Below are 57671 nucleotides of genomic sequence, written 5' to 3' on the forward strand. Positions count from 1 at the left end.
CTGTTGCCCTGGCCACCATCGGATTAACCACAGCCTGCGGCGGCGGCAGTGAGTCAGCCGGCGGTGATGAAGCTGGGGGCGGCGTTTTAACCATGGCTACCTCCGCCGACTACCCCCCCTACGAGTTTGTTGAAACCGCCGGCGGCACTGAAGAAATTGTTGGCTTTGACGTCGATATTGCCCGTCACATTGCCGAAGAACTGGGCTACGAGCTAGAGATCAGCAACATCGATTTCAATGGCCTCATTCCGGCGCTGCAGGCGGGGCGGGCCGACTTTGTGATGGCGGGCATGACCCCCACCGAAGAGCGCAAGCAAAACGTCGATTTTTCTGAGATTTACTACGACGCCAAGCAGAATATTGTATTTCCGGCCGGGGCTGGCATTGCCACCCCAGACGACTTAGAAGGCAAAACCGTTGGGGTGCAGCTGGGCTCAATTCAAGAGGGGCTGGCTGAAGACCTGGCGGCAGAAACCCCTGGTATGGAGCTGTCTCCGCTCAACCGCATCAACGAGATTGTGCAGGAGCTGAAGTCGGGCCGCATTGATGCCGCCATTATCGAAGACACCGTGGCCACTGGCTTTTTGGCCAACAACCCCGACCTGGAAGCCGTAGAAATTCCCGCAGAGGGGCCGGTGGGCTCTGCTGTGGCCTTTCCTAAAGACTCTGAACTGACCAGCGAATTCAACCGAGTGCTGGCCGAAATGGAGTCGAGCGGCTTGATGGAAGAGCTGATTGTCAAATGGTTTGGCGACGGGGCTGAGTAGTCTAGCCCTATCAACCTAACCCCATGAACTTAGACTTCGGCCAAATTATTCCGTCGCTGCCCTTCATCCTGAACGGCATTCTGGTTACCCTCAGGTTTACGGTGCTGTCAGCGCTGTTTGGGTTTGCCCTAGGTACCCTGCTGTCGCTGCTTAAGATCTCTAACATCAAGCCGCTGCGGTGGTTTGCGGAGTTCTATACCTCGATTTTTCGGGGTACGCCGCTGATTTTGCAGCTGGCGCTGGTGTATTTTGCCACCCCCCAGCTAATTGGCTACAAGATTACGCCGATTGAGGCGGGGGTGTTTACCTTTTCGCTCAACTCGGCCGCCTACAGTTCTGAGACTATTCGGGCCGGCATTATGGCGGTGGATAAAGGGCAGCGGGAGGCCTCAATGTCTCTTGGGGTGCCCTATCGGCCGATGATGCTCGACATTATTTTGCCCCAGGCCTTTAAGAATATTTTGCCCGCCCTGGTGAATGAGACCATTGCGCTACTAAAAGATTCGGCCCTGGTGTCTACCATTGGAGTATTAGACCTAATGCGGCGAGCCCAGGTGGTGGCGGGGCAAACCTTCCTCTATTTTGAGCCGCTGCTGGTGGTGGGGGTGATTTACTACGTCATGGTGATGGGGCTGACCCAGGCTGCTAACGTTCTTGAGCGGAGGATGCGCCGCAGTGATTAGAATCGAGCATTTAGTTAAGTCTTTTGGGCCACTGGAGGTGCTAAAGGATATTTCTACCGAAGTAGACAGCGGGGAAGTGGTTGCCATTATCGGCCCCTCAGGGTCGGGCAAGTCGACCCTGCTGCGCTGCATTAACCTGCTGGAGGTGCCCACGGCCGGGCACATCTTTGTCGGTGACGTCGATATTACCTCGCCCAAGTGCGACATTCTCAAGGTGCGCCAGAATGTGGGCATGGTGTTTCAGCATTTCAACCTGTTTCCCCACAAAACAGTGATGGGCAACCTCACCTACGCGCCGATGAAGGTGCGGGGGCTCTCGAAGGCCGATGCCAGCAAAATTGCCATGGATCTGCTCAACAAGGTCGGTCTAGCGGAAAAAGCTGACCAGTACCCGTCGCGACTGTCGGGGGGGCAGAAGCAGCGGGTGGCGATCGCCCGCGCCCTGGCCATGGAGCCCGATGTGATGCTATTTGACGAACCCACCAGCGCCCTTGACCCCGAGATGGTAAAAGAAGTGCTGGATGTGATGAAGGCACTGGTCAGAACGGGCATCACCATGGCAATTGTCACCCACGAGATGGGCTTTGCTCGGGAGGTGGCCAACCGGGTGCTGTTTCTCGATGGTGGCTACCTAGTGGAAGACGCGCCGCCGGATGTGTTTTTTAGTGCCCCCAAGAGCGATCGCGCCCAGCAGTTTTTAGAAAAGGTGTTGTAGAGGGTGCAGGGTATAGGGTGTAGGGCAAAACCGTGGAATTGCAAGCCGTATACCTTGAACCCTATACCCTTGGCCCAAAACCCCAACGCCCAACCCCCTAATTCGTCTAAGCTAGGCAGAGGTTCTAGCTGAGTAACTTATCATGTCTTTGCTTACGGTGCCGGCTCCCTGGAATATTCGCGATCGCACCTTGACCTGGGGCAGCCGCACCTATTTAATGGGGGTGCTCAACGTCACCCCTGACAGCTTTAGCGACGGCGGCCAATTTAACACCGTTGAGCGAGCCCTGGCCCAGGCGCGCCATCTGGTACACCACGGCACCGATATTCTCGATATTGGCGGCCAGTCTACCCGACCGGGGGCCGAGTCAATTTCCCGTACGGAAGAGCTAGAACGGGTGATCCCGGTGATTGAGGCGATTCGTCGAGATGACGACGACACCCTGGCCCAGGCAATTATCTCGGTGGATACTACCCGGTCGTCGGTGGCGCGAGCGGCAGTCAAGGCTGGGGCCGACATTGTCAACGACATCTCGGCGGGCACCTACGACAATGGCATGCTCTCGACGGTGGCCGACCTGGGTGTTCCGATCATGATTATGCACCTGCGGGGTACGCCAATTACCATGCAGCAGCGCACCGACTACCACGATCTGGTGGGCGAGATCCACGAGTTTTTGCAGCACCAGATCGAAGCGGCGATCGCGGTGGGCGTTAAACCCAGCAAGATTGCCGTTGACCCCGGTCTCGGCTTTGCCAAAACCTCTGCCCAGAGCCTAGAACTGCTGCGGCAGCTCAATCGGTTTCGCGATCTGGGGCGGCCGCTGCTGGTCGGCCCCTCCCGCAAGAGCTTTATCGGCTGGATTTTAGACCAGCCCGACCCCCAGCAGCGGGTGTGGGGCACGGCAGCGGCCTGTTGTGCGGCGATCGCTGGTGGGGCTGACATCATCCGCGTTCACGATGGGGCTGAGATGCACGATGTGTGTCGAGTGGCCGACGCGGTGTGGCGAGGACTATTAACCCCGTAATACACGGCCTCAATAGGTTTGTAAGAAGCCCATAGCGGCGTAAAATACAGACGACTGATGTAGAGAGCGCAAAGGTTAACTATGGGACGCTTCAGACCTCTTTTGGGAATTTTGCTGGCGGTAGTAGCCTCCTGCCTGGTGGCCTGCGGTGGCCCAGCGGCTAAGATACCGACGACCTATACCCCAGAGCTATTGCAGCAGGTAGAGCTGTATACCCCTGCTGTAGCCGAGCTGCGCGATCGCTTCCCCGAGCTGCAGGGCTACATTCAAAAGAAAGACTGGGTGAACGTGCAGAGCTTCATCCACGGCCCCATGGGCGAAATGCGGACGCGGGTTAACCGGCTGGCGGGCACATTGCTAACCAAAGACAAGCCCCAAGCCCAGACCCTTGCCAAGGAAATCTACTCTCACCTAGAGCGCCTAGATGAAGCCGCCGCTAACAACCAGCAGGTGATCGCCGGTCAAGAGTACCGTAATGCTCTAGACGACTTTGACGCATTCTTGAGTCTGGTGCCGACGTTTCAATAGACTGACGCAGTTCACCCTCCCTTGAAGCAAATCACTGTTATTGGCTGCGGCGTTGTGGGGGCCGCGATCGCCTACGAACTGAGCCTCTGCCAAGGGGTTCAGGTCACGGTAATCGATCAGACGGCTCCAGCCCAGGGATCCACCGCCGCTGCCCTAGGCGTGGGTATGGCGGTGATTAGCCACAAGGTGAAAGGCCGCAACTGGCAGCTGCGAGAGCGCAGCCTAAAGCGCTACCAAACCCTGATTCAAGAATTAGAAGCGCTAACAGGGCGAACTATCCAACACAATACCCACGGTATTCTCAGCCTGTGTTTTGCGGCGGAGGACCTGCCCCGGTGGCGATCGCTTCAGGCAATTCGCCACCAGCAGGGATATGGGCTGAAATTGTGGGAACCGGAGCAGGTGGGCGATCGCTGTCCCCACCTCAGCACGGCTGGAGTCGTCGCTGGCATCTACTCGCCTCAAGATTTTCAGGTTAGTCCTACGGATCTCACGCTGGCACTGGTAGTCGGTGCCCAGGCGAACGGGGTTAAGTTCTACTTTGGCCAGCCTGTGGTGGGGTTTGATGGGGCTGAGGTAGAAGCTTTACCTCAGGAAAACCGTCGCTGTGCCGCTGTGCATACTTCAAATCAAAGCTTTGCATCAGATGCGATCGTAATCTCAGCAGGATTAGGCACCCTACCCCTCACGCAAACTCTCCACCACCCCATTAATGTTGGTCCTGTGCTGGGCCAGGCCCTCCGCCTTCACCTGGACAAGCCGCTAGAACACTCTGACTTTCAGCCCGTGGTCAACGGCAACGACATTCACCTGGTGCCCCTAGGCGACGGTGACTACTGGGTGGGAGCTACGGTAGAGTTTCCGCCCGATACCGGCTTAGACGAAGCTCTAGCTATGAAGCCCGAGACCGAGCGACTGGATGAGGTGTTAGCTGGTGCAGTTGCCTACTGCCCAGCCCTAGCGACAGGCAAGATTACCCAACGCTGGTCTGGCCTCCGCCCCCGACCCCAAGGCCAAGCGGCTCCAGTTATCCAATCTTTGGCGGGCTACAGCAATATCTGGCTGGCCACCGGCCACTACCGCAACGGCGTCCTCCTCGCCCCCGCTACTGCTCTAGCAATCCGTGACCTTTTAGAGCAGCTAGGCTGATGGTTATGATGAAGCAAATACTTCCGCTGCGAGGGTTAGGTCATGGCGCTAACCATTCACGAATTAGAGAGACTTCAAGCTGCACACCCCGACTATCGAATGGAGTTGGTGGATGGTGAGGTGACGATTATGAGCCCCTCTAGCTACGAGTCAGACGAGGTCTCGATTGAACTGGCGCGAGTGCTTGGCAACTGGGTACGCCCTCGTCAGCTCGGTCGAGTCACGGGTTCTAGCGCTGGTTTCATACTGCCTAACGCCGACACCCGCGCTCCCGACGTTTCGTTTGTCAAAGCTGGGCGACTACGGCGCAGCCCTCGTTCCTTTGCGGAACTCGCCCCCGACCTGATGGTCGAGGTGAAATCGCCAACGGACAAACTGACGAAGCTGCGGAGCAAAATTCAAGATTTTCTGGCCCTGGGTACCCAGGTAGGCATTCTCATTGACCCTGAAGCTCGGTGTGTAGAGGTGTATCGAGCCGGGGATGAAGCGATTCTTTTAGGGGACGGCGATCGCCTAGCAGTGCCCGACCTGCTGCCGGGATGGGGGGTGGCCGTAGCTGACCTGTGGCCCTTGGTATTCGAGTAATATCGAGTCCGTCTGGAGGAGCATAATTAGAGGAATTGCAATCAGAACTGTGCAATGCCTAAGCAAAGGGCTAACAGGCTTTCACTGGTGGCTAGATGCCGTAAGCTAATTATTCCTAAATAGGCGGATTTGATATAATTCTGGAGTGATTCTAAAGGGGTCTCTAAAAACGGCAAGAGGCGCAGCCAGTGCTACGCCTCTCAACAAGCAGGCAGGGGTTGCCTTTAGCTTATGCCGCTTCCATCCAGTCATAGATCTGCTCTAGTTGCTCTAGGGTTATTAAGCCGTACTGCCACAGAATCATGGGTAACGGGCCAGGGTCTTGCTCGCTGTGCTTTAAAGCGACCTGAATTGAGGCCGTCGAAATAGCTAATTCATCTTGTAGAAACCGAATGAGATTGGGTTGAGTGCTCACCGTCATATAAGTCTCACCTCCTTAAAGGGGCGCTGGGGTTTGCAGATATTGCCCACGATTTTACACAAGGATGCAACCGTGGCAACAATGATTTCGCGATGGATTAACTGAACTTTTATCACATCGCCGCCGATAAGTGAGCTAACCCGGGATAGGGGAAACTCACCGCCATTGTGGGCCTACTGAGAGACAACTACCCCTCAACCCTTGATGTTTCCGGGGCAACGCTCAGTAGTTGTCACTTTTGGCTGTGATAAAAGATGCCCAAAAATAACACAAAAACTCGGATACAGCTTTACGGAATGTTGAAACCCGTAATATTTGTCAAACTTCAGAACAATTTTGACTAAACGCCCGTCGTGGAGAAGTTTGCCCACCGAAATTGGAGCCCAAGTATAGTGGTGGCTACCGTGCTTAGGCTGCTAGCCACTGCTCCTGGCTAAAGCAGGGTGGCACAAAGGCGCATAGCTACCGCAACCAGGGATGATGCAGAACAGCTTAGCCAAGGCGGCAGCAGGCTGGCTAGGGTCAAACCCAGGGTCCTCGGACAAAGTTAGCTGAGCTTTCTCCAAAGGCCATAGCCTACTCTGGTTTAGGCAAGGGGCTGACAATATTGAATAGGGCAGCATAGTCATCGTCGTCGAACCCGGCCTGCATAGCCTGCTCGACCAGCTGACGCACACTCTCGGCGGGGAAGGGGGAAAGCCCGGCGGCCTTAGCGGCAGCCACAAACAACCCCATATCCTTTAGCAGGTGTTTGGTCGGAAAGTTGGGGTCAGCGAACTGGCGGGTCTGCATGCGGTGCAGCTTTTTGTCGAAGGTGGGGGCGTAGAGGGCGCTCTGACGCAACACCGCCATGAAGATATCGACGTCAATGCCGGCCGCCTGCACTAGTCCTAGACTTTGAGCAAAGGCGGCGGTGAGCGAGCCAATCAGCTGATTCATGGTCAGCTTGAGGGTGGCGGCGCTGCCCACGGGGCCGACATGGTAGAGAGTGGTGCCCAAGCATTCCAGCAGGGGCTGCCAGCGTTGATAGGCCTCGTTTTCGGCTCCGGCCATAATGATCAGCTTGCCGTTTTTAGCTTCGGGGATGCTGCCCAAAACTGGGGCTTCAAGGTAGGTGCCCCCAGCTTGGGCCACCACTTGGCTGAGCTGCTGACTTTCGGCGGGGGCAATGGTGCCCATCTGAATGATGGCTTTATGGCTTAGGGGCGCTTCGCAATTCCCCAAACCCATGGATTCAAGCAGCGATCGCACTGCCTCCCCATTGGTGACCATAAAGATAACGGCTTCCACGTTCTGAATTAGCGCTAGGGGCGTGGCACAGACCTTTGCCCCCGCCAGCTCTAGAGGTATGAGCCGTTCTGGAGTGCGGTTGTAGACCCAAACTTTGTGGCCTGCCGACAGCAGCCTGAGGGCCATGGGCGACCCCATTAACCCGGTGCCAATTACCCCAATATTCACCTGCGCTGTCCTCCTGCTTGAAAATGGAACGATTTAGCTAGTTGCGGCCATAGCTTGTGGGCCACAACCGTAAACGTTAGACAATCCCTTGGGCGCTGCGATGAATAGGATGGTACTGCCCCCCTGGAGTCTCGGCCTGGGCGGGGAGCCCTAGCCAGCCCGCTAAAAACGGCTTCAGCCAGCGCCCTACTGCCGCGCTGTAGAGGCGATGCTGGCTGAGGTGGTAGGCCCGCCCCTGGGCACCGGGATAGGCTAGATGGTCGGCCCCTTCGGTCGTCCAATGGTTGACCATCGTAGCGGTAATTTCGGGATGAAACTGCAACCCGTAGGCCCGGTGGCCGTAGCGAAACGCCTGATGGGGAAAGGTGCTGCCGGTGGCCAGCAACTGGCTACCCTGGGGCAGCATAAACCCCTCCTGATGCCACTGGTAGACTATCAGCGGACCGGGAAACACCTCTTGGCCTGCTGGGGTCGGCAGAATGGGGTAGTAGCCAATTTCGCGCTGGCCTGTGGGGTGGGGCGTGACGGAGGCACCCAGGGCGCGAGCCAGCAGCTGTGCTCCTAGACAAATGCCCAGGTAGGGTTTTTCGGCGGCGAGGGCGAGGGCAATCCAGTCGAGCTCTTGAGCAATAAAATCTAAGTGCTCGTCGTTGGCGCTCATGGGGCCACCAAATACCACCGTACCGCTGTGGTGTTCTAGGGTGGTGGGCAATGGCTGTCCGGCAGCCGGACAGCGAATATCAAGATCAAATCCCAGCTCCTGTAGCACCTGTCCCACCCGACCGGGGTTTGAGGTGGGCTGGTGCGTAACCGCTAAAACTGGATAGTTGGAACTCACGGTAGGGCGCAATTCTTTTGGCAACTGTAGTACGGGGCAAGCATGGTTACCACTGTATCGCTTCAGTCAGGGAAGCGGAGCGCCCAGTAGCCCCTAGAGCTGACGCTCAACCTGCACCATGCGGCGATAGGCTAGCCAGCCAGCGACTACCATGGCGATCGCAAACAGCCCCAAAAACTGCACATGCTCACCCACATCTGATAGGGTGCTGCCCTCGACTACCACCCCCGAGAGGGCTTCGATCATGTGGTAGATGGGGTTATACCGAGTGAGTTGAGCCAGGGAATCCGGAAAAAACGCCGTGGGCAAAAAGGTGCCACCCAAAATCATCAGCGGAATGCCAAAGGCCGCAATCAGGGCGTTGACGTCTTCAGTGCGGCGAGCTAGCTGGGTGCCCAGCACAAACCCCACCCCCACATAGGCGGCAATGCTGAGCCCCACAATCAACAGGTTGGCGAGGGGGTTGCCGTCGAGGGTGGCCCCCTGGGAGAGGGCGATCGCATACACCAAGGCCGCCTGAGCCAGCCCAATCACCCCGTAGGCCAGGCAGATGCCTAAAAAATACGACACCCCGCTCAAGGGCGACAGAAACAGGCGCTTCAGCGTCTTTTGCTCGCGCTCTGAGACCACCGTAGCGACGCTGCCACCCAGCCCACTAAAGAACAGCGCCGCCCCCACCAAGGTTGAGGGAGCCGCCTGGGTGTAGGCCTCGGCCAAGGTGATTTGCAACCGCTCTTGCAGGATCAAACTATTGAGAATTAGCAGAATAACCGGGAAAATTGCCCAAAAAACCAGACTGCGCCGCCGCCGCCACAGCTCGACTAAAATTCGCTGGGCAACCGCCAGGGTTTCTCGCGCGTATTTCATCAGGATGAGTAGACTGTAAAGGCAACTTAATACTACAGTCTTTAACAGGTTTCACGCGGGATGCAGCCTCCTTTGGCCGGGAGCGCCCGATGCCTCTCCTGGCCGAGAGACTGTGCTACCGTTAATGCCCAAGTCGCTCTCCACACACCCTGGGGGACACCCCCAAGCGAGTCTGACCCAAGCAACGCCTAAAACTTCAGATGAGTCAATCCTTAGAGGGGCTGTTTGCCCAAACCCTGGCCCGTCGCAACGTCCTCAAACTATTTGGCGTTGGGGGAATAGCAGCACTGCTGAGCTATTCGCGCCTGAGTAAACCCCAGCCCACAGTGTTTCAGCGCGATCGCCTCGAACTACCCGCCCAGATCGGCAAGCCCACAACAGCAGTGGTGATTGGCGGGGGTCTAGCAGGGCTAGCCGCCGCCTACGAGCTCAGCCAGCGCGGCATAGCGGTAACGCTGCTGGAGCGATCGCCTCAGCTGGGCGGCAAAATTGCCAGCTGGCCAATCCAGGTGGGCGACGACTCCTTCATGATGGAGCACGGCTTCCACGGCTTTTTCCCCCAGTACTACAACCTGTTTAGCCTGGTCGACGAGCTGAGCATTCAGCAAAATTTTAAGTCCCTCGACTACTATTCGCTGGTCTACAAAGACCACTACGTCCCCGAAGTCTTTCGCCCCAGCAACTCGGCGTTTCCGTGGAATATCGTCGATCTGGCCATCTCTTCCTCCAATCGGCTGGAGTGGGGCATCAACCTCACCCACCTCAAGCACCTCCAGGTGTTTCGAGAAATTACCGGCTTCCGCAATCCTCAAACCTACGAACGCCTCGACCAGCTATCGGTGACCGAGTGGGTGGGCAACGACTTCCCGCGCGGGCTCTACGACCTCTACTTTTTGCCCTTCGCTAAGTCAAGCCTCAACTCCCCCGATGTGCTGAGCGCCGGGGAGCTGATGCAGTTCTTTCACTTCTATTTCTTCGGCAACCCTGAGGGGCTGGCTTTTAACGGCACCCGTCAAGACATGGGGCGATCGCTAGTTGACCCTATGGTTGCGGCCATCCAGGCCAATGGCGGCCAGGTGCTGACCGGCGTGACCGTGAGCCAAGTGGCTTGGGCTGAGGGCAAAGTGGCTGGGGTGACTTACCAGAAAGGCAGCGTGGCAGTCAATCCGGTGCCTTTCTGGGTCGATCGCAACCCCCTGCTGAGTTCAGACACCCTGGAATATTTCGGCGCGGGCGACAGCGTCTACTCCGTTGCCCCAGGGGCTAAGACCGCTCTGTCGCTGACCTGCACCCACCAAGGTTGTAGCGTGCAGCGCCAGGTAACAACCACTTCCGAGGGCTACCTTTGCCCTTGCCACGGGGCTGCCTACGCTAGCGACGGCGCGGTGCTGGCCGGGCCAGCACGGGAGAATCTGACAACGTTTGAGGTGTTGCAGCGAGAGGGCGATCGCATCCAGCTGATTGCCGCCTCCGGCAATGGCGTGCCCAACGTCGCCCACGATCTCACCGCCGACTACTACGTCATGGCCGCTGACATTCCCGGCATCAAAGCTTTGTTTTCGCTATCCGATGGCGAGGTAGAACCTACCCTAGTTTCCCAAATCGATCAGCTCCAGGTGGCTGACCCCTTTGCAGTGGGCCGCTTTTGGCTCGATCGCGACTTCGACTGGCAGCACAGCTGGTTCACCTCCCTCTCGGGCTACCGGCTCACCGACAGCATTACCCTTTACCACCGCATTCAAGACGACTACATTGCCTGGGGTGAGCGCACCGGCGGCAGCGTCGTCGAGCTGCACGCCTACTGCTACAAAGAGAAAGAATTTCCCACCCAAGCCGAGATTCTCGACACCTTTGAGGCCGAGCTCTACGAAATTGTGCCAGAGCTAAGAGGCGCGACCGTTCTGCACCGCCAGCTGGTTAACCAAAAGAATTTTGCGGGCTTCCCCCCCGGCAGCTTTGCCAACCGCCCCCAAACCGCCACCGCCGTCGATAACCTGCTGTTTGCGGGCGACTGGGTGCGCATGCCCTTCCCCTGCGGCCTGATGGAGCGGGCGGTGAGCAGCGGTTTGCTGGCGGCCAACGCCATTTTGCAGCGCGAAGGGGTGCAGCGCCGCCCCATTCTCTCGGTCAATCCCGAAGGGGTGCTTAAAATTTAGGGGGTTATCCCCGGCATGGGCAGATTGTCTTCAGCGATAGGGCAGGTGTGAGATGGACGGATTGGAGAGAGACGCGGCAGTCACAACCCTCAAACAGCCGGATTTGGGGAATAGTCAAGATTCCCCTACACCCCACGCGGCTGCGGCTCCTAAACTACCGTTGCGACAACTGGGAATCAACCTCAACCACTGGTACGTGGTGGCCCAGAGCAAAGAATTGAGCGCCCAGCCGCTAGCAGTAAGCCTGTGGCACCAGCCGATTGTGCTGTACCGCGATCGCACCGGCAGCCCCATCGCCCTCGAAGATCGCTGCCCCCACCGCCAGGTCAAACTCAGTGAGGGCACCGTCGCGGGCGGCAACATCGCTTGCGCCTACCACGGCTGGCAGTTTGCCCCCAACGGCAGCTGCGCCCACGTGCCCTATTTAGAGCCCCAGCAAAAGCTGCCTACCTGCCAGCTGCGACAGTACCCCGTGCAAGAGCGAGACGGCTTTATTTGGCTCTTCCCAGGCGAGGCAGCGCTGGCCGAGCAAACGTCTCCCCTGAGCGTGCCCGAGTGGGAGCACCTCAACTTCATTGGCTCACTGACCACCATCGACGTACAGGCCCACTACTCATTTTTAATTGAGAATTTGATGGACATGTACCACGGCCACCTGCACGGCGGTGCTCAGGTATGGGCCAACCCGGTGCTAGCCGAGCTTGAGGCTGACGATGTCCACGTCCATGCCCACTACGCCGCCGAAAGCTACTACCGCATCGACAAAATCTGGTCGGCTTCGCAACTCATCTTCCCCCCTTTGCGCCAACTGCACCCCGAACCGCTGGATGTCTACTACTACTATCCCCACTGGCGATCGACCCTGGGGGATGACTTCGTCATTTACTGCCTGTTTTGCCCGGTAAGCGAGACCCACACCCGCGCCTATCTGCTGCACTTTACCTCCCTGGAGCGGTTTCCAAAGCTGCACAAAACCCCCCTGGCCGTGCGACGGTTCATCAAACGGGCTTTTACCAACTCGGCCAGCTTTTTGCTGCGGCGGCTGGTGCGTGAAGACGTGCTAATGCTCGAACAAGAGCAGCAGGCCTTTGAGCAGCACCCCACCTATCGCGGGCCGGAGCTGAACCGGGCTCTGACGGCGGTGCAGCAGTTGATTCGGCAGCAGGCGGCAGAGAGTGGGGGAGTAGGGAGTAGGAGGGTGGGGGAGTAGGGAGTTAGGTCTAGGGCAGATACCTGACACCTTGCACCCGACACCTGATACCTTAAACCTGATAGCTAACCCCTATTCCCTAACCCCCTACCCCCTTACCCCGATGGCTGGCCCCGATATTCTGGCGCTCGATTTTGATGGCGTAGTCTGCGACGGGCTGCGGGAATATTTTCAGACTGCCTGGCGGGCCTACGGCGAGGTGTTTGCACCGGGGGCGGGGGCACCGCCGGAGGGGCTGGCGGAGCGCTTTTACCCGCTGCGGCCCGTGGTCGAAACGGGGTGGGAAATGCCGCTGGTGCTCTACGGGCTGATGTCGGGGGTGTCGGATGGCGATATTCTCGATCGCTGGCCCGAACTCGTGCCTCAACTGCTGGCCCAAGCGGGGGTAGAGCCTGCCACCATCGGTAAAGCGGTGGATGGAGTGCGCGATCGCTGGATTCAAGCTGATGTTGACGACTGGCTGAGCTACCAGCGCTTCTACCCCGGCGTCATCGACCGCCTTCAGCAAGCGATGGAGAACGGGGTCGAGTTAGTGATTATTTCAACCAAGGAAGGCCGATTTATTCAGCAATTGCTGGCCAAGAGCGGCGTTGTGCTGCCCGGCAATGGCCCCCTAGGCCCCGAACCAATCCATCGCATTCTGGGGAAAGAGGTCAAGCGGCCGAAGTACGAGACCCTGCGACAGATCAAAGCCGTTCAACCGGGGGCTACTCTCTGGTTTGTGGAGGACCGAGTGAATGCCCTGCAAGCGGTGCAGGCCCAGCCCGACTTGGGCGATGTGAAACTATTTTTGGCCGACTGGGGCTATAACACGGCGGCCGATCGCGCAATTCCCCGTCGTGGAAACTCCGTAAACGCCACGCCTCAGAGCAGCATTCACCTGATTAACCTGGCTCAGTTTTGTGGCCCCTTCGAGTCGTGGGTATCGGTAGACCCCAGCCATGTAGCGTAGGATTCACAGTAATTTTACGTAATCTTGACCACTGGGGCGATCGCTTGAATTGTTCGTATCGATACCAAGCCATTTCTTCCGGATTTTAGTCCCCGCGCCAGAATGTGGGATAGAACCTAGCGTCCAGCGATCGCGCTTCGCTTGAATTTACAGCCCTAGCCTCACCCTCTGCTGTTGTTTTTGCCTGTGCTCCTATGACTGACATCTTTGTCCCCCCGTCTAAAACCGCCTCGACAACAGAGCCCGTCATCCTAGAGGAGCCAGCCGCCCCCGACGAGGTGCCCCACGATACGGCGGTTCCCGTCACAGAGGTCACGGCCATCCCTGTAGAGCCCTTGCCGGCAACGGGCCTAGACGAAGCGATCGCCGGAGCGGCCCTGGCAACCGACGCAGTACCCCAGGCACAGGTTTCTGCTGACGCGACCTTGGCAACGGTAGACAGTTTCTTTTTCTATGGTCAAACCGGCAGCGGCAACCCCACTCTCTACGAAGTTAACCTATCCAACGGCACCCGGACCGCAGTCACTGCCTCACCGAACCTTTTCCCCACTACCCTAGACGGACTCTTTGCCGCCGAGCCCCTAGCTCCCCCAGTTGGAACTGGGCAACCCGCTACCGACCAAGTCTTCACCCTAGTGCAGGGCAGCAACGGCAAAAACTTTCTCATTGGCACCACGGCCGATGACGCTGTCTTTGGCCTAAACGGCGACGACCTGGTTCTGACCGGGGCAGGCCTCAACCTAGCCTTTGGCGGCCTCGGCAACGATACGTTGGTGGGTGGGGTCGGTGACGATGGCCTGTTTGGCGGCGCGGGCAATGACACGATGGAGGGCGGCGAGGGGGATGACCTGCTGATGGGCGGCCCCGGCAACGATGTGCTCGACGGCGGGGGCGGCACCAACGTGCTGGTGGGCGGCACCGGTGCCGACATCTTTCGGCTCAATACGCCAGGGGCCTACGACACCGCCCCTAGCGCTACGCCCTCACCAGACACCGTCATCGACTTTAACGCTGCCCAGGGCGACCTGCTCGACTTTAGCTTGATTGCAGCTCAGTCTCTGTTTGCCGGAAAGGATCTGCTACCATCTCTGAAATTTGTGCAGGTAGGGACCGACACCCACGTGCAGGTGCTTGGGTCCCTAGGTGAGACCACCGAAGCGATTTTGCTGGGGGTTCAGGCCGACACCATCACCCCCGCCAACCTCACCTTTACGCCCCCCGCTGGGCTGCCCATACTGAAATAGGTCTAGCCGCGCCAGCTGCCCCACTTTCCGGTAGCATCGGGGCTAGAGAGATCACGGTAACGTTATGAGCGAGGCCCTGCTGCATCAGCTGGCCACCCACATGGCAGGAGAGTTTGACAATCGTCAGCAATCCTTGGCAGACCCAACTTGGTTTCTGCATCTGCGGCTGTGGCAACAGCCCCTGCCCAGTGCCCTATTTGGTGAAGGGTACAGCTTCTTCATTGAGCAAATCAGTGTGGCCTCGGGCAAACCGCCCTATCGCCAGCGCATTTTGCACCTTACTACCCGCGACGGTCAGCTTTGGGGTCAATATTACGCGCTGCCCGACCCGATCGCCTACAGTGGTGCGGCTACCCAGCCCGATCGCCTCGCCTCCCTCACCCGCGCCGATCTGATTGCTCTGCCCACCTGTGGAGTGGCGATTGAGTATCAGCCGGCCAGCCAAACCTTTAGCGCTCGCCTGCCGGGGGACAGCCTGTGCAGCTTTACCGCCAACGGCATCACCGCCTACGTGCGGCTCAAGTTTGACCTAGGCCCCGAGTCACCCGCTGCCAACAGCCCCATGGTGCTGTACCTGGAGGATCGTGGCGTTGACCCCGATACCGACAAACCCACCTGGGGACCTTTGATGGGGCCATTTCAGCTAGTGAAGCAGAGCGCCTTTGCGCTGCTGGGATAAGGCGCTGGAAAACCGGGGCTTTCTCGCTGCTTGCGGGGCAGCCATCGATGTTACCCTGAAGCGATGTTTAAGGCCGTTGAGGCCCGAACTGGAAACGCTTTGTGAGCGTCTCCAGTGGAAAGTCGCCCCTGTTTCTTTACCATCCAACGTTGCCCTTCTTACCGACCACCTATGGAGATCGACATCCTGATTCTGACGGTGTACTTCATCTGCATAGGCTATGTGGTCTATAAGATGGCACTGTCGATCGAGGAAGAACTCGAAGACCAGGTGGTGCTGGTGCCCGATGTCGTTGGGCTAGAGAGCAGCGTGCGATCGCAGCTGATGCGTCAGGGCTTTGCCGAAACTGCCGCCACTGTGCTCCAGCCCGGAGAAGGAGCCCTGGGCAAGGCCGTCTCCCTCAGTCTGGTGGTGCCCGAACCTCGAAGCCTCGCCCCCGCCGAAGACCAGCCAGACGAACCCGACCAAGGTCAGATTACGGTGCAGGTGCTGCCCCAGGGGCCTCACCCACTCCAGCCCGTAAAAGGGCTCACGGTGCAGGTGGTCAACCAGAGCCGGGCTGTGCAGGTTACCGTCGATTGGGACCGCAGCTCCATCAGCCGCATGACCAACGAAATTCGCCGGGTGATTCGCCACACTCCTGGCATGCGCCTCGATTTGACTGCACCCCAGGTGGCCAGCGTCGTCAACCCCAACCAGTACCTCAGCACCGTCGTAGTCAGCGAAGACTGCTTTGACCGCAGCCCCGATAACCAGGTGCTCCAGCAGACCGCACCGGTGGTCGACATTCCTAAAATGGCCAACCTCAAAGAGCCCCTCCGCAACTACTCCCTCGACCTGGTGGTGCAGCTCACCCCCTTCAGCGGACGCGGGGGCCGACCGATCATGCTGCTGTTACCCTTTCGGTTTGCCATTCAGCCGCTTCCGGCTAAAGCCGCTATTCCCCTGGTGAACTGGATTTTGAAGCGCTAGATTACTGAGGAAGAAACCGGTTAGCACTGTACAGTTTTAGCGATAACCCTCAACTCTCCCGGAGGAAAGCATGGGCGACTCTGACCTCAAGCTATTTGTCGATGCCCAGTTCATCAGTCCCTACGCGCTATCTGCGTTTGTAGCCCTACAGGAAAAGGGGCTACCCCACGACCTGGTCTGCATCGATCTAGCCACCCAGGAGAACCGCCAGACCCGTTATCAGCGGCGCTCCCTCACCGGTCGGGTGCCCACCCTAGAGCATGGCGACTTTGCCCTGTCAGAGTCGTCCGCCATCACAGAATATTTAGAAGAGATCTTCCCGCCGCCTACCTACGCGACTATCTACCCGCAAAATCCTAGGGATAGGGCTAGAGCGCGACAGGTACAGGCCTGGTTGCGCAGCGATCTACTACCCATTCGCGACGAGCGACCGACAACGGTTATCTTCCACCAGCCCTCTGATCTACCCCTGTCAGACAAAGCGCGGGTTGCAGTTGAGACGCTGTTTCAAGCGGCAGAAACTCTGCTTCAAGACCATCGCCTTTCGCTCTTTGGCCAGTGGTGCATTGCCGACACCGATTTGGCACTCATGCTAAATCGGCTGGTTGCCAATGGCGATCGCGTGCCTGATCCGCTGGTAGAGTACGTGCAGCACCAGTGGCAGCGATCGTCGGTACAAGCTTGGCTAGAGCAATCCAAAGCAGTCTGACCAGTGCAGGTTCCCTGGCACGCTAGTTTTTCCTCCTAAACTGCCGTTTCAAAATTGATTCCCCACCCATGAAACTCAGTGAGATTGTTCCCTGGGGCAGAACGCTAGATGAATATAAGGCAATGTTTAGCCTGTCAGAGGCAGATTCAACCCTAAACATTCTCGGCTGTGGCGATGGCCCAGCCAGCTTTAATGCTGAGATGACGGAACTTGGACGATCCATTATATCCATCGACCCGGTGTATCAGTTTTCGGCTGAGCAAATTGAGCAGCGGGTGCGAGATACCTATCAATCAATTATTTCTCAGGTCAAGCAAAATGCTGACCGTTACGTATGGAAAAACTTTGGCAATGCTGACGAGCTGGGCAAGGCTCGTCTCAACGCCATGGAGAAATTTTTATCAGATTATGAATCAGGGAAAGTTGAAGGTCGATATTTGCACCAGGCTTTGCCCAGCCTAGATTTTAACGACAGCCAGTTTGAGCTGTGCCTATGCTCTCATTTACTGTTTTTGTATGCCGAGCACCTGACCCTTGACTTCCATATCTCATCAATTCATGAGCTGCTGCGAGTCGCCTCTGAAGTGCGGATTTTTCCTTTGATTCAACTCAATGGCGAACCTTATCTATATTTGAATACTGTCTTAGAAGAACTTTCCAGCAAAGGTTACAACGTTCAGATAGAGCCTGTTGCCTACGAGTTTCAAAAAGGCGGCGACAAAATGCTGAGAATCGGTCGCTAAAGCCTTGACCAAAACTATTGGCCGAGCTGGAACACGACGCCCAAATACTCTCGGTAAGCGCAAATCTTGCTGTCTCTGACATCAAAGGCGATCGCAGCCTGATTTTCGTAGGGATGCCCCGCCATCAAGCCCGATGAACGGACTTCAAAAACAACCGTTGTCGAATTAGAGACTGCTTGAAGAACGGTTAGGGTGAGACCTTCTGAAAACAGGCTAGATGCCAATTCAAAGAACGCTTTCGCCTTTTCTTTGCCGTGGTTTAGGCCTTTAAAGGAACCCGCCGGAAACCAAAAGGTAAAATCATCGCTGAGCTGGTCTAAAAATGGCGACCATTCGCCACTGGCTAGCCCTTGGGCAAAGGCCTGAAACGCCACCTCAGCAACGCGCAATGTTTGAATGCTGGCTTCGGGCATGGAGAGGCTAAGCAACAATTTTCAAATTATAGGGGTAGCCACTGTACTTCAAAGGCCGCCCACAAAACGCCCAGGGCTGAGACAGTTGTGGGGGTCAAACTGAGCTTTGATCGCTTTCATCACGCCCAAGGCATTGCCGCTGTAGCCCCATACATCCACTGATTTTTTGAGGGAGAGAGGTGCTTCGAGCAGGGTGAAATAGCCCTGGTTAATAGTGCAGCCCCTGCGCAATTCTTTCACCATGTCCGCCGTGGCCGCTGCCAGTCGCACTGTGCCAATGCCGCTACCGCCATGAATGCGCGCCAGGCTACCCGAGGGCAGTTGATCCAGCCAGGTCACGGCCTTGGCTGGAGGTAGACCCACCTTAGCCACGATCGCCTCATTCTGTTCCTCAAACATAGGGAAGAGGGCTGCACCGACCTCTGCCCAAACTTGCTCATCCTCCGCACCCTGCAACACTTGGGCAGATAGCGCTGGCCCCACCATGGCCAAGAGCGACTCAACCTGCTCATCTACTCCCGGTGCAATGGATTGAAATCGAGCTATCAGGGCAAATCCTTCATAGCCCAGACGGTTGGCTAGGGCAGGGGATAGGATATCGAGGGCGGCTGGGGTCAGCGGCGACAGGCGCAGGGCACTCAAGAGGGCTTCCATTTCCCCTACTGCCCCGGTAACCACCACGGTTTTAGAGGCATCTTGTCCTGGATAGAGCCGAAACGTGAGCTGAGAAATAATCCCTAGGCTGCCGTAGGAGCCGGTTAGCAGCTTCATCAAATCGTAGCCCGCGACATTTTTGACCACGCGCCCGCCGGCCTTGGCGATCGCCCCATCAAAGCGCACAAAGGAAATGCCGATCAGCAGATCCCGCAGGCCACCGTAGCGCTGGCGCAGGCTGCCGGTGTCGGCGGTGGCCACAATCCCCCCCAAAGTTGCCTGCTCTGGGTAGGCGGGGTCTACGGCGAGAAACTGGTTGTGCTGGGCCAGTCGAGGCGCTAGGTCCGCCAGTTTCGCGCCTGCCTGAGCAGTGAGGGTCATATCCCCCACCGCGTGATCGATCACCTGGTCGAGGCGGGCCGTGCTGACGATTAAATCTACTCCTGAGCCGACACCACCCCAGGACAGTTTGCTGCCGCTGCCGCAGGGGATGACTCGCCAGGAATTTTCCCAGGCACAGGCCATGATCGCCGAGAGTTCCGCTTCGGTGGCTGGATAAACGACGGCGGCTGGCGTTAGGTGGTCTGGCAGATGGAGCGATGCGGGAGGGAGAATGCGATCGCGCTCAACCACCTCCCCCAAAGTTTCAGCAACGTTGGCCATACCCTAGTCGATGCTGATGGGAGTGGGGCCGCTGGCAGAACTGGCCGCGGGAGGCACATTGGTGCGAGCGGTGCGAAACTCGGCATAGAGGCGATCGCGCCAGTCAAAGAAAGCTTTGTATTCAGGCACATCGGCAATGCCGGGGACGCCCTTGCCACCGATGCCCTCGGGCAACTCCACATACTGGGCCGTGGGAAATTTGAGATACATAGTGGCGGCGGCCACGGCAAAGTCAGCCAGGGTGGGCTGGTCGCCCAGCAGGTAGGGACTGGTTTGCAGCATCAGCACCAGGGCTTCGAGATCCTGACGCAGGCCAGCGGTAGCAACTTTAATATCCTCGGGGCCAAAGCCGACGCCCGTACCGACCAGATTCAGCAGGTCGCCAGGTAGAGCACCCACCAGGCTACGCAGCGGCGCGGGGGTAAAGCTGGGCAGCAGCGCCGTGCGAAAGTTGGGGTGCTGCTTAAAGGCACCGACCATCACAACGCGGGCTTTGGGAACGATCGCCTCGTCGGCCCAGCTTTCTAACGCTAGGCACAGGCCCTTTTGCTTGGGGTCAGTGGGCAGGAGGGCGCGCTCGGGATAAGCTTTTTCAAGGTGTAGGGCGATCGCAGTGGAGTCAGGAATCACCTGCTCACCATCCTTGAGCACAGGTACCTGACGCTGACCCGACAGCTGAAATACTTCGACTTGGCCCACGCCGGGGGTGACTTCGACCTTGCGGTAGGGCACCTGCTTGTAGTCGAGAATCAAGCGAATTTTTTCGGCAAACGAGGAAGATTCAAACTGGTACAGCTCTAGCATGGAAATCCTTATTGGCCAGGTTCTTCAGAGGGCGGACTGGGCACTGGTAAACCCGGTAACACTGTATCGTTATTTGCAGGCGCTGCACAGGCGGAATTAGTCGGCGGCTGGGTGGTGACGGTGACGGTTTCAAAGCCTGCGGTGGCCAGGAGTTGTCCGACCGTAATTTCGGCGCGACGGTTGGCTTCAGCCAGCAGATTTTCCTGACAGGCGGCCTCTTCAATCTTGACCAGCGCCTCCTGCTGAGCTTTTTCTTGCAGCTCGGGGGCGGTATCGGGGCCAAGGCCCAAAAAGCCGCGGCTGTAGTCAAACACGTTTGATTTGCTGAGATCGATTTTGCTGTCGAGAATCTTGGGCGGCGGCAGGGTGATCTGAATTGAGTTATCCCCGCTCACCTGGACGTTGGCGGCGGTGAGTTCAGCCAGGTCGACCCCGGCCCGCACTTCGCCGTAGGCAATGTAGAGCAGGTTGGTAGAGCCGATCACGTAACCCGCCAGGGTGCGATCGCTCTTGGTGGGCACCACTGCCTCCATAGCAAAAATTGCTGTGGTCAGTTCGCTGGCCCCCCGTAACTGTTGAACAACGACAGAGCGCACGTCTACCTGCGGCTCTGCCGTGGCCGGGGTGAGCATAATGCGCACCCCTTCAAGAAAGCGATCGCCCGATCGCCAAAAGCCCACCCCAGCCGCAACACCCACCAGCACGACCCCACCAAGCAGCGCATTGGAGAGCGATCGCACCCACCGAAAGGGGGTACGACGCGGCGGCACCGGCGCAGGCCAACGTTCTCGCTGAACGGGGGCGCTAGGGTCGACGTAGCGCGGCGGCAGCGGGTCGGGCAGCTTGCGATCGGGTGGTGCAGGGCGCATAGCGATGGGTGGTAGGCGGGTAAACTCAACCAGTTTGATTGTACTGCACACCTGATTGGCTGCCATTGGTTCATTGTGGCGGCGCAAAGGTGAACAGGTTACAGCAGGGGTAATGGTTTAGGACCGGCCTGTTAGGGCAATCGCACCGCGAAGGCCCCTACCGAGATAGTCAGGAGGCCGCTAGCCGAAGATTGGCGATTACCGGCAGCTCTAGCAGAAAGTCTGCGTTGAGGAGGCGCTCCGAGAAAAAGAGAATCTCTAAATTCTCCACCTCCCCCGATACCGGATTGAGGCGGGCGATCATCTCGTCGCCAATTTCTTCCGACTCCTGCTCAGCATAGGGCGCGCACTTATTGATGTAGAGAATATCGCCCACTTGGTCGTATTGAAAAACTAGCTTTTCTGCCATAGGGTCTTTCCTTCCACCAATTTACGAGCGGTATATGCCGTGATCACCCAATGCCTAGATGGATCGACATCGCTAACAGTCACAACCACCATGTAGCGCCCGGTGCGAATTGAGTCAAACCACTTGGAGAATAGCAAGGCGTTAGGGTCGCGATCGCTGCCTCGTACTAGGTCAGGGTTTTCTAGAGTATCGGCTAGCTGCTCTAAATAGTCAGGCAATGTACCCGGATGACTCGCTGTGATGTGGGCTTCCCGCTCACCTGACAGTTCTACGGTAGCCCCCAAGTATGGACAGACAAATAAGCGAGTCATGGCTCTATCGTAGCCTCTGCCCTCATCAGGGTTAATGGGTTCTAGCGGTTAACACATCGTACAAACCCCAGATTGCCATGGGGCGCATGTAGTGGCAGGCGCGGTAGGTGCCCAGGGCGGTGATCGCCTCAGGGGTGCGAAATTGCAGGCCGTAGCTATAAATTTGCTGCACGACGGATTCGGCGATCGCCATCGCCTCTGCCGTCTTTCCCATCTGGGCAAAGAACGCCGCCAGCCCAAAGTTGATGCCGATCCACACCTCCTGCTGGTGGGTGCTGTCGGGATCTTCGGGGGAGCCATCCGGCAATACGCCATTGGCAGCCCCGATCGCCAGCTTCAGCGTCGCCGCGCTAAAGTTGCCCAGCTGCGCCCCCTCAAACTTTTGCTGGGGCGGGCGCTCCTGGCTTTGCACCACCTGGTTAAATTTCACAAAGCAGGCGTCGTAGATAGCGTCGAGGGCCGATAGGGTAAATTCGTCCTCGACCAAATCGGGCAGGCCCAGGTGGCGCACCATAAACTGGCCACAGAGCTGGTCGGCCATCACCACATCGGAGCCACTGCCCGTATCCAACCGGTAGTAGCGGCCGTTCCACAGTTTAGGGTGGTAGGCCTTGAGGCCGTTGTCGAGCCAGCGGCGGTACTGGCTAAGCAGAATGGGGGTATTGCCGGGGGCCAGCCCATTGGCGGTAAGGATGTCGGCGATCGCGATCGCTGCCTCCATTGCCCCCAGCCACAGCCCACCGCAGTAGGCGCTAATCCCCTTCAGCTGCCAGTCATCGAAGGTTTGGTCGGGGGCTCCCTCGTTTTCGGGAATGCCGTCGCCGTCGCGATCGAACTGTTTCAGGTATTGCAGGGTGTCGACCACGGCGGGCCAGCAGTCTTTGAGAAAGGCCACATCCGTCGCGCCCGTGAACTGGTAGGCGCGGTAAACCTGAAGCACAAAGTCGCTGCCCAGGTCTTTCCACTGGTTGCAGTCTTGGTAGCTGGTGTAGTTGGTCTGTGCCCAGGGGTGCTCGTTGGGGGCACCCAGGTCGTGGGGGGTGGCGCCCTTGAGCTTGCGGACTGCCGGAGGCTGCTCTAGACCCATGGTGACGTAGTAGCCAATGATCCGCCGCCGCTCATCCTGAGCGGGGATGGCGCGGGCAAAGGCGCGCAGCACCGCTTTCTCGAGTTCGGGCCACAGCAGCAGGGTGGCAAAGCCGCCGTAGAGGCGCACATCCAAACTTTCGTACCAGCGGTAGTCGATGCACTCCAGCACCGCAAACTGGCCCACGGGGTCGGCCTCGGTGGCGGCGCTCCACAGGGTGCCGCCGCTGGCCAGGTCGTACAGCTCGTTAAATAGCGCCATTTTGAACCAGTCGGGCAGGTCGGGCCGATCGAGAATTGGCTGCTGCCAGGCAATGATCTGCTGCTGCCAGGTTTTGTATTCGGTCAGGGCATCGAAGGCGATCGCCCTGGCATTTCGTCCACTGGTGCCAAAGAAGTCGGTATAGCGCCGGTAGTTGTTTACCCCAGCGGCGAATTCTGTCACTGGCAGATCCCACGCCAGGGCAACGGGGATTTGGTGGGTTTCGCCAGGTTGCAGGGTGAAGCGCAGGGCGATCGCACAGCCGATCTGCTCTCCGTCTTCCGCTGGAGAGGTATCCAACAGGTTCATCAGCCGCCCCAGCTTAGCGAACGAATCCCATAGGTCACGCCCGTCGCCTACCGGGTTCCAGCGCAGGTCGTAGGAAACTTCTACGCCGGGGTCGTCTAGGGTAGCGATGCACCACTGGCCATCACCTTCCTTCGGTTCCCCATCCCAGTTCCCATCCATCACCAGGGCCTTGAGGCCGTCGGCGTTGATGAACTGGTTGAAGTTGCCGGTGCTTTGCCCCAGGGCGGGCACGTAGTCGTAGTAGGGGCTGCCGTCGTCGCGCAGCAGCACCTCTGGGGATTTTTGGGTATTGGTGAACCAGCCCACCATATTTTGCCAGCTCACCATGATGCTCAAGGTGATGGGGGTGGTAGTCGGGTTATGGGCCGTCCATTCAAAGGCCACCACCGGGTAGCTAGCCTCTTTGTAGTTGTCGGGCCAGATGGGCGACACCTGTTCGCAGGTGATCTGGGCGCGAAACACATTCTCGTAGCGGTACCAGCTGCGGGGGTAGAGGGCGTGATAGCTGCCCGTGGCGCGGGCTTTAGTGGAGGCGGGATACCACGACCATGACGACAGACTGCCATCGGTGGGCGGCTGGGTGCTGAGGGCGTAGGTCTGGGTTCTGCCGCCCCCCTGCTCCCAAAGGCTGAACTGGCAGCCCGGAAAGCTTTGGAACACATGCTCGCCGCCATCCATGTGCCAGAGGTTGAAGTCGCCGTTGGGCGATCGCCCAACACAGCCTGCCCCCAGCCCGCCCAGGGGTGCTCCGTGGTCTGGGCCATCGTCGAGGTTGCTAGCGTAGCGCACGATGTAGTGGTGCTCCCACGGCTGGCCGAGGGGTCGTTGCCATGCCTGGGACGGAATCTGGGGAGGGAGGGATGGGGTTTCAGTCATCCCAAAATATTACCGGAGCGGGTTGGTTTATGGGCTTTCCCCAATTTGAACTCAGCGCTGAATGGGTTGGCGATCGCGGCCTCACCCATGGCACCAGGCGATCGGGATTTAGTAGTTAGGCCTCCTCACCCGTTCGTCAACGTCAGTTGCTTGCCGTAGACCCGCGTCTTAAGCTCGTCACCAATTCCTCACACCTGGGCGCACCCAAGCCCACACTCGCTGTAGATCCCTTTAGAATTGGGAAGCTTGAGAGGCGGTTGGCACGTCTCCCACGGCGTCAAACCCGCCCTTCAAGAACATTTGGACAGGTCAACCTTGCCCCTTACCCACAATCCCCCCGCTACCCTCGATCTCGACTTTGTCCGACAGCAGTTTCCCGCTTTGGCGGGTGATTGGGTCTTTTTTGACAACGCTGGCGGCTCGCAGATTCTCAAACCCGTAGTCGATCGCATCACCTCATTTCTCTATGAGTCGAACGTGCAGCTGGGGGCCAGCTACGCGGTGTCGCAGCTGGCGACGGAGCGGGTGGCGGCGGGGGCCAAGGCCATGGCCACGCTGATCAACGCCGACGACCCGACGGAGGTCGTGCTCGGGTCCAGCACCTCGGCGCTGTTGCGCATGCTGGCCCAGTGCTTTCGCCCGACCCTCGAACCGGGCGATGAAATTGTCGTCACCAACGCCGACCACGAGGCCAACATTAGCCCCTGGGTGGAGCTAGAGCGCGAGGGCATTGTCGTTAAGACCTGGCGGGTCAACCCCACCACCTTTGAACTCGATCTGGCCGATCTAGAGGCCCTGCTGACGCCGCAGACTCGTTTAGTCGCTGTCACCCACACGTCGAATGTGTTGGGCAGCATTCATCCAGTGCGGGCGATCGCCGATCTCGTCCACGCCCACGGGGCGCTGCTCTGCGTCGATGGGGTTGCCTTTGCCCCCCACCGCCGCATCGACGTGCAGGCCCTGGACGTCGATTTCTACACCTTTAGTCTCTATAAGGTGTATGGCCCCCACATGGCGCTGCTCTACGGCAAAAAAGAGCTGCTGCTGGCCCTGCCCGGCTACAACCACTACTTCATCGACGACACGGCAATCCCCTACAAATTTCAGCCCGGGGGCAGCAGCTACGAGCTGAGCTACAGCCTCACGGCCATCACTGACTACTTTGAAGCTCTGGCTCAGCACCACGGCCAGCCTGACGAAGCAAGCCCCATCGATCAAGCCTTCGGCCTGATTCAGCAGCACGAAGGAGCGCTTAACGGACGGCTGCTCTCGTTTCTGCACAGTCGGCCCAAGGTGCGCATTATCGGTCGCGACACCGCTGACCCGACGGAGCGCGTGTCAACGATTTCCTTTGTGGTGGAGGGGGTGAGCAGCGACCAAATTCCGCCCCGGCTCGATGCTCACAACATTGGCATTCGCTACGGCCATTTCTACGCGCTGCGGCTGATCGAAGATTTGGGATTGTTGCCCCAGCAGGGCGTGGTGCGGGTCAGCATGGTGCACTACAACACGCTTGAGGAATGCGATCGCTTAATCGAGAAACTCGCCCACTATCTATAAGAATCCCCAGCCAAGGCTGCCATGATTGACCCAGCGTCAGCGCCCGCTTAAGAATTTGTCCTACCCAATGTAGCTAGCTGCAACAAAGCTTATTGCAACTTAGCCTGTCTCATTCCCGGGTAGGGTGGAGGGCATCTGGTGTAGCGGCAGCCAACGTTTGAGTATCCCAAAAGCCTAGTAGGCAAGGGGTATAAGAGCTAACACCTCTGTTTGAAGCTGGGGAACGCGGCGGTCAGCTTTAAGTTGGCGCTGGCAGATTTTGGCAGTTGAAAACAGGCTGATTTGTGCACAGCTCAGGGTTTTGCGAGGGCAGGCAAAAAACCAATTCAAAAAGTGTCCCAGTTCTGAGATCTGGGATAAGCTAATTGGCGACGTTCGCTGCTCCTCCGATCGCGATTTACACCATGAATTGGCGACTCTGCAATCTCCCCAGACTGACTTCTGCTGCTCAATTCAAATTCGGCGTGGTTAAGACTTTAGTTCGTAGTTTGGCGAGCGGCTGGAGGCAGAGGCCTCGCCGCAGAGCCTTGCTCGGGCTAGGGTTGGCCACAGCGTTCTTGGTCTCAGTAGCGATGCCCCGCTCGGTATCGGTGGCCAACGCCCAAGACCTAACCGCTGCGCTTTGGACTCGGGCCTCGTTTCCGGTTGAAAATTTCCAAACCTATACCTCCCCCTTCGGCTACCGCAGTGACCCCTACAACGGTGGCTCTCGTTTTCATTACGGCCTTGATCTAGCGGCCCCCAATGGTAGCTACATTCGCAACTGGTGGGCGGGCGAAGTGCTGTGGGTCGAGGGCGATGGCGCCTGTGGCACCTCCATGGCGATCAAATCGGGGGAATGGACCCATATTTACTGCCACATGCAGGGGCATGTGGAGGGCAGTGGCCAGAACAAAGTCATGGTCGATCGCGACGGCGGCATTCAGCTGCAGGCGGGCCAGGCCATTCCTGCGGGGGCGCGCATTGGCCGAGTGGGCATGACGGGCCGCACCACCGGGCCGCACCTGCACTGGGCTCTCAAGTACCAAGACAACTGGGTTGATCCGGCTCTGGTGCTGCGGGCCATGTATGTTGGCCAGCAGGCGGCGCTGTAGGGTTCGGTGCCTTGCCCCGGTTGGCGATGGATAGCCTGGTTAGGACTTGTGGTTTTGGTAGTGGGAATGGCAATCGCTCAGCCGCTCTCTGCCCTAGCAGCTGACAGCCACCCACCTCTGACATTAGACCTGTTGCGCCAGCGGCTAGCGGCCCCGGTGCAGCGGGAGGGCAGACCAGCCATCGATCTGCGCTACTACACCATCGATCTGCGGCCTGACAGCCCCCTGACCGATAGCTTTTACCGGCTGCTGAGCAGCGGGCTGCAAAAACCGGCAACAACCCCAGTGCTCGACCTGAGTTATGCCGTGGTGCAAGGCGATCTCGACTTGCAGCGCCTGGGCCAGCGGGAACCCCTCTATGGCGACAACCTCTCACCGCTGCTGAGCGATACCGGACAGGCTCAACTGAGGCGCGATCGCCAGCGCTTGCTCCAGCTCAGTCGGCTCTCCCAGTCATTGCTCATTCAAGGCCAGGGTAGCAGCCAGCAAATTTATTTATTCAAAGCGCCGCTGGTGGCGGTGCAGACCCGCTTCACGGGCCAGGTACTGGGGGGCGATACGTTCTTTTTGGGGCGAGTGCTAGCCAGCGGGGCAGTGTTTGAGCAGGGCCTCTCTGTGGGCGGGGCGCGCTTCAACCAAGCGGTAAATTTTTCGGGGGCCGACTTTCGCCAGAGAGTGCAGGCCAAGGGCAGCCTATTTTTTGAGCCGGCCCGGTTTGATCAGAGCCAGTTGCGCAGCGGCGCGACTTTTCAGGGAGCCGAGTTTAAAGCCGATGTCAATTTCAGCCGGGCGGTGCTAGCGGGCGATCTAAACTTTGGCCGCGTGCAGTGGCAGGGGGTGGCCGACTTTGCCCGCACGGTGTGGCAGAGCAGCGCCTTCTTTGTGCGCAGCTACTTTGCCAAGGCGCTGTTTTTTACCGAAGCCCGCTTTGACGCGCCACTGGTGCTGCGTCAAACCCGCTTTGGCGAGCCAGTCAACCTGCGCAACGCCATGGTCGGCGGTGAGGTCGATCTGGGGGATGCGATATTTCTGCCAGGGGCCTACCTAAACGTGGCGGGTCTGGAGTTTAGCCTGGAGCAAACCCAGATTTTGGGCACCCCCAGCAAAATTGGTCGGGTGTTTTCGGTGCCGCAGCTGGCGGGCAACGAGACCCTGCTGCGCAACCTGGAGCGCAACTTTCGCAATCAGGAGCAGATTAGCGACGCCAACTCGATCGCCTACACCGCCGAGCGCCTGCGGCTAAAAAGCTGGCAGCAGCGGCTGCTGGGGACCAACGTCAACACCGCTTCGGTGGCCGCCCTGGTGCGGGCGGGCTTTACCGAGGCCCAGGCGGCGGCGGTAGTCAACCAGCGCCAAATCCGAACCTTCATCGGCACCGAGGGGGTGCTGAGCGTGCCGGGGGTTGACCTGGCAGCGTATCTAAAGGTGCGCGATCGCATCTTTGCCCGCGACACCTTCCCGATTACGCGGCGGTTTACCCTGGCCTTGCAGTGGCTGTGGCTGGGAGGGCTAGTGGTGCTGAGCCGCTATGGCACCAGCTTTGGCCTCACCTTCGGCCTGGGTCTGGTGGCCATTCCCACCTTTGCGCTGATGTTTTGGCTGGTCGATCGCTACCGTCGCCGCCGAGCCACCCCGATTCTGCCGCCCCTGGCAGAAGGGCTATGGCTGGGGGGAGGCTGTAGCCTGCTGCTGGGGCTGGGGCTCAACGCCTTGCTGCGCTCCGCCGACTATCCGCTGCTGACTCTGGGCTTTTTGTTTATGCTGCTGGTGCCAGTGCCCGCCGTGCTGATTGGTCTCTTAATTAAGCGGGGCCGCTACCACGACCTGATGCAGGAAAGCTACTTTGTCGAAGACGGCAGCCTGCGCCAGCTGCGGCTCTTGATCGCGCGCCTGCCGGTGATCCCAAAGTTTCCGTTTTTTCGCGATCGCTACACCTACCTGCTGCTCGATCGACGCTGGAACTGGCTAAATTATTTAGACTTTAGTCTCAACAACTGGCTAAAGTTTGGCTTTAATGACATTCGATTACGAGACGAGCATGTGCCGGGGCTGATTACAGCTTTGGTGTGGTATCAATGGGGGTTGGGTCTGCTCTACACAGCGCTGCTCCTGTGGACGCTCTCGCGCACCATCCCAGGGCTGAACCTGCTGATTTATTTCTAGCGCCGCTGTTGGCTATCCGTTGACCGTTTTCTGCCCCCCGTGACCCAACCCTCTGCTTCAGATCTCAACCATCAGGCCAAATCCGATCTGCGCCGCCGCCTCATCAGCGCCCGCCGGAGCATTCCCCCCCAGCTGTGGAAGCAAAAGAGCGATCGCATCTGCGCCCACCTGCTCAACTGGAGCTACTTTCGCCAGTGCCGCATTATCCTGGCCTACACCAGCTTTCGCCAAGAGCCCGACCTCAGCCCCCTGACAGCGCACCATCCCCACTGGGGGCTGCCCCGCTGCGTCGATAAAAACCAGCTGACCTGGCACTACTGGTCGGCCAACAGCCGCTGGCCCCTGCGTAAAGGCTCCTACGGCATTATTGAACCCCACCCGCGATCGCCCCAGGTGGACCTTTCTCTGGTAGATCTCATCCTCGTGCCCGCCGTCGCCTGCGACGTGCGCGGTTACCGCCTTGGCTACGGTGGCGGCTACTACGATCGCCTGCTCAGCCAGCCCCCCTGGCAAAGCATTCCCACCGTGGGCATTGTGTTCGAATACGCCCGCCTGCCTAGCTTGCCGAAAGACGTGTGGGACAAACCCCTCGCCGGCGTCTGCTCCGAAAGCGGCCTCTTCCTCGGCGAAAAATAACCTCCCTATTTTCCGCCCCATCTCCCTCACCCTCCCACTCTCCCTCACCCTCCCACTCTCCTACTCCCCCACCCTCCTCACCTCCCCCATCTCCCTCCCATGCACGGCCCCAGCCCCACCACCCGCCACCCCATTCCCGGCGTCACCCGCACAGCCTTTCTCAACACCCTCGTCACTAACCCCAACATTCTCGTCGGCGACTATACCTACTACGACGATTTTGAGAATCCTGAGAACTTCGAGCGCAACGTGCTCTACCACTTCGACTTCATCGGCGACAAACTGATCATCGGCAAATTCTGCTCCATCGCCTCCGATGTCAAATTCATCATGAACGGCGGCAACCACCGCACCGACTGGTTCACTAATTACCCTTTTCCCGTGTTTGGCCAGGGCTGGGAGTCGGTCATGCCCAGCGAATGGCCCTACAAAGGCGACACCGTTATTGGCCACGACGTGTGGATCGGCTACGGCGCGACCCTCATGCCTGGGGTGGAGGTGGGCGATGGGGCAATTATCGCGGCTCAGTCGGTGGTGACCAAGGCCGTGCCTCCCTACGCCGTAGTCGGTGGCAATCCCGCCCAGGTCATCCGCTATCGCTTCGACGAAGCCACTATTGAGGCCCTGCTAGAAATTCAATGGTGGCACTGGGAGATTGAAAAAATCACCCGCCACCTACCCGCCATCTGTGGGGCTGACTTCCAGGCCCTGCAAGAGGCCCACCGAAGCGTTTAGAACCCACAAGACGGTAGCGCACCTGCTGACCGATTACTCTCTCGCCAGAAAAATCCTGTAGAAAGCCTGTCCTAGCTGTCCACTCTCCAGCAACACTGGCCAGCTCAAGCTAGCTGGTCAGTGTTCTCGGCCTAACCATCTGGGGTACTCTTTGGGCAAATTCCTTCGGGTGGCTAAGAGCATGAGACGGCGCAGCATAGTCAATAGTTTGTTTCTGGCGATCGCGGTAACCGTGCTGCTGGTCTGGCCCTTGGGATTACGTGCCCCGGCCCAGCAAAGCGCTGGGTCTCCCCCGCCCCTCGGTAGCGTCGTGCGGGAGTACGAGATGCTCAGCATGCCCACCGCTACTGCCTACTCGGTTTACACCACCAACGCTACGACTCCTCACCAGGTGTGGTATCGAATCTATGGTGGTAATGCGCTGTTTCGGCAGCGACTGCGGGTCTATCAAGAAAACGCTGGCCCTCGCCCCATCAACCAGCTTCCGCCCGAGTCACAGTTGAAGGCAGAAATTACCGACAATGACCCCACCCGTTGGTATCGCTTTACTTCAGAGACAGATGTATTCACCTACTATTTCGACGGCGACAACCGTCTGACGGCCAAAAGCCCCTGGCGCGATGCCTTTGGAGTCAAAATTAAGCGCACCCGTTACACCAACGGCAACCGCTACGAGGTTGACTTTGAAGATCACGACTCCCTAGACGACTTCAATGACCTCAAGATTGAGGTCGTAATTCTTCAATAGGCGTAACATTGAGAGGGCAAAGCCAAGCGAGAAGCTGCGTCTATGGGATTAACGGGGTCAATCTACGCAATCATAGAACGTAGGTATGGGTGAGGAAGGCTATGAATCGCTTTATTATCGGTGGCGTTTTGGCGGGTCTTGTGTTGATGCTGATGAGCGGCCTCAGTCGGCTCTCGGGCGATCGCCCCGACAGAGAACGGCTCGCTAGCCAACAGAATACAACTGCTCAGGATGCCGATGGCTTGGGCGCGCTGCCCCTTGAACAGGCTGGTCAACTGGTGCAGCGCCAGAGCGAAGTGGGCACCGGGACTGCGGCCGCGGGCAACAGTGCGTTCACCGACCAGGGCAACAATCGCGCCACCATCTCGCCAAACAACACGGGGACGCCGGGAGCCAACGGCGTCACCCCTGCCCCCGGCAACGTGATTCCCCGCACCGGAGCAGCAACCACCTATCCGGCTACGGGCGGCGACATTGCGCCCATTCAGCCAGGTCTGGTGCAGCCCGACGCGGCGCAGCGTCCGGCCCCCAACCCCGACCCCGATCTAGATTCAATTCCAGCCCTGTGGTAGGCTCCCTCTCTCAAGGCAGAGGCGCAGCGCTCACGCCCTCCAGTGGCCTAAAATGAGGCTGAGCACTTGAGTTGAACAGCATGGCAAATCAGGGAAGCGACGTCCTGGTAGTGGGCGGCGGGGTTATTGGCTTGGCGATCGCCCTAGAGCTGCGGCAGCAGGGGGTCAGCGTTGCCGTGCTCAGCCGCGACTTTCAGCAGGCTGCCAGCCACGCCGCTGCGGGCATGCTCGCCCCCCAGGCGGAAGGGTTGCCGCCTGGGCCAATGCTCGATCTCGCCCTTGCCAGCCTGGCGCTCTATCCCACCTGGGTGAACAAACTGGAAGCACTCACCGGGCAGTCGGTGGGCTACTGGCCGTGCGGCATTTTGGCTCCGCGACGCACGGCAACTGCGCCTTCCACCGGCTGGCTAGATGCGGCGACCCTGGCCTACTACCAGCCCGGCCTCGGCCACGATGTGCAGGGAGCGTTTTGGTACCCTGACGAGGGCCAGGTAGACAATCGCCTGCTGGTGCAGGCGCTGCGATCGGCGGTCATTGACCTGGGAGTAACCCTGCACGAAGGCACTGGAGCGATCGCCCTGCGCCAATATCAGGGGCGCGTTGAGCAGGTCTGTACAGCTCAGGCGGGCAACTTTAGCGCTGACCAAGTGGTGCTGGCCACTGGGGCCTGGGCTAACGAGCTCTTGCCCCTACCGGTCTTTCCTCGAAAGGGCGAAATGGCCAGCCTGCGGGTGCCCCTCGGCTATGGCACCCCTCAACCCTTGCAGCGGGTGCTGTTTGGCGAAGACATCTACATCGTGCCCCGCCGAGATGGTCGCATTGTGCTGGGGGCCACTAGTCAGGATGTTGGGTTTGCGCCCCACAACACGGCGGGCGGGGTGCATCAGCTAGTGGGCAATGCGATCGCCCTGCTGCCCCAGCTAGCCAACTTCACCCTGGAAGAAACCTGGTGGGGGTACCGCCCCGCCACCCCCGATGAGTGGCCCATCCTTGGCCCTGGCCCTGCCACCAACCTCACCTTGGCCACCGGTCACTACCGCAACGGCATTTTGCTCACCCCCATTACTGCTCAGCTGGCGGCCCAGGCGGTGCTGGGCAAGCCAGACCCGCGCTTAGATGCGTTCTCTTGGCAGCGCTTCCACACCGCCCCGCCCACACATCCCAACCTTCCCGCTGTTTCTCCTACCCCTCAGGCTATGACCTTTACCGATGCTGCCCCTGCGACCCCGGCCGCTCTGGGAACGAATCTGTCCTTCGCCAACGACTTGACCGACACCCCTCTAACCATCGCCGGGCGCACCTTTTCGTCTCGGCTGATGACCGGCACCGGCAAGTACGACGACTTTGAGGTGATGCGCCAGAGCATTGCCGCCAGCGGCTGTGAAATTGTCACCGTGGCGGTGCGGCGGGTGCAGACCAGCGCCCCCGGTCACCAGGGGCTAGCCGAAGCCCTCGACTGGTCAAAGATCTGGATGTTGCCCAACACGGCGGGCTGCCAAACCGCCGAGGAAGCCATTCGGGTTGCTCGCCTGGGCCGCGAAATGGCCAAACTGCTGGGTCAAGAAGACAACAACTTCGTCAAGCTCGAAGTCATTCCCGACGCCAAGTACCTGCTGCCCGACCCGATTGGCACCCTGGAAGCTGCTGAACAGCTAGTGAAAGAAGGCTTTGCAGTGCTGCCCTACATCAACGCCGACCCGCTGCTGGCTAAGCGATTAGAAGAGGCAGGCTGTGCCACCGTCATGCCGCTGGGGTCGCCCATTGGCTCAGGGCAAGGCATTCGCAACGCCGCCAATATTCAAATCATCATTGAGACCGCCAAGGTTCCAGTGGTGGTGGATGCCGGAATTGGCACCCCCAGCGAAGCCGCCGAAGCCATGGAAATGGGGGCCGATGCCCTGCTGATCAACACCGCGATCGCCAAAGCCGCCAACCCGATCGCCATGGGTCGCGCCATGGGGCTCGCTACCCTGGCCGGTCGCTTGGCCTACCGCGCCGGGCGGATTCCGGTGCAGGGGGTGGCTAGTGCCAGCTCGCCGCTGACGGGGCGGGTGACGGAGTAGAGGGTGGATGGGTGGATGGGTAGAGGGTGGATGGGTGAAATCTTGATTTTGAGTTCACTCTTCTCCTCACATCCTCTTACTAGTCCAAAATTTTCACTCGCCCAAGCTGAATCGCGTCGAATAGGCGATTGACCTGTTTGCGCTCGCTCTCATCGATGGTGCCATCGGCTAGTACTAGGGTGGTTAGCTCCTGATACTGAGTTTTAGTAATAGCGCGGGCCTGAATAAACTGGCTGACTAAATCGGTGATGGGGCAGCCAGGCTGAGATGGTGACGACATAGAGCAGACCCTTGGCAAACGTACTGAATAGCATTGGCCATCGCGCTGAGTAGTAGTCACTGCTACTGGCAAAAAATGGGGCGGCGCACTGGCGTGTAGCGATCGCGGCTGGAGGTTAGACAGAATGTCGTGACCGTCCGGGCGATGGCTATACCAGTTGTAACCGGTAGATACGGCTGGTGGCTAATTCTAAAGCCTCCAGTGGAGCAGGTTGGCAATTTGCTGGGCCAGAGTGAGGGGGTCAAAGGGCTTGGTGATCAGGCCGGCTACCTGAAGAGCGGTAAAGCGGGAGCGATCGCGCGCTAGCACCTTAGAAGTGAGCACAATTACAGGAATGGCCGCGGTGGCAGGGTGGCGGCGCAGCCTGTCGTAGATCTCAAAGCCATCCATATCGGGCATAGAAATATCGAGCAGAATAGCATCGATGGCCGACCCCTGGGCCAGCTGTAACCCCTCGGTTCCAGAGGTAGCCTCGAGGATTTGCCAGCCCGCCAGTTCTTCCAAAGCCGCCTGCACAATAGCGCGAATGTCATCTTCATCGTCGATCAGCAGCACTCGCTTAGACATGGTTGGCCTCTGGCATCAGCGGCAGCTGCACAAAAAAGGTGCTGCCCTGCCCCAGATGGCTCTCAACCCAGATATGGCCCTGGTGCTGCTGCACAATCCGCTTGCAGATCGCCAAGCCCAGCCCTGTACCACCGCGCTGCCGCGAGTCCGAGGCATCCACCTGCTGAAATTGATCAAAAATTACCTCCAGTTTCTCGGCAGGAATGCCGCGTCCGTGGTCGCGGACGGTGAGGAGGAGGTGGGGGTGAGGGGGTGAAGGGGTGGGAGGGTGGAGGGGTGGGAGGGTGACTTGTCCTAACTCCGTGATCTTCCCCATCTCCCCTACCTCCTCCCCGGCCAACGCCGTTGCCTCTAACCAAACCGTCTCTCCATGACGCGAGAACTTAATGGCATTGCTAAGCAAGTTGGTGAGCACCTGAACAATGGCGTCGGGGGCAGCCCACAGGGTGAGATTCAACGGTATCAGGGCGATGGTAATGCCAGAGCGATCGGCCAGGAGCTGAACGCTGTCGATCGCCTGGTACATCAGGGTGGCTAACTGGCAAGTTTCTTTTTCGAGCTGCACTTTGCCCGATTCAAGCCGCTCAAAGCTGAGAATGTCGTCGACCAAACGCACCAGGCGATCGCTGTTATTGATGGCAATGTCGAGCATGTGGCGGGCCTTCTCGGGGCGATCGGCGTAAACCCCGGCCCCCAACAGTGCCAGCGCCCCCTGAATGGCGGTGATTGGGGTGCGCAGCTCGTGGCTGACCACGGAGATAAACTCATCTTTCATGCGATCGATGGCCAGGCGCTCGCGAATATCCTGCACATGGCCAACGGAGTAGATGGGGTTGCCCGCCGCATCGTAGATCGGGGCCGCGTTGATCACCACTGGAATCACCTCTCCCTGTTTGCTCAGGTAGCGCTTTTCGATCTCGTAGGTGCGCGCCTCGCCGCTCATCATGCGCTGAAACCCGGCCCAGTCGCTAGCCCAGTCGTCGGGGTGGGTGATGTCTTTGAAGGTGAGGGTCAGCAGCTCAGCCTCGGTGTAGCCCAGCAGGGTGCAGTAGTAGGGGTTGACCAGCACAAACTGCCCGGTGGTCGACACTAGCGAAATGCCGTAGGGGGCGTCGTCAAAGGCACTGCGAAATCGGGCTTCACTCTGGCACAGGGCCTCTTCGGTGCGCTTGCGTTCGGTAGTGTTTTCTACGGTGCCGACTACCCGCACCACTTGGCCCGCCTCATTAAACAGAGGGAACGCCTTTGAGCGCAACCAGCGCAGCTCGCCCCCAGGAGTAATGTAGCGATACTCTTGATCGAAGTTCTCGCCCTGCCGCTCTCGCCCTAGGGCGGCAATGATGCGATCGCGATCGTCAGGGTGAATGCAGGCTATCCATTGGGCTTGGCTGTCGGGACTAGGGGCAGGAACAGGGGCTATTCCCCGAATTTCCCAATAGGACGAATTGACGTAAGCATAGTGGGCAGTCTCGGTATCGTAGACAAAAAAGCCCTCCTGCACCGTTTCCGCCAGCTGCCGAAAGCGGGTTTCACTCTCTTGCAGAGCCAGCTCTGCCTGTTTGCGATCGGTGATATCCATCGAGACACCCATCAGCTTGACTACTCGCCCCTGGTCATCAAAGATGGGCTCACCCCGGGCGTCGAGGTAATGGATTGAGCCGTCGGGGTGAACGGGACGCAGGTCTACCTGGTAGGGAATGCCGTCGGCAATGGCGGCGGTCATGCGCTGGGTGAGGCGATCGCGATCCTCGGCTGGCAGCTTTTGCAGCAGCTCATCGTAGGTTGGGGGTGTTGGGGTAGGCTCCAGCCCCCAGTGGCGAAAGGTCATTTCCGACCAGGCAATCCCCTGGCTGACGACGTCAAATTCCCAATAGCCCACCTGAGCCACTCGCTGGGCCAGGGCCAGCCGCTGCTGACTCTGGCGCAGGGCGGCCTCGGCCTGGTGGCGATCGGTGATATCGCGGTGGGTCACAATCAGACAGTCTTGGCCGTCGAGGGCTTGGGCCTCGGCAGAAAGCAGCACAGTTTTGATTTCTCCTCGCTTCGTAGTGAGCTGCACCTCCAAATTGCGCACCCGGCCCTGCTGCTCTAGCAGGGTGCGGTAGCGATCGCGCTGGGTGAGGTCGGTCCACAGGTTAAGCTCTATGGCGGTGCGCCCCACCATCTCGTCTCGGTCGTAGCCAAGAAATTCCAGCAGGCTGTGGTTGACATCGACCAAACGGCCCTGGTCCCGAGTGGCAATGGCAATAGGGTCAGGGCTAGTGCGAAAAATGGTGGTGAACTTGGTTTCTGACTCGGTCAGGGTAGTCTGCAGGCGCTGAAACGACTGCTGCAGCTGGTCGGCCATCTGGTTAAAGGAGCGGGCCAGGTGGTTAAATTCGCTGATGCGGCTGTTGGTGGGCAACCGCTGGGCAAAATTGCCCGCTGCCAGCTCGTCGCTAACTCGGGCAAAGAGGCGCAGGCGAGCCAGTACCCCCTGGGTGAGCAGCAGCCCCAGGGCGATCGCGCCCCCCAGGGTAGGCAACAGCAGCAGTGAAATCTGATGCGCTCGGTCTGGCCCCCGCTCCACCGAGTGACCCGCAACCACCATCGCCAGCAGCGCAAACACCACCAGCGGCACCGTTAGCACCCAGTGCAGCGGGAGAGGAGGAGCCAGGTTCAGGCGGGGCAGACGCATAGGCGCGATCGAGCACTCAAGGGGCTAAGGCACTGCCCTTAGGTTACGGCCAGGCGTAGCGTCTTCTTCACCAGCTGGAATCATCAGCGATCGCTTCAGCAGCTCCAGGCGGTGAGACAGCTGGGGTCGCAGTTTGGGGTGGGGCGCAGAGCGCAGCAGCAGCTCGATTGCCTCCGCCACCGCCGCTGCTTGGGCATAGCCAAACAGCCCCAGCCCCCCCGCCAGCCGGTGGGCTTCGGCCATGGCCAACTGCCGCAGCTCGGGGCTAAAGGTGCCAGACTCTAGGGCCTGCATGGCCCGATCTAATACCTCCAGCCGCTGCTCTAGGGAAGCGCGAAACCGCTGGGTCGCCTGCTGCATTACCCGATCGAGGCGCGGTGAGGACGAGCCACCAGCGACGGACTGCCCCGCTGCCGCCGCGTCCGCAGGAACCGCCTTGAGTCGATAGCCCAACCCGTAGACCGTCTCAATGGGGCTGGTCTCCAAGCCCGCTGCCTTCAGCCGCTGGCGCAAATCTTTAATTAGGTTAGTGACCGAGCCTTCCACCGGAGTGTCGGCCATGGGCCACAGGTGGTCGATAATGGCGCTGCGGGTGAGCATTCGCTGGGGCTGGCGCAAAAACAGCTCTAGCAGTTCATATTCTTTGGGTCGGCAGGCGATGGGCTGCTGGCGGTAGGTCACCTGGGTGAGGGCCGGGTCGAGGCGCAGCTCACCCCAGCTCAGCACCGGGGCCGTTGCGCTGCTACGACGCAGCAGAGCCCGCACCCGCGCTAGCAGCTGGGGCGCATCCCCAGTTTTAGCGAGGTAGTCGTCGGCCCCGGCATCTAGCCCAGCGACAATATCAGCACTGGTGGCTTTGACCGTGAGCATGAGAATGGGAGTACGGTTGCCCTGGGCGCGCAGGCGGCGGCAGACCTCTAGCCCATCCAGCTTCGGCAGCAGCCAGTCGACAATCAGCAGGTCGTAGGGCCAGCGGCTGGCCAGATCGAAACCGGTGGCCCCGTCGGCGATCGCATCGACAGCGTAGCGATGGCTCGTCAGGGTGTCAGCCAAAAAGTCACTGGTGGATGGGTCATCCTCTAGCAGCAGTATTTTCATTACAAAGAAGCATTACAAAAATATGTATCTAAAGGAGGGTGTTATCTTGCCCCCTACGATACTCTGGTAACCCGCTGGCCACAATCCCCCACCCCGGTAATGGAGATCGTTTAGGCAGGTCTATGGCTGGGCTGTTGAATAAATGCTTCCACCTGGTCTGGGGGCAACGGCGGCGCAATCCAGTAGCCTTGAATGGCGTCACAGCCCAACTGCTCCAGTCGGTGGGTTTGAAACTCGGTCTCGACCCCCTCGGCGATTACGGTCATGCCCAGCGACTTGGCAATCTGAATAATGGCTTTGACGATGCTGACATCGTCGTGGTCAACGTCAATATTTTCGACAAACGACTGGTCGATCTTCAGGGTATTGATGGGAAAGCGCTTGAGATAGCTCAGGGATGAATAGCCGGTGCCAAAGTCATCAATTTTGATATCAACCCCCTGTTTCTGAAGGTTCGACAGCGTCGACAGCACGCCCTTTACATTCAGCAGCAGCAAACTTTCGGTCACCTCTAGACCAAAGTTGGTGGCCGGCAGCGCTGTTCGCTCCAGAACGGCCTTGATCTGCTCAAAAAATTCGGGCCGCTCAAACTGCGCCGCCGCCACATTCACATTCATCTTCAACCCCTTGACTACGGGGAACCGGTGACACCAATCGGCCATCTGACGACAGGCGGTCTCAAAGATCCATTCGCTGAGGGGAATAATCAGCCCCGTTTCCTCCGCCAGGGGAATAAATTCGCCGGGCGCAATGAGCCCGCGCTGGGGGTGCATCCACCGCACCAGCGCCTCAAAGCCCAGCAGCTGCCGACCGGCCAGGCTGACAATGGGCTGATAGTGAAGGATGAAGTCTTGCCGCTCTAGGGCCTGACGCAGATGGGTTTCTAGCTCAAATAGCTCGATTGCGCTAGCGTGCATCGCCGGGTTAAAGATTTTGTAGCCCATCGACTGCCCCCCGGCCTTGGCCCGATACATGGCGTTATCCGCATCCCGCAGCATATCTTCTCCCCGGTTGTAGTCGGGGCTGGCTAGGGCAATACCCAGGCTGGCAGAGGTAAAGACCGTGTGACCCATCAGCAGAAACGGCGCTTTGATATCTGACTGAATGCGCTCCACCACGTGGATGGCTTCGTTTAAGCTGGCGATTTGCTCCAGCAAAATGACAAACTCATCGCCCCCCAGGCGAGCGACTGTGTCGCTTGCCCTAACGTGGCGTTGCAGAATGTGGGCAATTTGCACCAGCAGCTGATCGCCCACCAGGTGGCCCAGGCTGTCGTTGATCACCTTGAAGCGATCCAAATCGATGAATAACACCGCAAACAGCTGCTCGGGATGGCGTTTGAACCGCTGCATGGCCTGCTCTAATCGCTCGGTAAACAGGGCGCGGTTGGGCAAGCCCGTGAGGGCGTCGTGCAGAGCCTGGTGGCGCAGTTCTTCTTCAGCTAATTTGCGATCGCTGATGTCGATAAAGGTCACCACCACCTGGGTCAGCCGCTGAGCATCGTCAAAGGTGGGAAACGCATTGACCAAGACCCAGGTGCAGTCTGAGGTCTGGGGGCGACAAATGCCTAGCACATAGTTTTGGAGCGGGCTTTGGCTGACGATCACCTGCGTCACCGGATATTGCTCGGGGGTTAACACCACACCGGTTTCATCCACAACTGGGCAGGGGGAGTAGTCGCGGGGCTGCCCCTCCATGGCCTCCGGCGGCAACCCCAGGAGCTGAGCCGCCATCTGGTTACACATCACAATGCTGGCATCGGCAGCATAGACAATTACCCCAGCGTGGAGATGATCCACCAGCAGGCGATAGTTGGCCTCGCTGTGGTGCAGTTTTTGTAGGGCGATCGCCAGCGAGTGGGTTTGCTGCTGCAGCGTCTGATTGGCGGTGGCTAGGGCCACAGTGCGTTCGTCGACCCGTTGTTCCAGGGTGTCTAGGGTCTGTCGTAGCTGGTTCACCATGTGGTTAAACGCCTGGGCTACCGCCGTAAACTCGTTGTCGCCGGTCAGTTGCAGGGGCTGGCTGAGGTCGTGCTGGGCAATGCGCTCGGCGGCGATCGCCATTAGCGTCAGGGGGGTCATAATTCGTCGCCCCAGCACAACACTGGCCCAAATCGCTAGGGCCAGGGCCGTTAGGGCCGTAACCAGCAGGGCCGCGCTGCTTTGATTGGCGGTGTTGGTTAGCTCAAGGCGGGCCGCAGCGGCGCGGGCGGCCGAGCGATCGCCAACGGTTTGAATAATGCCGTTAATGTCTCGGTTGATATTGGCCGCAATGATGCGGTTGACCTGCACCTGCTGATCGAGAAACAGCAGGGCATTGAGGGAGATCTGATAGGTCTGCACCAGCGCCTTGGCCTCGGGGTCTAATGCCTCAGCCGGCAGCTGCTTTAGGGTGACAGACAGCTGATCTAGACCCGATTGCAGATCGTCGAGATAGGTCGGGTTCTGGGTATTTAGGTAGGTCTGCTGCTGAGCCATCAGCTGCCACACCAGCATGCGCAGAGGCATGATCTCTGCGCGCTGGTCGTTGGGTAGGGTGGCGAGCAAATCTTTGAGCTGGCGGTGCACCTCATGGTTCAAGCTATCCTCTGCAATGCGGCGAGTAGTAGTTTCGAAGGCCGATTCGTAGTTGTTAAACAGTGAGTCCAGCAGGGCAAATTCTTCGGCCAGCTCATGATTTTGGGCTTCTAGTGCCCTCAGAGCGGCTAAATTCTGGCGGGCCTGAGCCAAATAGGTCCGGTTGGTTTTGACATACCCTTGGGCGTTGGCATCGATATTGCCCCCCTGCCAGGTATCAAAGTAGGCCTCCTCAGCCTGGCGAGCCAGTAAAAAGTTGGTTTTTAACTCCAGGCTGAGTTCCCGCAGCTGGGCAGCATTGTCGAGGGTAGTCTGGCTGCGGTGCCGGAGCCGCTGCAAGCTACCGTAGCCAATGGCGGCGCTGATACCGTGCAACAGCAAAATGATGCCAAATCCCAGCATCAGCTGAGCCCGAATGGTTCTAAACCACCGCAGCCGGTCCGTCATAGCGACCCCTCGACGGCCATCAGCTGCCTCACAGTGGCCTGGAGCTGGTTGGCGGCCAGGGCAGGTTCTACCCCATCGTAAATGTCGTGGATGGTGGCCGCGATCGCTAGAGCTACCTCGTTCCAGCGGGGGTGCAATACTGCGGTCGGGCGTGAGGTTTGCATGGCGGTTTGCACGGCCAGGGCGTAGTCAAAATTCATGGCCCCGGTATAGACCGACGGCGTCAACCAGCTAGAGAACCGGGGTGCTCCCCCCGTAGCCACGGCAATTTTGGCTTCCATTTCGGGGCTGGTAGCCCATTGAATAAACAGCCAGGCGGCCTGGGGATGGCTAGAGCGTTGGGGAATGCCAAGCCCCCAAAGCCAATGGCCGGTCAGGCTCTGTTGGTGAACCGGAGGCAGCACAGTGTAGCCCACCTGATTGGCGATCGCGGAGGTCTCACGCTGCTCAAAGTCAGGTCCAAACAGGCTGGCATCAATGTAAAACGCCGCTTTTCCCGCCTGAAATAGCTGGGTAGCCTCAGGCCAATTCATCTGTTTAATGTCGGCTGGTCCCGCCTGCATCAGCTGGGCGTAGGTGGTCAACCCCTCGACAATGCGAGGATCGGTGAGGCGAGGTTGTTGCCAGTCGCCGTCAAACCAGAGGTTAAAGGGCAGTGGGGTGGGCTCGGTTCCCCAGCCGTTGAGCACAATCCCCGATACCGTGTCGATAATGGCATCGGATTTAACCCCGCGCATCACCATCCCCAAGGCCTGCCCGCTCTGGTTGATCTGGTTGGCGGCCTGCACCAGCTCAGCCATGGTTTGGGGCACCCGACCCGCCAAAAACTGATCCACCAGGCGCCTGTTGTAGAACAGAATGTACGCCTCAAAGGTAGCGGGAATGCCGAACAGCTGGGGGCTGCTGCTGTCTGGTGGGTACATCGCCGCCAGCCGAAACCCCTCGGGAAAGTCAAACAGGTTGTAGTTGGCTGCCGTTAGCTTAGGGTTGTTGAGCAACGGCGTCAGCGGTAGCAGCAGATCGTCTCTCCACAGTCGGTAAGCGGTAGAATCCATCGGCAAGAAGAAGGCATCTGCCGACACGGAGTCAGCCCACAGCAGCGCCTCCATTTCTGCAAAGTAGGCTGGTTCTGCCACTGTGCGAATCTTCAAGGTGATGCCGGTCAGAGCCTGAAAGTCCCGCAGGTAGGGCAGCAGGCCCGTGGTCCAGGGATGATCGTCCAGCAGCAGCCCGATCTGATCGCCCGCAAACCGTCGCCAGTCAACATTCTGGTCAGACTCGATCGCCAGCTCATCAGTAGGAGCGCGGGCCGAGGGGCGGCAGGTTGCTAAACTCGTCAACCCCGCCGCCGCCGCCAGCTGCATAAACCGACGGCGACGCAGCACATTTATGGACTGAGCCAGTAGCTTTGGCATCACGGCAACGATTGAAAGGAACAATGGCCATTGAGAGATGCACCGGCTGTTTCCTTAAGCATGCCCCGAGCGGGCAAATTGCAGAACCTGGGCAGGGAGGGGGCGCAAGATTGGGCCTAAAGGCTTAACCTCCAATCAGTGGCAGCCCCCTAACCTCGTGAAAGGTTAGGGGGCCTATTTTCCCACAGGGTTTGCCCCAGTCGGTTGAACATTAAGTCAATGACATTTCGCTGGGGGCTATACAGAGTATTTGACCAGCTCCCCAGGGCTGATGGTCTCAAGCACGGTGTCAGGCGTGAAGTAGCCCAGGGCCTGAATGATGCGGGCGATGCAGCCCGTCCAGCCGGTCTGGTGGCTGGCCCCAATGCCCGAGCCGTCGTCGCCATGGAAGTACTCGTAAAACAAAATTAGGTCTTGCCAGTGGGGGTCGGTCTGGAACTTTTCGGCGCCGCCATAGACGGGACGACGACCGTTTTCGTCTTTGGTAAAGATGCTGACCAGGCGCTCGCTGATGCACTGGGTGATTTCAAACAGGGTCTTTTCGTCGCCCGAGCCGGTGGGGTACTCCATCTTGAAGTCGTCGCCATAGTAGCTGTAGAGCTGCAAGAGCGCCCGAATCAGCAGCAGGTTGACGGGCATCCAGATCGGGCCACGCCAGTTGGAGTTGCCGCCAAACATGCCCGAGGTGGAGTCGCCGGGCACGTAGCCGACTTTGTACTCCTGCCCAGCGTGGTGAAAGATGTACGGGTTGTCGTGGTGGAAGCGCGACAAGGAGCGAATGCCGTAGTCGCTCAAAAACTCGCCCTCGTCGAGCATGCGAGTGAGCACCTTGCGCAGCTTGTCTTCATTGAGAATCGACAGCATCAAACGGTGGTTATAGCCCTGCTTAATGGGCAGGTGCACGTTGCCCACTAGCTCGGGGTGGCGATTGATAAACTTCTCGACCCGCTCCCGCAGTCGGGGCAGCTCGGTAAAGGCCTCGCGGGGGAAGACAGCGACGGCCATCAGCGAGAGTAACCCGACCAGCGATCGCACCTTCAGCCGAGTCGAGTTGCCGTCGGGTAGCCGCAGCACATCGTAGAAAAAGCCGTCCTCTTCATCCCACAGCTCGTCTTGGTGAACGCCGATGCGGTCCATGGCTCCGGCAATCCACATGGTGTGCTCAAAGAACTTGATCGCCAGGTCTTCGTAGAGGTGGTCGTGGAGGGCCAGCTCAATGGCAATTTGGAACATGCGCTGGCTAAAGAACACCATCCAGGCAGTGCCGTCGGCCTGCTCCAGCCTGCCCCCGGTGGGCAGCGGCGAGCTGCGGTCAAACACCCCAATGTTGTCGAGGCCCAGGAAGCCGCCCTCAAACAGGTTGTTGCCGCCCTCGTCCTTGCGGTTGACCCACCAGGTGAAGTTGATCAATAGCTTCGAGAAGGCGTATTTGAGAAACTCCAGGTCGCCCTGGCCGTTGTTGCGCTCGCGATCGCGCACGTAGATCTCCCAGGTGGCAAAGGCGTGCACGGGCGGGTTGACATCTCCAAAGTTCCACTCGTAAGCCGGAATTTGGCCGTTGGGGTGCAGGTAGTCTTCGCGCAGCATCAGCATCAGCTGCGACTTGGCAAAGTCGGGGTCAATCAGGCTGATGGGAATGACGTGAAAGGCCAAATCCCAGGCGGCGTACCAGGGGTATTCCCACTTGTCGGGCATCGATACGATGTCGTCATTCATCATGTGGAACCACTCGCTGTTGCGCACGTGGCGCTTGTCGATCACGGGCGTCCAGGGGGTGACGTGGCGCTCCCGCAGCCACAGGTCGAGGTCGTAGTAGAAGTACTGCTTAGTCCACATCATGCCGGCCAGGGCCTGGCGCATGACATTGGCGCGATCGCCGTCAGCCAGCACCGCTGGCGGAATCACCGTGGCGTAAAACTCATCGGCCTCGCGCAGCCGCACCGCAAACTGATCGTCAAAGTAGAGGCCAAAGGGGTCGCCCACCTCGGCGGGGGTGCTCTTGGTTAGGCGCAGTTTGACCACCACTGTTTCGCCCGCCCCAATCGTGAGCTGGTAATGGGGCGAAACTTTGGTGCCCACTCCATCGGGGTTGACCAGATCGGTTTTGCCATCCACGACATAGTTATTGACGCCGTCTTTGACGTAGGGGCTGGGATTGAGGGTGCCAAACACCCGCTCCGCGTTGGTTTCGTTTTCAGTAAACAGCAGCGGCACCCCAGCATCGCAATAGAAGTAGTAGTCGGTCATCAATGGCGTCAGCAGCGGGTTGGTGATGGTAGCCTGCACAGCTCCATTGCCCAAGGCCCTGAGCAGTGGCTTTTCGCCAGTCTCTTTCCACGACCAGGTGTTGCGAAACCACAGGGTGGGCAGCAGGTGCAGCGGGGCCGCCTCCGGTCCCCGGTTGGCCACGCTGATCTGAATCAGCACGTCTTCGGCGTCGGCCTTGGCGTATTCCACAAACACGTCGAAGTAGCGATCGCTGTCAAAAATGCCCGTATCCAGCAGCTCGTACTCCAGCTCGTAGCGATTGCGACCGGCGTTGGTATTGACCAAATCTTCGTAGGGATACGCCGCCTGGGGGTACTTGTAGAGATACTTCATGTAGGAGTGGGTCGGCGTGCTGTCGAGGTAGAAGTAGTACTCCTTCACGTCCTCGCCGTGGTTGCCCTGACTGTTGGTCAGGCCAAACAGCCGCTCTTTGAGAATAGGGTCCTGGCCATTCCACAATGCCAGAGCAAAGCACAGCAGGTTATGGTCGTCGGTAATGCCGCCGAGGCCGTCTTCACCCCAGCGGTAGGCTCGCGATCGCGCCTGGTCGTGGGGGAAATAATCCCAGGCGTTGCCGTCGGTGCTGTAGTCTTCGCGTACGGTGCCCCACTGGCGCTCGCTCAGGTAAGGCCCCCATTTTTGCCACGGGGCAATTTGGGCACGAATTTCTGCTAGGCGATTGGATTCTGCGCTCACGGTGCTGTCCTGCCTGATGAAAGTAGCTGTTTTTTGCCCGATCCCTAGCGGCGCCTAAGAAATCTCAGAAAGACTCAAGCCCAAAGGGAGCAGGCTAGCCGCTATCTTCTCGAAACTTCCTATGAAATTCCTATGGTCGGCGGTGATTATGGGGAGTCAGGAGTTGGGGTAGGGGCGGAAAGTGTTGAGTTTTGAATTTTTAGTTTTGAGTGCAGTCCCTCAACTTAGAACTCAACACTCAAAACTAAAAACTCTTTCCTCACCCCACCTCCCCTATCTTCCTCACCCTCCCCACTTCCCACCCTCCCCCATGTTCGACTTCCTCCGCGCTCAGCCCGCTAGCCCTAGCCCTACTCAAATTGCTCGCTATTGCCGCACCCTCGGCTGGGTGGGGTTGGTTCTCCAGTCGCTTTTGGGGGTGATTCCGCTGCTGGTAGTGATTGGTCGCATTGTGGTCAACCCTCAGTGGCGCGATGTGCGATCGTCCTGGGGATTGTGGCTGGCGGTACTGGGTCTGGCGATTTTGCTGTTTAGCATCTACTGGTGCTTCCGCTACATTCACATGGCGCGGCGGCTCGACAACCCTGATCTGCGCCCGGCCAAGTCGACGGTCAAGCGCAACCTCAAGCTGGGGCTGCTGAGCAACCTGGTGCTGATGTCGATCGGCGTACTGCTGGCCCTCTGGCGAGTGACCCTGCTGAGCATCAAAATGCTGACCATTCCCCAGGGGGCAACGGTGGTTACCCCTGGCGCAGCGGCGGTGCCCGGCGGGCTGATTACCCCTTCCAGCATGATTGCGATTCAGGCGATGGTGAGTGCGATCGCCGCTGGTTTAGTCGGCGTGATCATCGCCCTGCTGCTGATCTACCAGGTGGGCCGCCACCGCAACTCCCCAGATTTGTTCACCTAAGGTTTCTTGGCTTAACCAGCAAGGTATCAATGCGGGGGCTGAAGATGGCTAGCTGGCCTACCCCAGAACTGTACTTTGGGCCTGCAACGCTACACTGCTGTGCCAGTATGCTTTACTGCTGTGCCAGTATGCTTTACTGCGAGGTCAGTAAGCTTTACCGCGGCCTCAAATTGTTAAACTGGCTGCTCAGTATGGCAAGTTGCGAGGCCTGTGGCTTAATTTTGGTTCGCATAACCCCAATGGCAAGGGTGGTGCTACCGGGTACATCCAAGTTTTGTCGCCCACCCTCTCCTGCGGAACGCTTCGCCAACGGGAAGCAAAGAGACCCAGCTCCTTTAAGAGATAAGGCTTACTGGATGAGCGGGATTTTGGTCATGACACCATCCACTGGTTGGGGGTCTCGGTGGGGATGGGGTCGCTCCAGTCATTAGGGTCGGCGTGGAGGATTTTGATGGTGCACTCTATGTCTGCCAAGCTGTCGTAGAGCAATGGGACATCTTTTGGGGGCGGAAATGTGGTTTAAAGGCGGCAGCACAATCTTGGCATGGGCTTCACTTGAGTTAAAACGTCTATCTAAAGGATGATTTATATTCACAACGGAGTCGAGTTGAATAGATTTAACCGTTTACGCATACGGCTCCATCCTCTATGAAACGCGATCCGAGCGGAAAGTTTGTGAACAACTGGGAGCGAGAGACCAAACATCGATTCAGCTTATCTCTAACCCAAACGGCTTGGCGATCGCTCGATCAAGCAGCGCAACAACGGGGTATCTCTCGCTCTGAAGTGATCGAACAGTTTGCCCGCAGCTTAGAGGCGGAGCCTGCTGCCCGCGACCATGAAGCCAATGCTCAAATCGCTCAGCTGCGAAACCAACTGCTTGGGCTACAGCGGCAAAACCAGGCGTTAGAGGCGCGGTTGGCCCATACGCCCAGCCAAGTCGATCGGGCGACAGAGCACAAAGTCGTCGCTATTTTAGAAAGCATCACCGATGCGTTTGTGGCCTTTGATCGCCACTGGCACTACACCTACGTCAACCAGGCGGCAGCCCAAATTCTCCACAAAGCCCCTGAAGACCTGATCGGTAGACATGTTTGGAACGACGTTTTCCCTGAGCTAGTGGGTGGGGTGGCCTACGTGGCCATGCACCAGGCGATCGCCGAGCAAATTCCAGTGGCCTGGGAAGAATTTAGCGAGCCTCTGCAACGCTGCCTGGAGGTCAAAGCCTATCCTGCCGCTGAGGGAGTTACGGTTTATTTTCGAGATGTGACCGAACGCAAGCAGGCCGATGTAGAGCGCGAGCGACTGCTCCGTGAGTTGGAAACAGAACATGCCCAGTTTGAAGCGGTGCTACGGCAGATGCCAGCAGGCGTGCTGATTGCCGAGGCCGGGTCTAATAGATTAGTGCTGGCCAATGAGCAAGCGAAACAAACGTTGGGATATAGCTACGAGCAGTCCTATGAACTAGAAGCCTATGTACCCCTCACGCCCTTTGACGCGTTTCGCCCCGATGGGCAAAAGTATGAGCCCCATGAATATCCCCTACCGCGATCGCTGAGAACTGGCGAAGTCATTACCGGCGAGGAGATGGAGCTGCGCCAGGAAGACGGTCAGCGAACCGTGATTACCGTGAATGCTGCCCCAATTTTGGACAGGCAAGGGCAAATTTTGGCAGCCGCTGTGGTGTTTCAAGACATCACCGAACGCCAGCAAACGGAAAAGCTTCTCAGGCAGCAGGCTGAACATCTTGAAAACCAGCAGAAATGGTTAGAAGCCGTTCTCGATTTAATGCCGACGCCAACCACTTTTATTGACCCAGAAACCGCAAAAGTCATTTTTGCCAACCGAATTGCCAATGAGCTAGCCGGGGGTGATTTGCCTAAAAACAAATCATTAGAGGAATATGCCGACGCCTATTACTGCACCAATGCCCAAGGCGATCGCGTTGCCACCGACCAAATGCCCGCCGTGCTCATTGCCCGGGGGGAGCGGTTACAGAACGTTGAGATGAACTGGCATACCCCCGGCGGCGTTCGGGCCACCCTCTGCTGGGGAGAAACCTTGCCCGCCATGTATGGGCACGGGGCGATCGGCATTGTCATGTTTCAAGATGTGACCCGCCTCAAGCAGATTGAGGCGAACCTGCGGCAGGCCGAAGAGCGCTTACATTTGGCCCTCTCATCGGCCCAAATGGTCGCCTGGGATGTGGACTTAGAAACAGAGCAGGTCGTGTGTTCTCCCAACGCTGAAGAAATTTGGGGCATGCAGGTGGGCACCGCAGACGAGTTTCGGGCCTTCATTCATCCAGACGATCGGCCGCTGCTGCGGCAAGCGACCGTAGATGCCCTAGGAGGGAACCAGACTTTTGCCCAAGAATATCGCGTGGTCACCCCCGACGGTCAGGTGCGCTGGCTCAAGGGTCAGGGGCAAGTTTACCTCAACGAATCTGGACAAGCCGTCCGCATGGCCGGGGTTTCGCTCAACATTACCGATCGCAAGCACATCGAAGCCAATCGCGAGACCCTACTCGCAGAACTCCAGCGCAAAGAACAGCAGCAGCAGTTTTTGATTGAACTCAACGATGCCGCTCGCACCCTGCAAGACTCAGAGGAAATTGTCTGGCAGGTCGTCAACGCCACCGGCAAACATTTCAACGTCACACGCTGTGCCTACGGTGAAATTGACGCGGTGCAAGAACATGTGATCGTCGATCGCGATTACTGCGACGGCGTCATCAGCGTTGTGGGTAAACACCACATGGATTCGTTTGGAGCTGAGATCATTGCCGAGCTAAAGCAGGGCAAAACCATTGTGGTCAACGATGTCAATTGCGACCCTCGCACCGCTGGGGCCGGAGCGGCGGCCTTTGCCGCTATTGAGACCCAATCGCTGCTCTGCGTACCGCTGGTGAAGCGCGGGCGGTTTGTGGCCCTACTGGTGCTACACCATGCGGCCCCTCGCGCTTGGACAGCCGACGACGTGGCCCTGCTAGAGCGCATCGCTAGCAAAACCTGGCTGGCCGTAGAGCGATCGCGGGCAGAGGCGGAACTGCGCGAAAGCGAAGCGCGGCTACAGCTCGCCCTCAACATTGGCCGCATGGGCACCTGGGAATGGGACATGCAAACCAATATCAGCCGCTGGTCGGCGGGGCATTTCACCATCCTGGGTTTCGAGCCCTATGAATGCGTTCCGAGCTACGAGATGTGGGCCAGCCGCATCCATCCCGATGACCTGTCAGCTGTTCAAGCAAAGCTCCAGCAGGCGATTCAGGAACGCACTGAGTATCATCAGGAATATCGACTGCGCTGGCCAGATGGGGCGATTCGCTGGGTCGAGGCCAGAGGGCAGTTTTCCTACGACGCTCAGGGCCAGCCCAGGCAGTCTATCGGGGCTGTCATCGATATTACCGAGCGCAAGCAAGCCGAAGAGGCCCTGCATCAAGCGCTGCAAAAGCTCAACTTCCACGTTGAAAACACGCCGATGGCGGTGATCGAGTGGGATTGCGACTTTCGCGTGACTCGGTGGTCAGCGGGCGCAGAGCGCATCTTGGGTTGGCAAGCAGAAGAAATGCTGGGCAAAACGTTAGCCGAGATCCCGCTTGTCTATGAAGACGACTTAGAACCCGTTACCGAAGCCTGTCGCCGGTTGATTTACGGTGAGGAGTCCCACATCTTTTCATCCAACCGCAACTACACCAAAGATGGCGCCGTTGTTCACAGCGAATGGTACAACTCCAGTCTGAGAGACGAATCGGGACGGATGACCTCAATCTTGTCTCTGGTGCTGGATGTCACCGAACGCAAGCGCGTCGAAGACGAACGCAAGCGCGCCGAGCAGGAGCGCGAACAGTTGCTCGGCCGGGAACGCGTGGCCCGAGCCCAGGCCGAAGCCGCCCAACAGCAGTTGGCCACCCTCGTTGACACCTCCCCAATTGGCCTCGCGCTATTAGACGATGAGCAGCGGTTTATCGCCATCAACGCCGCTATGGCTGAGATCAATGGGCTACCCCGTGACCATCACCTGGGTAAGTCGGTTGCAGATCTATTTGGTGCCTCTGACCCCGCGATCGTCGACGTTATTCGCCAGATTTATGCCACGGGTGAGCCGTTTATCTCGCCCAACCTGCCCCTCAATGCCCCTGGCCATGAGGATCGCCGCCCCGGCTATTACGACGTTTACTATCTACCAACGGTTGACTCCCATCAGCGGGTAGAGGGGCTTTTGGCCTATGTTATCGATGTCACAGAGCGCGTCAAGCTAGAGCGTGCTCAGCAGTATTTGGCTGAGTCGAGCGCCGTGCTGGCATCATCTCTCGACTACCAAACCACCCTAGAGAAAGTTGCTCAGCTCACCGTCCCGAAACTGGCCGACTGGTGTACCGTCCACATCGTGGAGGAGAATGGTGCCATTGACCAAATTGCCGTAGCGCACGTTGACCCAGCCAAGCTGGAATGGGCTCATCAGATCCGAGATAAGTATCCCTTAGATCCGGAGTCAGAGCGCGGCGCGGCCCTGACCCTGCGCACCGGCCAATCAGACCTTGTGCCTGAAATTCCCGATGAGCTGTTGGTCCATGCCGCTAAAGACCCTGAGCACTTAGAGATTTTGCGGCAGGTTGGCTTTAGCTCAGTGATGACGGTGCCGCTGCGCACCCAAGACCGCGTTATGGGCGTGATCTCGTTTATCTCGGCTGAGTCGGGCCGCCGCTACACCACCGCAGATCTGCAGCTCGCCGAAGAATTGGCGCACCGGGCTTCCCTAGCGATCGAAAATGCTCAGCTCTACCAGGCCGCCCAGCGCGATCGAACCAAAGCACAAACCGCCAACCGCATCAAAGATGAATTCCTGGCCGTGCTGTCCCATGAGTTGCGATCGCCCCTGAACCCGATTTTGGGCTGGGCCAGAATCTTGCGCAGCCGGCAACTGGATACGACCAAAACGGAGCAAGCCTTAGAAACCATTGAGCGCAACGCCAAACTCCAGGCTCAGCTGATCGAAGACTTGCTAGATGTTTCCCGCATTTTGCAGGGCAAGATGACCTTGAATATTGCCCCCGTGAGTTTAGTCGCGACCATTGAAGCGGCCGCTGAAACCGTGCGACTAGCGGCTGAAGCCAAACGGATTCATATTCAAACCACGCTGCATGCGATCGCGGGCCAGGTTTTGGGCGACACCAATCGGCTCCAGCAGGTGGTTTGGAACCTGCTCTCCAATGCGGTTAAATTCACCCCAGCGGGTGGGCAAGTCGTCATCACCCTGGAGCAGGTTGACGCCTATGCTCAAATTCAGGTGAGAGATACCGGCAAAGGCATTCATGCAGAATTTTTGCCCCACGTGTTTGATTATTTCCGCCAAGAAGACGGCACCACCACCCGCCAGTTTGGCGGCCTGGGCTTGGGCCTGGCGATCGTGCGTCAGCTCACCGAACTGCACGGCGGGATGGTTTGGGCCGACAGCCCAGGCCAAAACCTGGGCGCGACCTTCACCGTACTGCTCCCCCTCAACCTAGCAAAGCCGGATCAACGGTCTGCCGCTGAGCCCCTAAAAAAAGCGACCGACTTAACTGGGCTACGGGTCTTGGTGGTAGACGACGAGGTCGACATGCGAGAGCTGGCGTCCTTCGTCCTCACCCAGGCGGGGGCTGAGGTAACCGTTGCCGCCTCAGCTATGCAGGCCCTCGGTCGACTCAATCAGGCTGTGCCCGACCTGTTGCTGTGCGACATCGGCATGCCAGAAATGAATGGCTACGCGCTGATTCAGCAGATCCGCAAAAGACGCCATGACCAGGGTGGCAATATTCCTGCGATCGCCCTGACGGCCTATGCGGGAGAGATCAATCAGCAGCATGCCCTAGACGCTGGCTTTCAGCTGCATCTGGCCAAACCCATTGAACCAGACCTGCTGGTGAGCGCGATCGCCACGCTAGTGAAACCTCAACCGAAAGAATGCTAGCGTCGCTTCCGCACCGGCTCTGGGGGTGGGCGATAATACCCTCGGTTTCTTTGCCCCACCAACCATGCTGCAATACGTGCGATCGCGCCTGCTGCCCTACCTGCGTACCCAGGTGCTGCCCTCCAAACCCGCCCAGCTCCTCATTCAAACTTGGCTGAAGTGGGATCGCGACAACGTCCCCGGCATGGCGGCGGCGCTGTCATACTACGCGCTGTTTTCGCTGTTTCCGCTGCTGTTGGTGATTCTCGGCGTGGTGGGGGCGCTGGTTGGCCCTGATTCGGAAGCTTTCACCGCCATTCAGGAAATCATTGTGCGCTACTTGCCTCCCGAAGTGCACGACCTGATTAAAGACACCATCATCGCCCTCAACGAAAACAGCGTCGGGGCAGGGCTGATTGGCTTTGGCATTCTGCTGTTTGCCGCCAGCACTATCTTTGCAATTTTGAAGCGATCGGTGAACAAAATCTGGGAAACCCCTAGCCGCGTCAGCGAAGCTGGGTCGCCGGCCCGCATGGCGCTGTTTTTTATTGTTAACAAACTGTCGGCCTTTGTGCTGGTACTGGCCACAGCGCTGCTGCTGCTGGCCTCGCTGCTGTCGCAAATTGTCATCAAGATCATTCTCACTCTGGTGAATACGTTTCAGGCCACCTTTGATCTGCTCACGATTGACGAAGTGATTTTGAGCAAAAGCCTAGAGGCGGGCTGGTCGTTTTTGGCGCTCGGTTTTGCGATCGCTGGGCTATTCCGCATTCTGCCCTCAATCAAACTCTCCTGGCGCGACATTTGGCCCGGTGCCCTGCTCACCACCCTGCTGTTGGCGGCCTTGCAGTGGCTGGTCAGCAACAGCGTCATTAGCCTGGGCAGCCGCTTCGTCTCCTACGGCGTGATCGGCAGCGTGATGATTTTGATGCTGTGGATCTTTTTGGCCTGCCAAATTTTCTTTGCGGGCTGCGAGTTTTCGTTTGTGTATGCCCATCTGTTTGGCACCAAACGGCGAGCTGCGCGGTTTGGGGAATAGAAACACAGCCGACTGGGCCACCGCCATCGATACTAGAAAGACTTAGCCTAACGGAGACTGATATGCCCGATTTAGCAACGCTTGGTCTGTTTTTTACCGCCGCTTTTATCCTCAGCATTACGCCAGGGCCGGGCATTCTTTACACGCTGGCTCGCAGTCTCAACGGCGGCAAATCTGAGGGCATTTCGTCAGCCCTGGGCCTGTTTGTCGGCGGGCTGGTGCATGTTTTCGCCGCCGCCGTCGGCATTTCTAGCCTGTTGATGACTTCGGCTATGGCGTTCGCTCTGGTGAAATACGCCGGGGCGGCTTACCTGATTTATTTGGGGCTAAAAACTCTATTGAGTCGAGACAGGCTACTCGTCAAGGCTGACGCCGCCGTGCCGCCAACTCGTCGCGGCAGCGCGTTTTATCAGGGCGTGATTACTGAGGTGCTCAACCCGAAGACGGCGCTGTTTTTCTTGGCCTTTATTCCGCAGTTTATCAATGTTGAAAGCGGCAGTGTTTTTACTCAGTTTTTGGTGCTGGGTTTGATTACAGACTTTTTGAATCTGGCGGTGGATGTTTTTGTCGCGTCTTTTGCCGGGCCGATTGGGCAAAAAATGCGGGCGAGCGGCAGCTTTAGACGCGGTCAGCGCATCACATCGGGCTGCACCATGATTGGTCTGGGCGCGTATGTGGCGATTGCCGATCAGAACTAGCAGCTTGAGCAATCAACGATGCTGTTGGTGCGTGTGTTGGGTGAACTAATCAGGGGAAAAGATTCAATGGTGAGCTTTAGAGTAGTGCTGGTTGGTTTGAGCCTGGCCATGCTGTCGGCCTGTGCCACCCAAGCGCCAGCGACTAGCCCGGTAGCCACTGTCCCTGCCCAAGAACGGTTTGGCGACCGCCCCGGCGTCACCGTTTTAGCCGCAGCCCCAGCTGCTGCGGTGCAGGGGCAAACCCTCTACGTGCCGGTGTATTCCGAGATTTTTGATTCCGAGGCCGATCGCACCTTTCAGCTGACGGTGACTCTGAGCTTGCGCAACAGCGATCGCCGCCAGCCCATCATTCTCACCACGCTGGATTACTACAACTCGGGGGGCGATCGCGTCGTCACCTACCTCGATGCGCCCATTCAGCTCGGCCCCTTGGCCTCCACCGAAGTCGTTGTCGACCGCACCAACGTCGCCGGCGGGGTAGGGGCCAACTTCATCGTCACCTGGCAATCCGTCGCCCCCGTCAGCGCCCCCGTCATCGAAGCAGTGATGATCAGCACCGCCTCTCAGCAGGGCCTTTCCTTCGTCAGCCCCGCCCGCGTGATCGAAGAACTGCAACCCTAGGACAAACAGCGGCGTCGAGATGGCCTAGCCCAACCCTGGCCGACAACGCCATCACCCGCTCATGTCTTGCCGTAGCTCGCCGCCGCATCGCTATGTCATGGCCTGGATATAGCGATGCAGCACCTGGTTATAGAATACGATCGCCCTGCAATCCTAAAACAACCCCTGGGTATAGCAAAGCAGCCCTTGGTTATACGATGCGATCGCTCCGCATTGCTATGTCATGGCCTGGATATAGAGAAACAGCACTTGGTTATAGGATGCGATCGCTCTACATCGCTATGTCACCGACTTGACATGACAGAACATCATCTGGAGGTAGCCTACGATTGCCCTGCTTCGCTGTGACATCATTTTGATATGACATGCAATGGCGAAGCCAGAGATAGCAAAAGAACGAAAATAGAAGAGCGGAAAAACGTCAGATAGGCCCAAGTCTTAGCAGTTTAGGCTGTCCTAATTTGGACTTCACCGGCTTGTAGCTCACGACGTGTCAGAAACCGGAAATCAATCCAGCGATCGCCCCCCTTCCCCATATCCCCTAACTCACCTACCCTCCCACCCTCTACTCCCCACCCCCTCACCCTCCCACTTCCCATGTCCACCATCCACCCCGCCACCGACTTCCGCTCCGACACCGTCACTTGGCCCACCCCCACCATGGTCGAGGCCATGGCCACCGCCGAGCTAGGGGATGACGTCTACGGCGAAGACCCCACCGTCAACGAGCTAGAGGCCCTGGCCGCCAACCTGCTGGGCAAAGAGGCGGGGCTATTTGTCACCAGCGGCACCCAAGGCAACCTAATCGCCGCCCTCACCCACGCCCAGCGCGGCGACGAAGCCATCCTCGGCGAAGACGCCCACACCTTCTGCTGGGAGGCCGGGGGCATCGCCGTGCTGGGCGGCATCACCACTCGCCCACTGCCCACCGACAGCCGGGGGCGCATGGCGATCGATCAGATCAAAGCGGCAATTCGAGTGGATAATCCACACCTGCCCCACAGCCGTTTGGTGCTGCTCGAAAACAGCTCTGGCGGCAACAATGGCGCGGCGATCGCGCCCGACTACTTCGCGGCGATCGGCACCCTGGCCCAAACGCATCATCTCAAGGTGCATTTAGATGGAGCGCGGCTGTTTAATGCCGTCACTGCCCTTGGGGTCGAGCCGACCGACATCACCGCCCATGTCGATTCGGTGAGCGTGTGCCTCAGCAAGGGGCTGTGCGCTCCGGTGGGCTCCCTGCTGGTGGGCAGCGAGGCGTTTATTCACCAGGCCCGCCGCCACCGCAAGCTGCTGGGCGGCGGCATGCGCCAGGCCGGTGGGCTAGCCGCAGCGGGCATCATTGCCCTCAAAACCATGACTCAGCGATTGCAGACCGATCACGACAATGCCCAGGCTCTGGCCCAGGGGTTAGCCACAATTCCAGGCATTGACATTGACTCAGCGGTGGTCGAAACCAATATGGTGTTTTTTGACCTAGCCGAGGAGGTAGCTATTTCTCCAGAGACCCTGATCAAAGCGCTGAAGGTTGAGTACGGGCTGCATATCGGCGGGTATGGCGATCGCCGCCTGCGGGCCGTCACCCACTACTGGATTGAGCTACCCCAGGTCGAGCGGCTGATAGCGGCCATGCGCACCATTCTGACCCGGCATTGACCCCAGCAGCAGGACAATCGCGGCAAGGGTGTAGGGTTTAAGGAGCGTGGTCCGCAACCACCTTCGGGACGCTAAGCCTTAAGGGATCCAGCTGCAGCGATCGCGCTGCTGGTTGCGCTACACCCCAGACCTGGCTAAACTTAGCCCAGCAAACTGACCCACCCCTCTTAACCGGCCCCCTATGGAATGGCATGTGACCGATGCCCAAAGCCTGCGTGTGATTGACTCCGAAATTGGCGACCACAGCTTCTCGCCGTCGGAATACGAAATTGTGCGCCGGGTAATCTATGCCACCGCCGACTTTGCCTTCAAAGATCTCATTCATTTCTCTGACCAAGCGCTGCAGTCGGGGGCCGCAGCCCTAGCAGCCCGCACCACCATCATTGTCGATGTGCCCATGGTGCAGGTGGGCATTACCCCCTGCATTCAGAACACGTTTGCCAACCCGGTCTATTGCAGCATGGATGCTTTGACCCGCCCTCAGAAGGGCAAAAGTCAAGCCTCATGGGGGGTAGAAACCCTGGCCCAGCGCTACCCCGAAGGTGTCTTTGTGATCGGAGCTTCTGAGGCGGCCCTGTCTACCCTGGTAGACCTAATCGACGCCGAAAAGGTGCGCCCAGCCTTAGTAGTAGCCACCCCCGCCGGGTTCATCGAAACCGCCGTGCTCAAAGCCCGCCTGCAAGACACCATGGTGCCCCACGTCAGCATTAACGGTCGCAAAGGCAGCGCTGTGGTGGCCGCTGCGATCGTCAACGGCCTGGTTGACCTAGCCTGGCAGGCCTATGGCAAAGAGAGTCCCTAGGGAGTGCAGCAGATTTCGGGTGCAAGGTGCAGGGTACAGGGTATAAAGGCTATTCCCTTT

General features: G+C 58.6%; 49 protein-coding genes (1 of these 49 running past the window's edge). 31 read left to right on the top strand and 18 right to left on the bottom strand.

Annotated features, from left to right (window positions below; all coding sequences use genetic code 11):
- From H6F75_RS28965 to H6F75_RS06095, 7 genes are all read left to right on the top strand, one after another.
- Positions 1-767, top strand: partial view of a transporter substrate-binding domain-containing protein gene (locus tag H6F75_RS28965; RefSeq protein WP_190750229.1) — the 3' portion only. Its footprint begins 34 nt before the window's first position; only the last 767 of its 801 coding nucleotides appear in the window; its start codon lies beyond the left edge, outside the window; its stop codon occupies positions 765-767.
- 23 nt (positions 768-790) lie between these two features.
- Entirely contained in the window at positions 791-1450 is a 660-nt protein-coding gene (locus tag H6F75_RS28970) for an amino acid ABC transporter permease (RefSeq protein WP_190750231.1), read from the top strand.
- Entirely contained in the window at positions 1443-2165 is a 723-nt protein-coding gene (locus H6F75_RS06075; protein WP_190750233.1) for an ATP-binding cassette domain-containing protein, read from the top strand. Before H6F75_RS28970 ends, H6F75_RS06075 begins: the two co-directional genes overlap by 8 nt.
- Positions 2166-2307: 142 nt before the next feature.
- Positions 2308-3192, top strand: a complete 885-nt coding sequence (gene folP, locus H6F75_RS06080; protein ID WP_190750235.1) for a dihydropteroate synthase — start codon at positions 2308-2310, stop codon at positions 3190-3192.
- Positions 3193-3273: 81 nt separating this feature from the next.
- A complete protein-coding gene (psbQ, locus tag H6F75_RS06085; RefSeq protein ID WP_242019735.1) occupies positions 3274-3720 on the top strand; it encodes a photosystem II protein PsbQ in 447 nt (148 codons plus the stop codon).
- Positions 3721-3741: 21 nt separating this feature from the next.
- The gene (locus H6F75_RS06090; RefSeq protein ID WP_190750237.1) at positions 3742-4869 is read left to right on the top strand and encodes an FAD-dependent oxidoreductase; all 1128 of its coding nucleotides are present in this window, start codon (positions 3742-3744) and stop codon (positions 4867-4869) included.
- A gap of 42 nt (positions 4870-4911) precedes the next feature.
- On the top strand, positions 4912-5454 hold the full coding sequence (locus tag H6F75_RS06095; protein WP_190750238.1) for a Uma2 family endonuclease: 543 nt from the start codon (positions 4912-4914) through the stop codon (positions 5452-5454).
- A 229-nt stretch (positions 5455-5683) separates the two neighbouring features.
- On the opposite strand, the gene H6F75_RS06100 is transcribed toward H6F75_RS06095, so the two are convergent.
- The 4 genes from H6F75_RS06100 to H6F75_RS06115 all read right to left on the bottom strand — a co-directional run bounded on the left by H6F75_RS06100 (position 5684) and on the right by H6F75_RS06115 (position 9038).
- On the bottom strand, positions 5684-5875 hold the full coding sequence (locus H6F75_RS06100; RefSeq protein ID WP_190516164.1) for a DUF2949 domain-containing protein: 192 nt from the start codon (positions 5873-5875) through the stop codon (positions 5684-5686).
- A 576-nt stretch (positions 5876-6451) separates the two neighbouring features.
- On the bottom strand, positions 6452-7333 hold the full coding sequence (locus tag H6F75_RS28740; RefSeq protein ID WP_190750240.1) for an NAD(P)-binding domain-containing protein: 882 nt from the start codon (positions 7331-7333) through the stop codon (positions 6452-6454).
- A gap of 76 nt (positions 7334-7409) precedes the next feature.
- Positions 7410-8171, bottom strand: a complete 762-nt coding sequence (locus H6F75_RS06110; protein WP_347710615.1) for a glutamine amidotransferase — start codon at positions 8169-8171, stop codon at positions 7410-7412.
- A 93-nt stretch (positions 8172-8264) separates the two neighbouring features.
- Entirely contained in the window at positions 8265-9038 is a 774-nt protein-coding gene (locus H6F75_RS06115; protein WP_190750242.1) for an ABC transporter permease, read from the bottom strand.
- Positions 9039-9238: 200 nt separating this feature from the next.
- Here H6F75_RS06115 and H6F75_RS06120 point away from each other — a divergent pair, with 200 nt between their 5' ends.
- The 8 genes from H6F75_RS06120 to H6F75_RS06155 all read left to right on the top strand — a co-directional run bounded on the left by H6F75_RS06120 (position 9239) and on the right by H6F75_RS06155 (position 17703).
- Complete coding sequence (locus tag H6F75_RS06120) at positions 9239-11194, top strand: FAD-dependent oxidoreductase (RefSeq protein ID WP_190750244.1); 1956 nt, start codon at positions 9239-9241, stop codon at positions 11192-11194.
- Between the two features lie 160 nt (positions 11195-11354).
- On the top strand, positions 11355-12404 hold the full coding sequence (locus H6F75_RS06125; protein WP_242019755.1) for an aromatic ring-hydroxylating dioxygenase subunit alpha: 1050 nt from the start codon (positions 11355-11357) through the stop codon (positions 12402-12404).
- A gap of 103 nt (positions 12405-12507) precedes the next feature.
- Positions 12508-13356: an HAD family hydrolase gene (locus tag H6F75_RS06130; protein WP_190750247.1), complete on the top strand. Its 849-nt coding sequence runs from the start codon at positions 12508-12510 to the stop codon at positions 13354-13356.
- A 194-nt stretch (positions 13357-13550) separates the two neighbouring features.
- Positions 13551-14600 (top strand): calcium-binding protein, encoded by a 1050-nt coding sequence (locus H6F75_RS06135; RefSeq protein ID WP_190750249.1) that lies wholly within the window; start codon positions 13551-13553, stop codon positions 14598-14600.
- Between the two features lie 64 nt (positions 14601-14664).
- Complete coding sequence (locus tag H6F75_RS06140; RefSeq protein ID WP_190750251.1) at positions 14665-15279, top strand: chromophore lyase CpcT/CpeT; 615 nt, start codon at positions 14665-14667, stop codon at positions 15277-15279.
- A 171-nt stretch (positions 15280-15450) separates the two neighbouring features.
- Positions 15451-16251 carry a hypothetical protein gene (locus H6F75_RS06145; RefSeq protein ID WP_190750253.1) on the top strand — a complete coding sequence of 267 codons (801 nt, stop codon included), beginning with the start codon at positions 15451-15453 and terminating at the stop codon, positions 16249-16251.
- A 70-nt stretch (positions 16252-16321) separates the two neighbouring features.
- Positions 16322-16960, top strand: a complete 639-nt coding sequence (gene yfcF, locus H6F75_RS06150; RefSeq protein ID WP_190750255.1) for a glutathione transferase — start codon at positions 16322-16324, stop codon at positions 16958-16960.
- Positions 16961-17028: 68 nt separating this feature from the next.
- On the top strand, positions 17029-17703 hold the full coding sequence (locus H6F75_RS06155) for an SAM-dependent methyltransferase (RefSeq protein ID WP_190750257.1): 675 nt from the start codon (positions 17029-17031) through the stop codon (positions 17701-17703).
- Positions 17704-17717: 14 nt separating this feature from the next.
- Here H6F75_RS06155 and H6F75_RS06160 read toward each other — a convergent pair whose 3' ends face one another.
- The 7 genes from H6F75_RS06160 to H6F75_RS06190 all read right to left on the bottom strand — a co-directional run bounded on the left by H6F75_RS06160 (position 17718) and on the right by H6F75_RS06190 (position 24359).
- Positions 17718-18116: a nuclear transport factor 2 family protein gene (locus H6F75_RS06160; RefSeq protein WP_190750259.1), complete on the bottom strand. Its 399-nt coding sequence runs from the start codon at positions 18114-18116 to the stop codon at positions 17718-17720.
- 48 nt (positions 18117-18164) lie between these two features.
- Positions 18165-19433 (bottom strand): FAD-binding oxidoreductase, encoded by a 1269-nt coding sequence (locus H6F75_RS06165; protein WP_190750261.1) that lies wholly within the window; start codon positions 19431-19433, stop codon positions 18165-18167.
- Positions 19434-19436: 3 nt separating this feature from the next.
- Positions 19437-20237, bottom strand: a complete 801-nt coding sequence (locus H6F75_RS06170; RefSeq protein WP_190750263.1) for a glutathione S-transferase family protein — start codon at positions 20235-20237, stop codon at positions 19437-19439.
- 8 nt (positions 20238-20245) lie between these two features.
- Positions 20246-21172: a DUF4230 domain-containing protein gene (locus H6F75_RS06175; RefSeq protein ID WP_242019736.1), complete on the bottom strand. Its 927-nt coding sequence runs from the start codon at positions 21170-21172 to the stop codon at positions 20246-20248.
- 103 nt (positions 21173-21275) lie between these two features.
- Positions 21276-21515, bottom strand: coding sequence for a DUF2283 domain-containing protein (locus tag H6F75_RS06180; protein WP_073607724.1), 240 nt, complete (start codon positions 21513-21515; stop codon positions 21276-21278).
- Entirely contained in the window at positions 21500-21826 is a 327-nt protein-coding gene (locus H6F75_RS06185; protein WP_190750265.1) for a hypothetical protein, read from the bottom strand. The genes H6F75_RS06180 and H6F75_RS06185 overlap by 16 nt, the downstream gene beginning before the upstream one ends.
- Before the next feature lie 31 nt (positions 21827-21857).
- Positions 21858-24359: a GH116 family glycosyl hydrolase gene (locus H6F75_RS06190; protein WP_190750267.1), complete on the bottom strand. Its 2502-nt coding sequence runs from the start codon at positions 24357-24359 to the stop codon at positions 21858-21860.
- Between H6F75_RS06190 and H6F75_RS28425 the strand changes: the two genes are divergently transcribed.
- From H6F75_RS28425 to thiO, 9 genes are all read left to right on the top strand, one after another.
- Positions 24344-24478 (top strand): hypothetical protein, encoded by a 135-nt coding sequence (locus H6F75_RS28425; RefSeq protein WP_277874234.1) that lies wholly within the window; start codon positions 24344-24346, stop codon positions 24476-24478. The two genes, H6F75_RS06190 and H6F75_RS28425, sit on opposite strands and share 16 nt — an antisense overlap.
- A 196-nt stretch (positions 24479-24674) precedes the next feature.
- The gene (locus tag H6F75_RS06195) at positions 24675-25919 is read left to right on the top strand and encodes a cysteine desulfurase-like protein (RefSeq protein WP_190750269.1); all 1245 of its coding nucleotides are present in this window, start codon (positions 24675-24677) and stop codon (positions 25917-25919) included.
- A gap of 572 nt (positions 25920-26491) precedes the next feature.
- Positions 26492-27013, top strand: coding sequence for a M23 family metallopeptidase (locus H6F75_RS06200; protein ID WP_190750271.1), 522 nt, complete (start codon positions 26492-26494; stop codon positions 27011-27013).
- Positions 27014-27079: 66 nt separating this feature from the next.
- Entirely contained in the window at positions 27080-29176 is a 2097-nt protein-coding gene (locus tag H6F75_RS06205) for a pentapeptide repeat-containing protein (RefSeq protein WP_190750273.1), read from the top strand.
- Positions 29177-29215: 39 nt separating this feature from the next.
- Positions 29216-29812, top strand: coding sequence for a 5-formyltetrahydrofolate cyclo-ligase (locus tag H6F75_RS06210; RefSeq protein WP_190750275.1), 597 nt, complete (start codon positions 29216-29218; stop codon positions 29810-29812).
- A 99-nt stretch (positions 29813-29911) separates the two neighbouring features.
- Positions 29912-30547 (top strand): CatB-related O-acetyltransferase, encoded by a 636-nt coding sequence (locus H6F75_RS06215; protein ID WP_190750277.1) that lies wholly within the window; start codon positions 29912-29914, stop codon positions 30545-30547.
- A 181-nt stretch (positions 30548-30728) separates the two neighbouring features.
- On the top strand, positions 30729-31295 hold the full coding sequence (locus tag H6F75_RS06220) for a hypothetical protein (protein WP_190750279.1): 567 nt from the start codon (positions 30729-30731) through the stop codon (positions 31293-31295).
- Between the two features lie 101 nt (positions 31296-31396).
- Positions 31397-31867: a hypothetical protein gene (locus tag H6F75_RS06225; RefSeq protein ID WP_190750281.1), complete on the top strand. Its 471-nt coding sequence runs from the start codon at positions 31397-31399 to the stop codon at positions 31865-31867.
- 80 nt (positions 31868-31947) lie between these two features.
- Positions 31948-33930, top strand: a complete 1983-nt coding sequence (thiO, locus tag H6F75_RS28745; RefSeq protein WP_190750283.1) for a glycine oxidase ThiO — start codon at positions 31948-31950, stop codon at positions 33928-33930.
- Positions 33931-34009: 79 nt separating this feature from the next.
- Here thiO and H6F75_RS06235 read toward each other — a convergent pair whose 3' ends face one another.
- From H6F75_RS06235 to H6F75_RS06265, 7 genes are all read right to left on the bottom strand, one after another.
- Complete coding sequence (locus H6F75_RS06235; protein WP_190516108.1) at positions 34010-34210, bottom strand: hypothetical protein; 201 nt, start codon at positions 34208-34210, stop codon at positions 34010-34012.
- 189 nt (positions 34211-34399) lie between these two features.
- Positions 34400-34777, bottom strand: a complete 378-nt coding sequence (locus H6F75_RS06240; protein ID WP_190750285.1) for a response regulator — start codon at positions 34775-34777, stop codon at positions 34400-34402.
- The gene (locus H6F75_RS06245) at positions 34770-37454 is read right to left on the bottom strand and encodes a PAS domain S-box protein (protein WP_190750287.1); all 2685 of its coding nucleotides are present in this window, start codon (positions 37452-37454) and stop codon (positions 34770-34772) included. The genes H6F75_RS06240 and H6F75_RS06245 overlap by 8 nt, the downstream gene beginning before the upstream one ends.
- 24 nt (positions 37455-37478) lie before the next feature.
- Entirely contained in the window at positions 37479-38552 is a 1074-nt protein-coding gene (locus H6F75_RS06250; RefSeq protein WP_190750289.1) for a response regulator, read from the bottom strand.
- A gap of 110 nt (positions 38553-38662) precedes the next feature.
- Positions 38663-41575, bottom strand: coding sequence for an EAL domain-containing protein (locus H6F75_RS28430; RefSeq protein ID WP_190750291.1), 2913 nt, complete (start codon positions 41573-41575; stop codon positions 38663-38665).
- Positions 41572-42990, bottom strand: coding sequence for an extracellular solute-binding protein (locus H6F75_RS06260; RefSeq protein ID WP_199303774.1), 1419 nt, complete (start codon positions 42988-42990; stop codon positions 41572-41574). Before H6F75_RS06260 ends, H6F75_RS28430 begins: the two co-directional genes overlap by 4 nt.
- A 237-nt stretch (positions 42991-43227) precedes the next feature.
- Positions 43228-45954, bottom strand: a complete 2727-nt coding sequence (locus H6F75_RS06265; protein WP_190750293.1) for a glucosidase — start codon at positions 45952-45954, stop codon at positions 43228-43230.
- A 310-nt stretch (positions 45955-46264) separates the two neighbouring features.
- Between H6F75_RS06265 and H6F75_RS06270 the strand changes: the two genes are divergently transcribed.
- The 7 genes from H6F75_RS06270 (at position 46265) to H6F75_RS06300 (ending at position 57611) form a co-directional block, all read left to right on the top strand.
- Complete coding sequence (locus H6F75_RS06270; RefSeq protein ID WP_190750295.1) at positions 46265-46864, top strand: DUF3611 family protein; 600 nt, start codon at positions 46265-46267, stop codon at positions 46862-46864.
- A gap of 648 nt (positions 46865-47512) precedes the next feature.
- Entirely contained in the window at positions 47513-52816 is a 5304-nt protein-coding gene (locus H6F75_RS06275; RefSeq protein WP_190750297.1) for a PAS domain S-box protein, read from the top strand.
- Between the two features lie 25 nt (positions 52817-52841).
- Positions 52842-53834 (top strand): YihY/virulence factor BrkB family protein, encoded by a 993-nt coding sequence (locus H6F75_RS06280; protein ID WP_347710616.1) that lies wholly within the window; start codon positions 52842-52844, stop codon positions 53832-53834.
- Between the two features lie 62 nt (positions 53835-53896).
- Positions 53897-54532 (top strand): LysE family translocator, encoded by a 636-nt coding sequence (locus tag H6F75_RS06285; protein WP_190750301.1) that lies wholly within the window; start codon positions 53897-53899, stop codon positions 54530-54532.
- Positions 54533-54598: 66 nt separating this feature from the next.
- The gene (locus H6F75_RS06290; RefSeq protein ID WP_190750303.1) at positions 54599-55153 is read left to right on the top strand and encodes a DUF3124 domain-containing protein; all 555 of its coding nucleotides are present in this window, start codon (positions 54599-54601) and stop codon (positions 55151-55153) included.
- A gap of 597 nt (positions 55154-55750) precedes the next feature.
- Positions 55751-56809 (top strand): low-specificity L-threonine aldolase, encoded by a 1059-nt coding sequence (ltaE, locus tag H6F75_RS06295; protein WP_190750305.1) that lies wholly within the window; start codon positions 55751-55753, stop codon positions 56807-56809.
- Between the two features lie 181 nt (positions 56810-56990).
- Positions 56991-57611, top strand: coding sequence for a precorrin-8X methylmutase (locus H6F75_RS06300; RefSeq protein ID WP_190750307.1), 621 nt, complete (start codon positions 56991-56993; stop codon positions 57609-57611).
- The last annotated feature ends 60 nt before the right edge of the window (positions 57612-57671 follow it).

The sequence above is a fragment of the Nodosilinea sp. FACHB-131 genome (assembly GCF_014695395.1).
Classification (GTDB): domain Bacteria; phylum Cyanobacteriota; class Cyanobacteriia; order Phormidesmidales; family Phormidesmidaceae; genus Nodosilinea.

Coding starts and splice junctions, on each gene's coding strand:
- H6F75_RS06235 (WP_190516108.1), bottom strand. CDS start 34,210: ATGTCGTCACCATCTCAGCCTGGCTGCCCCATCACCGATTTAGTCAGC.
- H6F75_RS06170 (WP_190750263.1), bottom strand. CDS start 20,237: ATGCTAGAGCTGTACCAGTTTGAATCTTCCTCGTTTGCCGAAAAAATT.
- H6F75_RS06260 (WP_199303774.1), bottom strand. CDS start 42,990: ATGCCAAAGCTACTGGCTCAGTCCATAAATGTGCTGCGTCGCCGTCGG.
- H6F75_RS06175 (WP_242019736.1), bottom strand. CDS start 21,172: ATGGCAGCCAATCAGGTGTGCAGTACAATCAAACTGGTTGAGTTTACC.
- H6F75_RS06135 (WP_190750249.1), top strand. CDS start 13,551: ATGACTGACATCTTTGTCCCCCCGTCTAAAACCGCCTCGACAACAGAG.
- H6F75_RS06225 (WP_190750281.1), top strand. CDS start 31,397: ATGAATCGCTTTATTATCGGTGGCGTTTTGGCGGGTCTTGTGTTGATG.
- H6F75_RS06205 (WP_190750273.1), top strand. CDS start 27,080: ATGGCAATCGCTCAGCCGCTCTCTGCCCTAGCAGCTGACAGCCACCCA.
- H6F75_RS06140 (WP_190750251.1), top strand. CDS start 14,665: ATGAGCGAGGCCCTGCTGCATCAGCTGGCCACCCACATGGCAGGAGAG.
- folP (WP_190750235.1), top strand. CDS start 2,308: ATGTCTTTGCTTACGGTGCCGGCTCCCTGGAATATTCGCGATCGCACC.
- H6F75_RS06130 (WP_190750247.1), top strand. CDS start 12,508: ATGGCTGGCCCCGATATTCTGGCGCTCGATTTTGATGGCGTAGTCTGC.
- H6F75_RS06270 (WP_190750295.1), top strand. CDS start 46,265: ATGTTCGACTTCCTCCGCGCTCAGCCCGCTAGCCCTAGCCCTACTCAA.
- H6F75_RS06160 (WP_190750259.1), bottom strand. CDS start 18,116: ATGCCCGAAGCCAGCATTCAAACATTGCGCGTTGCTGAGGTGGCGTTT.
- H6F75_RS06095 (WP_190750238.1), top strand. CDS start 4,912: ATGGCGCTAACCATTCACGAATTAGAGAGACTTCAAGCTGCACACCCC.
- H6F75_RS06115 (WP_190750242.1), bottom strand. CDS start 9,038: ATGAAATACGCGCGAGAAACCCTGGCGGTTGCCCAGCGAATTTTAGTC.
- H6F75_RS06155 (WP_190750257.1), top strand. CDS start 17,029: ATGAAACTCAGTGAGATTGTTCCCTGGGGCAGAACGCTAGATGAATAT.
- H6F75_RS06190 (WP_190750267.1), bottom strand. CDS start 24,359: ATGACTGAAACCCCATCCCTCCCTCCCCAGATTCCGTCCCAGGCATGG.
- H6F75_RS06180 (WP_073607724.1), bottom strand. CDS start 21,515: ATGGCAGAAAAGCTAGTTTTTCAATACGACCAAGTGGGCGATATTCTC.
- H6F75_RS06240 (WP_190750285.1), bottom strand. CDS start 34,777: ATGTCTAAGCGAGTGCTGCTGATCGACGATGAAGATGACATTCGCGCT.
- H6F75_RS06200 (WP_190750271.1), top strand. CDS start 26,492: ATGCCCCGCTCGGTATCGGTGGCCAACGCCCAAGACCTAACCGCTGCG.
- thiO (WP_190750283.1), top strand. CDS start 31,948: ATGGCAAATCAGGGAAGCGACGTCCTGGTAGTGGGCGGCGGGGTTATT.
- H6F75_RS28970 (WP_190750231.1), top strand. CDS start 791: ATGAACTTAGACTTCGGCCAAATTATTCCGTCGCTGCCCTTCATCCTG.
- H6F75_RS06215 (WP_190750277.1), top strand. CDS start 29,912: ATGCACGGCCCCAGCCCCACCACCCGCCACCCCATTCCCGGCGTCACC.
- H6F75_RS06275 (WP_190750297.1), top strand. CDS start 47,513: ATGAAACGCGATCCGAGCGGAAAGTTTGTGAACAACTGGGAGCGAGAG.
- psbQ (WP_242019735.1), top strand. CDS start 3,274: ATGGGACGCTTCAGACCTCTTTTGGGAATTTTGCTGGCGGTAGTAGCC.
- H6F75_RS06285 (WP_190750301.1), top strand. CDS start 53,897: ATGCCCGATTTAGCAACGCTTGGTCTGTTTTTTACCGCCGCTTTTATC.
- yfcF (WP_190750255.1), top strand. CDS start 16,322: ATGGGCGACTCTGACCTCAAGCTATTTGTCGATGCCCAGTTCATCAGT.
- H6F75_RS06250 (WP_190750289.1), bottom strand. CDS start 38,552: ATGAAAATACTGCTGCTAGAGGATGACCCATCCACCAGTGACTTTTTG.
- H6F75_RS06145 (WP_190750253.1), top strand. CDS start 15,451: ATGGAGATCGACATCCTGATTCTGACGGTGTACTTCATCTGCATAGGC.
- H6F75_RS06120 (WP_190750244.1), top strand. CDS start 9,239: ATGAGTCAATCCTTAGAGGGGCTGTTTGCCCAAACCCTGGCCCGTCGC.
- H6F75_RS06220 (WP_190750279.1), top strand. CDS start 30,729: ATGAGACGGCGCAGCATAGTCAATAGTTTGTTTCTGGCGATCGCGGTA.
- H6F75_RS28430 (WP_190750291.1), bottom strand. CDS start 41,575: ATGACGGACCGGCTGCGGTGGTTTAGAACCATTCGGGCTCAGCTGATG.
- H6F75_RS06245 (WP_190750287.1), bottom strand. CDS start 37,454: ATGCGTCTGCCCCGCCTGAACCTGGCTCCTCCTCTCCCGCTGCACTGG.
- H6F75_RS06290 (WP_190750303.1), top strand. CDS start 54,599: ATGGTGAGCTTTAGAGTAGTGCTGGTTGGTTTGAGCCTGGCCATGCTG.
- H6F75_RS06300 (WP_190750307.1), top strand. CDS start 56,991: ATGGAATGGCATGTGACCGATGCCCAAAGCCTGCGTGTGATTGACTCC.
- H6F75_RS06165 (WP_190750261.1), bottom strand. CDS start 19,433: ATGGCCAACGTTGCTGAAACTTTGGGGGAGGTGGTTGAGCGCGATCGC.
- H6F75_RS06100 (WP_190516164.1), bottom strand. CDS start 5,875: ATGACGGTGAGCACTCAACCCAATCTCATTCGGTTTCTACAAGATGAA.
- ltaE (WP_190750305.1), top strand. CDS start 55,751: ATGTCCACCATCCACCCCGCCACCGACTTCCGCTCCGACACCGTCACT.
- H6F75_RS06185 (WP_190750265.1), bottom strand. CDS start 21,826: ATGACTCGCTTATTTGTCTGTCCATACTTGGGGGCTACCGTAGAACTG.
- H6F75_RS28425 (WP_277874234.1), top strand. CDS start 24,344: ATGGGGTTTCAGTCATCCCAAAATATTACCGGAGCGGGTTGGTTTATG.